This window comes from Sphingomonas oligophenolica, assembly GCF_006438955.1.
GTDB classification, from domain to species: domain Bacteria; phylum Pseudomonadota; class Alphaproteobacteria; order Sphingomonadales; family Sphingomonadaceae; genus Sphingomonas; species Sphingomonas oligophenolica_A.
Window position 1 is genome coordinate 1 of the sequence record NZ_RCZK01000004.1, and the last position, 57,039, is coordinate 57,039.

Here is a 57,039-nt window from a genome sequence, read left to right on the forward strand (position 1 = left end):
AGTCACGTCGATCGCCGGTTCGCTCGCGGCCGGCTCCGATCCGAATACGTCCGCCGCGCCCTCCAGCAGCCGGGATCGCCACTGGTTGATGAGGTTTGGATGCACGTCATACTGCTGCGCCAACTCGGCCAGCGTCTTCTCACCCTTCACGGCAGCCAGAGCTACCTTGGCCTTAAACGCCGGGCTGTGATTCCGGCGGGGTCGCTTGCTCATCTTGCCTCCTGGGGCGGCCAACATGGCCGCGGTCAGATCGGCAATCCACTTATCCCCGCTGTTCAGATTTCCCGAGCCACCTCTGGGTGATGCCGAAGCAAAAGAGGCTCGCGAGGACGCTCTTCGCGTTTTCGAACGCGCCGTCGGCCAGCGGCGGCATGTGTTCGCGCGTGAAAATGTGGGGCGACACTATGTCGTGACGCTGACGAGCGTGGCACTGGAAGCGCGCATGCCGACGCGCCGCGTGAATTGGTCCCTGTCGTTTGTCGATCAGCGCGGGCGCGACGATTTCTTCGCGTGGGTCGCCAAGCGCGTCGATCGTTGGGACGATTGGAGGATGATGGCTCATGAGCTCGGCCAGGATGTGCTGACGCAGCACCTCCTCACGTTGGTCATTCAAGCCGGTGGATTGGCACCCCGAACTTAGAGGCCCTAGCGGCCAGCAATGATGGGCTTGGGATCGGTGTAGCTGACGCCCAGCGGGAGCTTGAGGCGGATGCCGCGGCGCAGAGGTTTGGACCAAAGGTCCATCTTCCAAGGAAACGGAAACGGACACGGGCGCTGGCTGCTTCGTTCGTCAGGACGCGCCCACGCGAGCGACTGGAGAGAATTGATCGCGCGTCTTGCTGCCGACGGCTACACTATGCCGTGTGGCGACGTGCGCGACGCCGATTGGAGGGCGTCGGATATGATAGAAGTTTTGTAGTCGTGGTGGAATCACGCCCGCACGATCACTTATCTTCCGAACAGTCGCAGGAAGGCAGGCCGTCTAAACTTTTTTCAACACCTGTGGCTTCCGAGTTACTCTGGGTCATTAACCTTGTAATGGGCCGAAGTTAAATTGTGCGAGGGTCAGTGCGCCGCGACCAGTGCGATCCAGTCTGCTTCGGTGATCACCTCGACCCCCAGGTCGCTCGCCTTTTTCAGCTTCGATCCCGCGCCTGGCCCCGCGACGACCAGGTCGGTGTTGCCCGATACCGACCCCGAGACGTGCGCGCCGAGCGCCTCGGCCTGCGCGTTGGCCTCGTCGCGGCTCAGCGTTTCGAGCGAACCGGTGAAGACGATCGTCTTGCCGGTGACCGGCGAGTCGGTGGTTTCGAACACGACATTCTCGGGGCGCACCTCGCGCAGCAAATCGAACACCACGGTGCGGTTGTGGCGTTCCGCCGCGAAGCCGATCAGCGCGGTCGCGACTTCGGGGCCGACGCCCGCGGTCGCGACGACGCCGACGAGCAATTTGTCGCGGCGCAGGACGAACTTGCGCTCGGGTTCGCCGATCGCGGGCCGGGTGACGTGGTGGAGCAACACCGCGCGGCGCAGCATCGCGCCGAGCGCCTTGGCCGAGCCGTAGCGCCGCGCGAGATCGCGCGCGGTGATCTCACCGACGTGGCGGATGCCGAGCGAGAACAGCAGCCGGTCGAGTGGGATCGTCCGCTTGCGGTCGATCGCCTCGATCACCTTGGCCGCCCACACCCGACCCTCCTTCTTGCGCCCGGCAAGCTGGTCCTCGGTCAGGCGAAAGATGTCCGCGGGGGATGCGATCAGTCCGTCGGTGAAGAACGCCTCGATCAGCGTGCTGCCCAGCCCTTCGATGTCGAAGGCGTGGCGCGAGACGAAATGGCTGAGCCGTTCGACGCGCTGCGCGGGGCAGATCAGCCCGCCGGTGCAGCGATAGACGACCTCGCCCTCCGCGCGCGCCGCCGCCGATCCGCACTCGGGGCAGATGTGCGGGAACACCCACGGTGCGCGCTCGGCATCGGGGGTCAGGTTCTCGACGATCTGCGGGATGACGTCACCCGCGCGCTGGATCAGGACGCGGTCGCCGGGGCGCACCCCGAGCCGTTCGATCTCGTCGGCATTGTGGAGCGTCGCGTTGGTGACGACGACCCCGCCGACGGTGACCGGCTCGAGCCGCGCGACCGGGGTCAGCGCGCCGGTGCGCCCGACCTGGATGTCGATCGCGTTCAATGTCGTCTGCGCGCGTTCGGCGGGAAATTTGTGCGCGATCGCCCAGCGCGGTGCCTTGGCGACCTGCCCCAGCCGCGCCTGCCAGTCGAGCCGGTCGACCTTGTAGACCACGCCGTCGATGTCGAACGGCAGGTCCGCGCGCGCTGCCTCGATGCTGCGATAGACGCTGAGCGCCCCGGCGACATCGTCGACCCGCGCAAATGCATCGGCGACGGGGAGGCCCCAGCGACGGATCGCGGCGACGACCTCGGTCTGCGTCTCGCCGGGCAGGTCCGACGTCTCGCCCCAGCCGTGCGCCAGGAACTTGAGGGGTCGCTCCCGCGTGACGCTCGCGTCCTTCTGGCGGAGCGATCCCGCCGCGGCGTTGCGCGGGTTGGCGAACTGGCGCGCCTCCTTGCCGGTCGCGGCGGCGTCGGCGAGCAGCCGGTCGTTGAGCGCGGCGAAGTCGGTCTTGGCCATATAGACCTCGCCGCGGATTTCGAACACCGCAGGGGCCTCGCCGCGCAGCCGGGCAGGGATGTCGCGGATCGTGCGGACGTTCTCGGTCACGTCCTCGCCGGTCGTGCCATCGCCGCGGGTCAGTGCCTGGACCAGTGCGCCGTGTTCATAGCGCAGCGAGCACGACAGCCCGTCGATCTTGGGCTCGGCGGTCAGCGCGATCGGTTCGTCGTCGGCGAGGCGCAGGAAGCGGCGGACGCGCGCGACGAATTCCTCGACCTCGTCGTCGGCAAACGCGTTGTCGAGGCTCATCATCGGGCGCGCATGCGCGACCTTGGCAAGGTGACCCGAAGGTGCGGATCCCACCTGGCGGCTCGGCGAATCGGCGCGGATCAGCGCGGGGAACGCCGCCTCGATCCGTGCATTGCGGCGGACCAGCGCGTCGTACTCTGCGTCCGAAATCTCGGGTGCGTCGTCGCCGTGATAGCGCGCGTTGTGATGCGCGATCGTGCGCGCCAGTGCCGCCAGTTCCGCGGCGGCGGCAGCCGCGTCATCGGGCAGCGGCGTTTGATCGGGCGATGGCATCGCGCTGGACTAGGGGAGAGGGGCGGCGCTCCGCAAGCCTACATCCACCAGCCCGGATAGGCGACTACGATCGCGACTGAGAGCAGCGAGACCGGAATCATCGGGCGCCAGTCGAGCGCGCTCATTCCCTCGATCGATTTCATCAGGTTCGCGCCTGCGACGATCAGCGCCCACGCACACCAGACCAGCAACAGCGACGCGGCGGCGGGGCGTTGGACCAGCGTCGCGAACATCAGCACCACGATCGTGATGAACGCGATCACCGACACGAACGTCATGACCGCGCCGATCGGGAGCATCGCGAGCGCGATGCGCGCCTCGACCCGGCTCCAGTTGGTGGGCGGTGCGGCGGTGAGGGGAGGGGCAACCATCGAGGCTTAACGCAGATCAAGTTCGAAAGTCGCGCGCGCAAATAAACATATTCCGCGGTCCCCCCCTCTACGGATGCGGGTTTACTGGCGGATGCCGGTGAACTCGCTGGTGGTGTTGGCCTTCAGGTCGGTGCTGACGAACTTCATCGTTTTGCCGCCGGGCATCGGGGTCATCGTGAAACGACTGACCGGCTTGCCGCCGCGATAGTCGGTTTCGACCAGCGTCTGCGGGCCGGCGCGGGTGAGCTTGACCATCGTGTGCGCGGGATCGCCCTTGATCGGAGCCATCGCGCCGCCGACCGTCGCGGTATAGGTTTCGCCGGTCGGCTGGGTCATCGTCAGCGCGTTGCCCGCCATCGCCAGTTTTACGGTCAGGACCTGGTCCGATAGCTGGACGTCGTTGGTCTGGCGCCACCCGCCCGATATCGGATGCGTGCCCGCGGGTGCCGGCGATACCCGTGCCATCACGCCCTTGCCCTTCACGGTCTCGCCCTTGGCGTTGTCCGACGTGGTCCAGCTCGTCATCAGCTTCTGCCCGCCGGGGGCGAGTGTATTGGTTGAATCGTTCACGGTCTTGCCGCCGCGCGCGTACAGGTAGTGGACCGTCGTCGGGTTGACGACCGTCACCGCCATGGTGTCGAAATAATCATGGCCGGGCACGCCATGCGGCTTGCCGTCGGCGGCGACGCGGATCGCGGGGGTACAGGTCGAGCAGGTGTAGACGCCGTCCTTGATCGCCCAGACTTCGGGCTTGGTCGACAGCTTGGCGGAGGCGACATTCACCTTCCAGGTTCCGTCGAAGGGGCCGGCGGCGAGCGCGGGGGCGGCGATCGCCAGACTGGCGACGGCGCAAAGGATCGATGTTTTCATGAGTGGAGCGTTCCTGTTCCTTGAGGACAACGCACGCGCACACGCGACTCGGGGCAGTGCCCCCGCACCGAAATCATAGCATGAATTGCGCCGCTGTCAGCGGCACGGCCCCGGCGAGCTAGAGCGCGATGACTTCGCATAAACCCGTTCGTGCTGAGCTTGTCGAAGCACGGTGAGTCTCACCGCCCTTCGACCCGGCCCCATGAAAGTAGTACTTTCATGGGAACCTCGCAGGCTCAGGGCGAACGGTTCAGATCTGATCGAGGTAACGTCATCGCGCTCTAGCGCGTGCGCTTCAACGACGCCGATTCGAGGTGCCAGCGGCGATCCGATGCGCTCGATCCGGGGACGTCGTTGATCCGGCGCAGCACATATTGTCCTGCGAACCGCTGCTGTTTGCCCGTGTCGTCGGTCGCGGAGACGGTGACGGGCACGGTGACGTAGCTCGATCCCGCCGCGCCTTCGGGTGGCGCGGGATCGCCGGTCGCGACGATCGTGCTGCGGGTATGTGCAAAGCCGCGCGCGAACTGGTCGAGCGCCTGGCCGCTCGCGTCGCCGTTGCCGCGCCACAAGCGATAGGCGCGCTGATAATCATGCGCGTCGATCGCGCGATAATAGGCGTCGATGGTGGCGACTGCCGCGGCGACGTCCTGGCCGTGGGTCGCGGGCGTCGTCGACACCGTGATCGATGTCGGGGTGGCGCCTGGCGTGGGGGTGGAAGTCGCGACCGATTGCATCGCGGCGGGGGCGGGCGGTGCGTCGGGGACGGTGGCATTGATCACGCTCTGGTTGCCGTTCGCCGCGGGGTCGCTGCCGCAGGCCGCGAGCAGGCCGCACGCCGCGATCGTCAGCCGGTTTCGCATTACATCGTCTCCTGGTGGTTCGCGGCATCAACGACCGCGGGGTTCACGCGGTTTCGAGCAATCGTCCCGCCTGCGCGCGTGCTTCGTCGGTGACGATCGCACCCGACAGCATCCGCGCGATCTCCTCGCGGCGCTCCTGTTCGTCGAGGCGGCGCACCCCCGTCCGGGTCACGGTGCCGTCGTGGCTCTTGGCGATCAGCAGATGCTGCGCGGCGCGCGCCGCGACCTGGGGCGAATGGGTGACGACGAGCAGCTGAGTCACCTCCGCCAGCCGCGCCAGCCGCTCGCCGATCGCGCTGGCGACCGCGCCGCCGACGCCGCGGTCGATCTCGTCGAAGATCATCGTCGCCGCGCCGCCCTCTTCGGCCAGCGCGACCTTGAGCGCCAGGATGAAGCGTGACAATTCGCCGCCGCTCGCAATCTTGGTGAGCGGCGCGAACGGCGCGCCGGGGTTGGTCGCGATCTCGAATTCGACGCGGTCCTGACCGCTGGCGTTCCACCCCGCCGGGTCGATCGGCGCGACGCTGGTGCGGAACCGTGCGGTATCGAGCTTCAGCGGTGCGAGTTCACCCGCGACCGCCGCATCGAGCCGCGCCGCCGCGCCGCGCCGCGCCGCGCTCAGCGCGGTGGCGGCGGCGACATAATCCTCGCGCGCTGCCGCCACGCTCTTTGCCAGCGCCGCGACCCCGCCTTCGCCCGCCTCGAGTCGGTCGAGCCGGGTGCGGAGATCGTCGGCCAGCGCGGGCAACTCGTCGGGCTGGACGCGATGCTTGCGTGCCATCGCGCGCAGTTCGAACAGCCGCGCTTCGTCGTCTTCTAACGCGCGCGGATCATAGGTCAGCGCGGCGCGCGCGTCGCGCAGCCGATCCTCCGCACTCGCCCCTTCGTTCACCGCACGGTCGATCGCGGCGAGCGCCTCGGCGAGCGAATCGTGATCGGGCGCAATGCGTTCGAGTACCCGCGCCGCCTGGCGCAGCTTGGCCAGCCCGCCGTCGGAGCCGTCGAGGAAATCGTCGATCTGCGCCAGGTCGTCCGCGATCTTTTCGGCGCGCTGCATCGTCCGGCGCTGATCGGCGAGCGTTTCTTCCTCGCCGGGCTGCGCGGCGAGCGTCGTCAATTCGTCGACCGCATGGGCGAGCCATTCGCGATCGCGCGCCGCGGTCTCGATGTCCGCGCGCGCCGCCGCGAGCGCGGCCTCGGCGTCGCGCAGCGCGACCCAGCAGCGCGCGGTCGCGCGGGCGTCGATCCGCCCGAAAGTGTCGAGCAGGTCGCGATGCCCGGCGGGGGCGAGCAGCCCGCGATCGTCGTGCTGGCCGTGGATCTCGACCAGCATCGGCGCCATCTCGCGCAGCAGCGCGGCGCCTGCGGGCTGGTCGTTGACGAAGCCGCGGCTGCCGCCGTCGGCCTTGACGATGCGACGGATCAGCAGCGGTTCGCCGGGTTCGACCGCGACGCCGTTGTCGTCGAGCAGCACGGCGAGCGCGCCGGTCGGTGCGTCGAAGGTCGCGGTAACGATCGCCTGGGTCGCGCCGTGGCGGACCAGCGCGGTGTCGCCGCGCGCGCCGAGCGCGAGCCCCAGCGCGTCGAGCAGGATCGACTTGCCCGCCCCGGTCTCGCCGGTCAGCGCGTCGAGCCCCGCGCCGAATTCCAGGTCGAGCGCCTCGATAAGGACGACGTCACGGATGGCGAGCGCGGTGAGCATATACAGCGGCTATAGCGCAGCCACGGACGAAGTTTACCCTCTTCGAATGCGCGCTCCACTTTTAGCGCCCGAGAAGCCCGTTGGCGTAGTCCTGCGACGATGATAGGGTGCAGCGGGTACAAAGGAGCGCCGGTCATGCGGACGATATCGTGGTATCTGGGGGCGGCGATGATCATGGGGGTCGCCCCGGCTCATGCCGATCCCGACTGGTCGCGCGCCAAGGTGCTCGAGGTCGACCTGTCGAGTTTCGCCTACACGCCGGCGACGATCACGCTCCAGCATGGAACCCCCTACCGGCTGCACCTCGTCAACACATCGGGTGGGGGCCACGATTTTGTCGCCAAAGAATTCTTCGCCCAAGCCACCCTCGATCCGGCCAACCGCTCGATCGTCGACAAGGGGAAGGTTGCGGTGGACGGCGGGGAAAGCGTCGAGGTGGACTTGGTCGCGACCCGCGCGGGCACCTACGACGTGCATTGCTCGCATTTCATGCACTCCACCTTCGGCATGAAGGGCAGGATCATCGTTTTGTAACGTGATCCTGGTGCGGGGCTGAACGAGGGGCAGCGTTGCGGATACCGGCGCCATAAACGGATCAGTTCGGGGCCGGCTCCGCGCCGCTCGGTGTCGCGGTGGTCGAGCCGGCGGGGGCCAGCGCCTCGGGCTTGGAATTGCCCGCGGTGCCGGGCAGCGACCCGGGGGTCGATCCGGGGGTGCCAAGCGGGATCGGCATCGTCCCCGCGGGCACGACCGGCAGCGCCTGGGCCGGATGCGCCTGCATCAGCTTGTACGCCTGGCCATACCAGTCGGACCCGGGATAATTGGCACCGAGTACCGCGGTCGATTTTTGGGCTTCCATCGGCAAGCCGAGCTCCAGATAGGTTTCGGTCAGCCGCATCAGCGCCTCGGGCGCGTGGGTCGTGGTCTGGAAATCCTCGATCACCTTGCGGAAGCGCATACTGGCGGCAAGCCACTGGCCGCGGCGTTCGTAGAACCGCCCGACCTCCATTTCCTTGCCCGCGAGGTGATCGTTGACGAGATCGATCTTGAGCCGCGCGTCGGAGGCATAGCGCGTGTCGGGGTAGCGCCGGACCAGCTCGCCGAGCGAATCGAGCGCCTGGCGGGTGATCTTCTGGTCGCGGGTCACGTCCTTGATCTGCTCGTAATAGCTGAGCGCGACCAGATAATAGGCATAGGGCGCGTCGCGGTTGCCGGGGTGGACCGACAGGAAGCGCTGCGCCGACTGGATCGATTCGGTGTAGTCGCGATCCAGATAATAGCTGAACGCGCTCATCACCTGCGCGCGCCGCGCCCAGACCGAATAGGGATGCTGGCGCTCGACCTCGTCGAACAGCTGCGCCGCCTCCTTGTACCGTCCCTCATCGAGCCGCCGCTTCGCCGCAGTATACAGCGTGCCCACGTCGCGCGCGACATAGGGCAGGTCGCCCTTGGTCTTGGTGCGGGCGCACCCCCCGATCGGCAACGCCATCGCGGCGATGAGGGCGAGGGCGATCGCGCGGGCAGGCATGGCCTTGGCGAAACGGGCAGACTGGGGGATACGCATCGGTGCGGTCCATAGCGTAAGCGGTGCGTCGCGAACAATCCCCCCTTTGGTGCGTTCGAAGCCAGTCACCACTATGCCGCCACTCCAGTTCCAAGGACGATCATGCCCGCCACGCTGCTCCACACTCATCGCGTCGAAAAGCCCTGGGGGCGCCACGATCTGGGCTTCGGGTTCGATGATGCGCCCCAGGATGGCGAACCCGTCGGCGAGGTGTGGTTCCAGGAGCCGGGCGATCACCAGCCCGATCTGCTGATCAAATATCTGTTCACCGGCAAGAAGCTGTCGGTTCAGGTCCATCCCGACGACGAGCAGGCACACCAGCGCGACCTGCCGCGCGGCAAGGACGAATGCTGGACGATCCTGGCGGCCAAACCCGGCGCGACGATCGCGCTCGGCCCCAAGGCGCCGATGACACGCGACCAGCTCCGCGCCGCCGCGCTCGACGGGGATATCGAGAAGGAACTCGATTGGGTGCCGATCCACGCGGGCGAATTCCTCTACGCGCCGTCGGGGACGATCCACGCGATCGGCGGGGGGCTGACGCTGATCGAGGTCCAGCAGAACAGCGAGACCACCTATCGGCTGTACGATTACGGCAGCGACCGCGAACTCCACCTCGACGACGGAGTCGCGGTCGCCGACCTCGAACCGTATCGCGCGGTGCCGTCGCCGGGGCAGGTCGACCTCCACCGCACGATCCTGGTCGAGGGGCCGAAGTTCGTGCTCGAACGCTGGTCGAGCGGGACGCACGGGGTGGCGCTGCCCGACGGCACGACCGGGTGGATCGTCCCAATCACCGGATCGGGATCGGTCGCGGGGGTCGAGTTCAAGGCGGGCGAGTGCGCTACCGTGACCGGCACCGAGACGGTAACGACCAGCGCCGATGCCGACCTGTTGTTCGCCTATCCGGGGACGCGGCGGATTTGATTTAGCCGATTCAGGTGCGCGCCAGGGTAGGGCGGCGGAACGACCAGCGGATCGTTTCCGCGACCGCCATCGTCCCGCTGCGCACCAGCGGCCGCCCGATCAAGGGCGAGGACAGGCCGTGGAGGTCGCGCGCCCAGCCGGGCAGTAGGTCGATCGCGGCGGCGCGGATCAGTTTGCTGACCGCGCGGACGCGGGGATCGTCGGATCGATCGGCGAGGATCAGCGCCAGCACCTCCCGCGTTCGTGCGTCGCTGCGTGCCATGCCGCGCATCGATTCGAGCAGCGTCTCGGCCGCGCGCAGCGTGTGCGGGACCGGGTCCGCGCCCAGCGCCGCACCGATCCGCGCGGTCTCGGCGACATAGCGATCGGCATCGGCGCGCGACAGCGCGGGCTCACCATAGCGTCGCCACGCGGCGAGGAAGCTCGTCACCTCGGTGACATGGACCCAGGCGAGCGCGCGCGGATCGTTGGCGCGATAGGGGGTGCGGTCGGGCAGCCGCCCGTCGACCGTGTTATGGATCCGCCGGACGCGATCGATCGCTGCCTCCGCCGCTTGCCGGGGGCCGTAGGTCGTCGTCGCGATGAAGCGCGCGGTGCGGCGCAACCGGCCGTGCATGTCGGCGCGGAAATTGGAATGATCCCACACCCCCGCGAGCACCGTCGGCATCAGCATCTGCATCATCAGGCTGGCGATGCCGCCGACCATCATCGACGTGACGTCGCCATGGACCCGCCACGCCACCGACTGCGCGCCGAACAGGCTGTCGTCGCTCCGCCCGACCGGCGCTTCGCCACGGGTGGGGTCGTTGAAGATCGCGATGACCTGATCCGCGATCGCCTGGCGCAGCGCCATCTCGGTCAGTCGACCCCGGCCAGCGCCGCGCGGCAATCGGCAGCGCATTCGCGGCACATCGTCGCGCACAGCGCGCAATGATCGCTATCGTGCTGGTCGCACTCGGTCGCGCAGGCATCGCAGGCCTGGATGCAGAGGTCGAGCTGGGCGCGGAGCAGCGCGACATTTTGCCCGGTCCGCCGCACCGCGAGATGCGCGGTCGCATCGCACACAACGGCACAGTCGAGGCACGACCGGATGCACTGCCGCATGTCGCCGTCTTCGGCGAGGCACGCGTCGGCGCACGAGGTGCAGAACAGCGAACACAGCATCGCGTGGCGCGCCGCCTTGGCGAGCGGCTCGTTGAAATCATCGCCGACATTGGGATGGAGGCTGATCATTTTTTCGATCGACATGCTGGGCGTTCCTTCGCGATGGTGAGTGATCCCAACGATCGGGCACCCGGATCGATCGGTGTGCGGCGCGGTTTATTTTCGCTGCCGGTCGCACCGCATGGCCACGATCGCCGCGCCGGGGCGTTGAGCCCCGACAGGGAGAACCAGCGATGATCCACGACATCAAGACACTCGATACGGTGCGGCGCGACTGCCGCAAATTGGTCACCAAACGATCGCTGATGGCGGCGGGCGCGGCGGTCATCCCGATTCCCGGTGCCGACGTGGTCGCGGATATCGGGCTGCTCGCCACGCTTCTGCCGCTGATCAGCACGAAGTTCGAACTCGATCACGACCAGGTCGACAAGCTCGATCCGACCACGGTCCAGCAGGTGTTCGTCGTCGCCGCGAGCCTGGGCAACAACGTGATCGGGCGGATGGTGACGCGGCAGATGGTGGTGCGACTGCTCAAGCGCTTCGGCGTCCGCCTCGCGACCGCATCGGCGGCGAAATATGTCCCGGTGCTCGGCTCAGCGGTGGCGGCGACGATCGGTTTCGGCGCGATGAAGCTCGCCGGAAACGCGCATATCGACGATTGCTACAAGACCGCGCGGGCGGTGATCGATGCGCGATCGGCCGCCGCTGTGGCTGCCGCGTGATTCGGTTGCGCGCCAAATCCGCCTCGAGGCTGTAGGAGGACAACATGATCCAACATCGATTCGCGTTGACGACGACTTCGGTCCTTGTCGCCCTGCTCGCCACCGTCGCGTCGGTCGTCCCGGCGGCGGCGCAGGCCGCCGATCAGGATCACGACGCGCCGTACCGCACGAGGGTGGGGCTGGGACCTCAGATCGTGCCGAGCTTTCCCGGCGCGGATACGGTTCGCGTGCAACCGTTCTTTGATTTCGTGCGCGCGCGCGGTGACGAGCCGTTCGCGTTCGAAGCCCCCGACGAAAGTATCGGATTCGCGGTTCTGACGCTCGACCGGCTGTCGGTTGGCCCGGTGCTGGGGTTCGAAGGCCGCCGCCGGAGCAGCGACGTCGGGGGGCGGCTGCCCGCGGTGGGCTCCACCGTCGAAATCGGCGGTTTCGTGCAGTATCAACTCGCGCCCGCCGCCCGGCTCCGCACCGAAGTGCGACAGGGCATTGGCGGGCACCGCGGGCTGATCGCCGATATCAGTGCGGATTATGTCGCGCGGCGCGGCGACGCGTGGCTGTTTTCGTTGGGACCGCGAGTGACGATCACCAACGAACGCTATGAGCGCGCCTATTTCGGCGTCTCGCCGAGCGCGGCCGCCGCCTCGGGGCTGCGTGCGTTCGCGGCCGGCGGCGGGATCGAATCGATCGGCGCCACCGCGGGCTTCGTTCGCCAGTTCACCCCGCGCTGGGGAATCTACAGCTATGCCAAATACGAGCGGCTGGTCGGCGACCCAGCACGCTCCCCGATCGTCGCGCGCTATGGGTCCAAGAACCAGGCATCGGCGGGACTGGCGCTGACCTATACGTTCGGGCGCGGCGTCGGGCGCTAACGTCCGCGCTGGCCAAGCGGCGGCGGGTATCGCACAGGACCCGGATGCGGTTTCGCGATTTTCTCCTGCTCGTTGCGGTCTGCCTCACCTGGGGCCTCAGCAACGTCGTCAGCAAGATCGTCGTCGGCCAGTGGCATGTCCCGCCGCTGTTCTTCGCGGCAGTGCGGTTCGCGGTGGTCGTCGCGGCGACGCTGCCGTGGCTTTTGCCGATGCCGCGCCCGGTGTGGCGGCTGCTGAGCGTCGGCATCCTGATGGGCGCGGGCAATTTCGCGTTGCTGTTCATCGGGCTGCAGACCGCCTCGCCGTCGATGGCGGCGGTGGTGATCCAGGCGGGGGTGCCGATCACGACCTTGCTGTCGATCGTGATGCTCGGCGAGAGGATTCGCTGGCGCCGTGGGCTCGGGATCGGGTTGACGCTAGCAGGGGTGCTGCTGGTGGTGTGGCGGCCGGGGTTCACGGTGTCGCACGGCTTGCTGTTCGTGCTCGGCGCGGCGGCGGCGGGGTCGCTCGGCGCGATTTTGATGAAGCAGATGCCCGCGATCGCGCCGCTCCGGTTTCAGGCGTGGGTCGGCATGGCGGGGGTGATCCCGCTGGCGCTGGCGTCGGCGCTGGTCGAACATGGCCAGTGGCAGATGTCGGTCGCGGCGGGATGGCCGTTCGTCGCTGCGGTGTTGTTCTCGGCGCTGATCGTCTCGCTGTGCGCGCACACCGCCTATTACTGGCTGATCGCGCGCTATGAGGCGAATTTGCTCGCGCCGCTGACGCTGATGACCCCGCTGTCGACGATCGCGCTGGGGGTGATGATCACCGGCGACGAACTCGACGGACGGATGATCGCGGGCGCCGCGCTGGCGCTGCTCGGTGTGCTGGTGATCGCGCTACGGCGGAGTAGCGCGCCGATCGCGGAGACGCAGGAGCATCGGGCGTAGGGGCAATGATTAGCGCGCGGTGACTTCAACTAGATCCGTTCGTGCTGAGCTTGTCGAAGCACGGTGAGACTCAGGCCCTTCGACAAGCTCAGGCCGAACGGTTGACTGTTCAATCCCCCCGCCGTTGACGCCGTCCGGGGCTCTGCTAGGGGCGGAAGCGTGAAGGGTCCCCGGCGACGGGGTGAATAGGGAAGCCGGTGCGAACCCGGCGCTGTCCCCGCAACTGTGACCGGCGAGCGGTCTCCTCATCATGCCACTGGGTTTCGACCTGGGAAGGCGAGGAGAGAGCGATGACCCGGGAGTCAGGAGACCTGCCCCTCGCGGTCGATCCATCGCGCGGGCGGGAGCTCCCGGGCGGACGAGCGGCGCCTGGCGACGGGTCCGCCTCGAGCGAGCGACATCCGCCGCTCGCGAATCGTCGCGCGCGGCACATGCAAGGATGTGCCCACGTGTTGAAACCTCTCCTCCTTCTTTCCACGATTCTCGCTGCGTCCCCCGCGGTCGCGCAGACGGGGCCGGTGTCCGATGCCGATATCGTCGTTACCGCCAGCGGCGTCGCGCAGCCCGCCGACCAGGTCGGGCAGGCGATCACCGTCATCACCCGCGACGCAATCGAACGCCGCCAGATCGTGTCGGTCGCGGACCTGCTCGCGACCACGCCCGGCGTCACTGTCACCCGCAACGGCGGCATCGGTAGCTTCACCGGCGTGCGGTTGCGCGGCGCGGAAGCCGAACAGACACTGACGATCATCGACGGGGTGCGCGTCAACGATCCGTCGTCGCCCGGCGGCGGGTTCGATTTCGGCAACTTGCTCGCCGGATCGATCGACCGAATCGAGATTTTGCGCGGGCCGAATTCGGTGCCGTGGGGCAGCCAGGCGATCGGCGGGGTCGTCAACATCGTCACCCTGCGCCCGACCGAGGGGCTGCAGGCGCGGGGCAACGTCGAATATGGCCGCTACGACAGCCTCTACGCCAATGCCGGGATTTCGGGCGCGAAGGGCGGGCTGTCGGGCGCGCTGACCGGCGGGTATCTCAAGAGCGACGGCATTTCGACCGCTGCCGCCGGAACCGAGCGCGACGGTTATCGCCAATATGGCGCGACCGGGCGGTTGGGGTATGACATCGCGCCGGGTATCGGCATCGATCTGCGCGGCTATTACGCCGACAGTCGCACCGACCTCGACGGCTTTCCCGCACCCGCCTATACCTTCGCCGATACTCCCGAATATTCGACCGCGCAGGAATTGTACGGCTATGCGGGTGTCCATGCGACCATCGGCGGTGTGCAGAACGTCGTCGCGTTCACGATCGCGGATATCAATCGCGATAATTACGATCCGACCTTCGGCACCGCGCCGTCGTTCATCGGACGCGGACGATCGGAACGCTACAGCTATCAGGGCGACTGGCAGGCGGTGCGCCAACTCCGGCTGGTCGCTGGCGCCGAGCGTGAGAATACGCGCTTCAACGACGGCACGACCTTTGCCGATACCGGGATCACGAGCTTCTATGGCGAGGCGATCGTGACCCCGATTGAGGCGCTGACGATCACCGGCGGTATCCGCAACGACGATCACGATGCGTTTGGCAACCACACCAGCGTGGGCGCGAACGCCGCCTTGGCGCTGGGGACGGGCACGACATTGCGGGCGAGCTATGGCGAGGGGTTCAAGGCGCCGACGCTGTATCAACTCTACGGCCCCTACGGCACCCGGACGCTCGATCCCGAGACCGCGCGCAATTACGATGCGGGCGTCGAACAATCGCTGCTCGGCGGGCGTGCACGCGCATCGGCGACCTATTTCCATCGCGATACCCGCAACCAGATCGACTTCGACCTCGGCACCTTCACCTATGCCAATATCGCGCGCACCCGCGCCGAGGGCGTCGAACTGGCGATTGCGCTGAAGCCCGTCGATGCGCTGACGTTCTCGGCGAACTACAGCTATATCGACAGCCGGAACCGCGTCGCGGGAGCGAATTTCGACAACGATCTCGCGCGGCGTCCGCATCAGACCGTGAGCGCCACTGTCAATTACGTATTTCCGTTCGGCCTGTCGGTCGGCAGCACGATCACGCATGTCGGGGACAGCTTCGACAACGCGGCCAACACCGTCCGGCTCGACGGTTATGTGCTGGCGAGCATCCGCGCGGAAATGCCGATCGGTGAACGCCTGTCGGTCTATGGCCGGGTCGAGAATTTGTTTGACGAAACATATCAGGTCGTCCGCGGCTACGGTACCTATGGCAGCACGGCCTATGGCGGCGTGCGGGTGAAGCTGGACTGATGCGACCCGCGCTTCCCCTCCTGTTGCTGGTCGCGAGCTGTGCCGCGCCGCCGCGGCAGGGGGGAATCGTCTCGACCAACCCGTGCGCCGACGCGATCCTCGCGCAACTCGCGCCCGACAGATTGGCGGCGGTGAGTCATTATTCGCACGACGCGGCGGCGACCTCGATGCCGCTGGCGCTCGCGCGGCGCTTTCCCGCGACCGCAGGCACCGCGGAGGAGGTCATCGCGCGTGCGCCCGATCTGGTCGTGACCGACAGTTTCGCGCCCGCCGCGACCCGCGCCGCCTATGCCAGGGCGGGCTTGCGGGTGCTGACGCTGGGATCGGTCGCGACGATCGCGGCGAGCGAGGCACAGGTGATGGAGATCGCCGACGCGGTGGGGAGACCCGAGCGGGGTCGGGCGATGGTGGCGGAGATTGAAGCGGCGGTCGACGCTTCCGTTCCCCGGCGCAGGCCGGGGTCCAGTCTCGGCGCCTTGCGCCGATCGCGCTCCCGCGCGAGTACAGGTTCAGCGCTGGACCCCGGCCTGCGCCGGGGAACAGTGAAGACCAACCCCTCCGCGCTCCTCTACATCGCGGGCGATCTCGCCAATGGCTCGGGGACGCTGCTCGACGACCTGCTCGCGCACGCCGGTTTCCGCAACGCCGCCGCCGATTACGGGCTCGCCTATACCGGGACGCTGCCGATCGAGACGATCGCGGCGCATCCGCCCGCGGTGATCCTTTCCCCCGGCGATGGCCGTACCGCCGAGCTGCGCCGCCGCGTCCTCGCGCGTTCACATGCCGCCACGCGCGAAGCGTATTTCCCACGCCAGCTGATGAACTGCGGCGGCTCCAGCATCGCGCCTGCGCTCGCGCGGCTCGCCGCGGTTCGGCGCGGGCTGTGACGCGCGCCGCCAAGCTCGCGATCCTCGCCGCGCTGGTCGTTGCGGCGTTTGCGTTATCGCTCGTGGCAGGCAAGCAATGGCTGCCGCTCGACGGCGACGCCGCAAGCGCGATCATGATCGAACTGCGGCTGCCGCGGGCGCTGCTTGGGCTCGCGCTCGGCGCGGTCCTTGGGCTGTCGGGCGCGGTGCTCCAGGGCTATCTGCGCAACCCGCTCGCCGATCCGGCGGTGGTGGGGGTCAGTTCGTCGGCGGCGTTGGGGGCGGTGGCGGCGATCCTCTACGCGGGCGGATCGAGCCTCGCGGTGTTCGCCGCGGCGATGCTGGGGGCAGGGGGCGCGATGGCGCTGCTTGCGGCGCTGACGTGGCGCAGCCCCAGCCCGGTCGCGTTCATCCTCGCGGGCACGGTGCTGTCGAGTCTCGCGGGCGCGCTCACCGCCTTCCTGATCTCGACCGCGGCGAACCCCTATGCGATCGCGAGCGTGCTCGACTGGTTGATGGGCGCGCTGACCGATCGGAGCCTCGACGATGCTGCGCGCGCGATCCCGCCGATGGCGGTCGGCGCGGGGGTGTTGCTGCTCACCGCGCGCGCGCTCGACGCGCTGACCTTGGGGGAGGATGCGGCGCGGTCGCTGGGCGTCAGGCTCGGGCGATTGCAGGCGCTGGTCGTGATCGGCACCGGGCTGACGATCGGCGCGGGGGTCGCGGTGACCGGGGTGGTCGGGTTCGTCGGGCTGGTCGTGCCGCACCTGCTCCGCCCGGTGTTCGGGCATCGCCCGAGCGACTTGCTGCTGCCGAGCGCGCTCGGTGGCGCGGCGCTGGTGCTCGTCGCGGACAGCCTGTGCCGGCTGGCGCCCGGCGCGGGAGAAGTGCGGCTCGGCGTCGCGATGGCACTGATCGGTGCGCCGTTCTTCCTCGGGTTGCTGATGACCTATCGGAACCGCGCATGGATCTGACGTTCGACCATGTCGGCGTCAGTCGCGGCAAGCGTCGGGTGCTCCACGGCATCGACGCGACGCTGCGTGCGGGGCGGGTCACCGCGATCCTCGGCCCCAATGGCGCGGGCAAATCGACGCTGCTCAAGGCCGCGCTCGCGCTGCTGCCGACGACGGGCGTCGTCCGCCTCGGGGTTGATCCGGTCGCGACGATGGACCCGCGCGCCCGTGCGCGCGCGATCGGGTATCTGCCGCAGGATGCCGCGGTCCACTGGAACATCCGCGCGCGCGATGCGGTGGCGCTCGGCCGCTTGCCGCATCGCAGCGCCTATGCCGCGCCGTCCGCCGTCGACGAGGCCGCGATCGACGCCGCGCTCGCCGCGACCGAGACGGCGCATCTCGCGTACCGCCCGATCGGCGAATTGTCGGGGGGCGAGCGTGCGCGTGTCCTGCTCGCGCGGGTGCTGGCGGGGGAGCCGCGCTGGCTGCTTGCCGACGAACCGCTCGCCAGCCTCGACCCCGCGCATCAGCTCGACGTCATTGCGCGGCTGCGCGCGGTCGCGGCGGGGGGGCGCGGCGTTGCGATCGTGCTCCACGATATCGTCCAGGCGGGGCGGCTCGCCGACGATGTGATGGTGCTCAAGGATGGCCGGATCGTCGCGTTCGGCGCGGTCGCGGATGTGCTGACCCCGGCGACGCTCGAACCCGTCTTCGAGGTCGCGTTCGGAACCCTTGCCGGTCCTCATCCGATCTGCATAGCGATCGAGCGGCTTGGCCGCTGACAGCTCGCGCCCTATGTGGCACGGTAATTAAATTACAACGCGGAGTCGGCACCGGCCCGCTTGAGGAGAGCGTGATGCGCATCATCGACCATCATATCGCGGGCTATTCGGGTGGCGCGGGCGGGCGGACGCCAGTTGCGGGCCAAGCCCGGTTTGGCGACATTTTCGATCCCAACACGGGCGAGGTCCAGGCGCAGGTGCCGCTCGGTACCAAGGCCGATCTCGACGTCGCGGTCGCCGCGGCGCTGAAGGCGCAACCGGGCTGGGCTGCGACCAACCCGCAGCGCCGGGCGCGCGTGATGTTCGAGTTCAAGCGGCTCGTCGAAGCCAATATGGACGAGCTGGCGCACATGCTCAGTTCCGAACATGGCAAGGTGATCGCGGATTCGAAAGGCGACGTGCAGCGCGGGCTCGAGGTCATCGAATTCTGTTGCGGCATTCCGCACATCCTGAAGGGCGAATTCACACAAGGCGCGGGGCCGGGGATCGACGTCTATTCGATGCGCCAGCCGCTCGGAATCGGCGCGGGCATCACCCCGTTCAACTTCCCCGCGATGATCCCGATGTGGATGTTCGGCGTCGCGATCGCGACCGGCAACGCGTTCATCCTAAAGCCGTCGGAGCGTGATCCGTCGGTGCCGCGGCGTCTGTCCGAACTGATGACCGAAGCGGGTGCGCCCGAGGGCATCCTGCAGTGCGTCCAGGGTGACAAGGAGATGGTCGACGCGATCCTCGATCATCCCGCGATCGCCGCGATCAGCTTCGTGGGTTCGTCCGACATCGCGCATTACGTCTACAAGCGCGGGGTCGAGAACGGCAAGCGCGTCCAGGCGATGGGCGGCGCGAAGAACCACGGCATCGTCATGCCCGACGCCGATCTCGACCAGGTCGTCGCCGACCTGTCGGGCGCGGCGTTCGGCAGCGCGGGCGAACGCTGCATGGCGCTGCCCGTCGTGGTGCCGGTGGGCGACAAGACCGCCAATGCGCTGCGCGAAAAGCTGATCCCGGCGATCGATGCGCTCCGCGTCGGCGTGTCGACCGACAATGACGCGCATTACGGCCCGGTCGTCAGCGCGCAGCATCGCGAGCGGATCGAGAAGTGGATCCAGACCGGGGTCGACGAGGGGGCCGAGCTCGTCGTCGACGGGCGCGGTTTCGAGCTGCAGGGCCACGAGAAGGGGTTCTTCATCGGGCCGTCGCTGTTCGACCACGTCACCCCCGATATGAGCGCGTACAAGGAGGAGATTTTCGGTCCCGTCCTCCAGATCGTCCGCGCACATGATTTCGAGGAAGCGGTGCGGCTGCCGAGCGACCACCAATATGGCAACGGCGTCGCGATCTTCACGCGGAACGGCCACGCCGCGCGCGAGTTCGCGGCGCGGGTCAATGTCGGCATGGTCGGGATCAACGTGCCGATCCCGGTGCCGGTCGCGTATCACACCTTCGGCGGATGGAAGCGCAGCGCGTTCGGCGACACCAACCAGCACGGCATGGAGGGGGTGAAGTTCTGGACCAAGGTCAAGACCGTCACCCAGCGCTGGCCCGATGGCAGCGCGGGCGTGGACGACGCTGCCAACGCCTTCGTCATCCCGACGATGGGGTGATCGCGATGCGGGGAATCATCCTGACGATGGCGCTTGCGTCGCTCGCGGCGTGCGGATCGAACGACGGCGGGGGCAATAGCAGCGCCGACAGCGACGTGCCGAGCGGCGCGGGACAGGCGCAGGTGCCGCCCGACCTCACCGTCGACAACAGCCAGCGGCAGGTGCCGGTGATGCTGCCGTCGCCCGCGCCGCTGTCATCGATCCCCGCGGCGTTCCAGGGCCGGTGGGGGATGGTGCCCGCAGATTGCGACCCCAAGCGCGACGACAACAAGGGGCTGATGACGATCACCGCCGACCGGCTGAGCTTCTACGAATCGCGCGCCACGATCGGGTCGCTACAACAGGTCACGCCGACCAAGATCCAGGGGCTATTGTCCTATTCGGGCGAAGGCCAGACGTGGAAGAAGGCGACCTCGCTGACGCTCCAGGACGCAGGCAAGACGCTGGTCCGCGAGGAAACCGATCCCGTGTCCGCCGACACCTATTCCAAATGTCCCGCCTGAACGGAAATCCATGACCGACCAGTTTTCCCTTACCGCCGAGCAGCGCGAGATCCAGGATCTGGCGCGGCGTTTCACCGCCGATCGGATCACGCCGAACGCCGCCGAATGGGACGAAAAGCATATTTTCCCGCGCGCCGTGATCAAGGAGGCGGCCGAACTCGGCTTCGCGTCGATCTACGTCAGCGAGGACAGCGGGGGGATCAACCTCGGGCGGCTCGAGGCGGCGCTGATCATGGAAGCGATGGCCTATGGCTGTCCCTCGACCAGCGCGTTCATCAGTATCCATAACATGGCGAGCTGGATGATTGACCGGTTCGGGGCGGCGGCGGTGAAGGCGAAATATCTCCCCAGCCTGGTCACGATGGATCGGATCGCGAGCTATTGCCTGACCGAGCCCGGATCGGGCTCCGACGCCGCCGCGCTCAAGACCAAGGCGGTCAAGGACGGCGATGACTGGCTCGTCACCGGCACCAAGCAGTTCATCAGCGGTGCGGGCGAGAACGAGGTATATGTCACGATGGTCCGCACCGGCGAGGATGGCCCCAAGGGCATATCCTGCCTGGTGATCGAGAAGGACATGCCCGGCGTCAGCTTCGGCGCGAACGAAAAGAAACTGGGCTGGCATTCGCAACCGACCCGGCAGGTGATGTTCGACAATGTCCGCGTGCCCGGCGAGAATCTCGTCGGCGGGCTCGGCGAGGGCTTCCGGATCGCGATGATGGGATTGGACGGCGGGCGGCTCAACATCGGCGCGTGCTCGCTCGGCGGTGCGCAGCGGTGCCTCGACGAGGCAATCACCTATACCAAGGACCGCAAGCAGTTCGGGACCGCGATCGCGGAGTTCCAGAACACCCAGTTCATGCTCGCCGACATGGCAACCGAATTGGAGGCGGCGCGCGCGCTGCTCTATATCGCGGCGGCGAAGGTCACCGCCAATGCGCCCGACAAGACGCGGTTCGCGGCGATGGCGAAACGGCTCGCGACCGATACCGGTTCGAGCGTCGTCGACCGCGCGCTGCAATTGCATGGCGGTTACGGCTATCTGCAGGATTACCCGATCGAGCGCTTCTGGCGCGACCTGCGGGTGCATTCGATCCTGGAGGGCACCAACCAGGTCATGCGGATGATCGTCGGGCGCGAGCTGACGCGGCAATGACCGACCATGTTCTGACCCCGGTCGACGGGGCGGTCGGGCGGATTCGGCTTAATCGCCCCAAGGCGCTCCACGCGCTGACCACCGCGATGTGCGCAAGCATGAGCGAGGCGCTCGACCGGTGGCGGACCGATCCGGCGGTCGAGGCGGTGATGATCGATCACGCTCCCGCGCCGGACGGCGACCCAAAGCTATCGCGCGGTTTTTGCGCGGGCGGCGACATTCGCATGCTCGCGGAAAGCGGCGCGAAGGACGGGGTCGAGGCGCGCGCGTTCTTCCACACCGAATATCGGCTCAACCACCGCCTCTTCACCTACGCCAAGCCGACCGTCGCGTTCATGGACGGGGTGACGATGGGCGGCGGGGTCGGGATCGCGCTGCCGTGCGACTATCGCGTTGCGACCGAGCACACGAAATTCGCGATGCCCGAGACGGGGATCGGCCTGTTCCCCGATGTCGGCGGCGGCTGGTATCTGTCGCGGCTGCCGGGGCGGATGGGGCAATATCTTGCGCTGACCGGGCACCGGCTCGACGGCGCCGAATGTTGCGCGCTGGGGCTGGCGACGCATTATCTCGCCAGCGACCGTCTCGATGACGCGAAGCACCGGATTGCAGAGACGCCGCAGGATATCGCCGCGATCCTCGACGATCTCGCGGTTCCCGCTCCCGACGCGCGCATCCTGGCGCACCGCGACGTGATCGCGCGGCTGTTCGCAAGCGACCGGCTCGAGGAGGGATATGCTGCGCTCGAGGCCGATCGGTCGGATTTCGCGCGTGACACGCTTGCGACGCTCAAGACCAAATCGCCGCAGACGATGAAGGTGAGTCTGAAATTGCTGCTCGACGGTGCCGCTGCAAAGACGTTCGAGGACGAGATGGCGCGCGAATATGCGGTTGGCAGCCGCGTCGTCCAGCGCCACGATTTCCTCGAGGGCGTCCGCGCGGTGATCGTCGACAAGGACAACGCGCCGCGCTGGAACCCCGCCACGCCCGAGGGCGTCACCGGCCACGTCATCGACCAGATTTTCGCGCCGCTCCCCGCCGATCAGGCGTGGACGCCCGGCTGACAGGAGAGAGACATGGACTACGAGACGATTCAGGTCGAACAGCGCGGCGCGGTGACGCTGATCACGCTCGATCGGCCCAAGGCGCTCAACGCGTTGAACGCGCAGGTGCTGACCGACCTGCTCGCGGCGTTGGCGGCGTTAGATGCCGACCATAGCCAGGGCTGCGCGGTGCTGACCGGCAGCGACAAGGCGTTCGCCGCGGGGGCGGACATCAAGGAAATGTCCGGGATGGACTTCGCGGCGATGTACGGCAGCGATCACTTTTCAGGCTACGACCGGCTCGTCCAGACCCGCAAGCCCGTGATCGCGGCGGTCGCGGGCTATGCGCTGGGCGGCGGGTGCGAACTGGCGATGATGTGCGACTTCATCCTCGCCGCCGACACCGCCAAGTTCGGCCAGCCCGAGATCAAGCTCGCGGTCAGTCCCGGCATGGGCGGATCGCAACGCCTCACCCGCGCCGTGGGGAAGGCCAAGGCGATGGAGATGTGCCTGACCGGACGGATGATGGACGCCGGGGAAGCCGAACGCGCCGGGCTGGTCAGCCGCGTGATCCCCGCCGCCGAGCTGATCGACGAAGCGGTCAAGACCGCCGCGGTCATCGCGGGGATGGCGCCGATCGCGGTCAAGGCGAACAAGGAAATGGTCAACGCCGCGTTCGAGACCGGGCTGACCGCGGGCGTGCAGTTCGAACGACGGCTGTTCCACGGGTTGTTCGGGACCGCGGATCAGAAGGAAGGCATGGCCGCGTTCGTCGAGAAGCGGCCCGGCAACTGGACGGGGAAATAACAGTCCCCCTCCCGTTTACGGGAGGGGTTAGGGGAGGGCCTGTTCCCTCCGATCACATGGTTTCCGGTTGCGGACAGGCCCTCCCCCGGCCCCTCCCGCAAGCGGGAGGGGAGTAAAAACAATGGCACGCGTCGCATTCATCGGACTGGGCAACATGGGCGGCGGGATGGCCGCGAACCTCGCGAAGAACGGGCATGACGTGCGCGCTTTCGACCTCAGCGAAGAGGCACTCGCCAAGGCGAAGGCCGCGGGCTGCCTGCCCAAGGCGAGCGCCGCCGAGGCGATCGAGGGGGCCGAGGCGGTCGTCACGATGCTGCCCGCGGGCAAGCATGTCGAGAGCGTCTATACCGACGCGGTGTTCGGCAACGCCGCGACCTCCGCGATCCTGATCGACTGTTCGACGATCGACGTCGCCACCGCCAAGCGCGTCGCCGATGCCGCCGCCGCCAAGGGGCTGACCGCGGTCGATGCGCCGGTGTCAGGCGGGATCGGGGCGGCGAATGCGGGGACGCTGACGTTCATGGTCGGCGGATCGCAAGACGCGTTCGCGCGCGCCGAACCGTTCCTGGCGGACATGGGCAAGGCGTTGATCCACGCCGGGCAGAACGGCGCGGGGCAGGCGGCGAAGATCTGCAACAACATGATTCTCGGCGCGACGATGGCCGCGACCTGCGAGGCGTTCCTGCTCGCGGAGAAACTGGGGCTGAAGGCGCAGGCGTTCTACGACATCGCGAGCGTGTCGTCGGGACAGAGCTGGTCGATGACGAGCTATTGCCCCGTCCCCGGTGTCGGACCGGACACGCCCGCGGATCATGATTATCAGGGCGGGTTCGCGGCGGCGCTGATGCTGAAGGATCTGCGGCTGGCCATGGCGGCGTCCGAGGACGTCGGCGCACAGACCCCGATGGGGGCGCAGGCGCGCGAGCTGTACGAAGCCTTTGCCGATCAGGGGCAGGGCGGGGTCGATTTTTCGGGGATCATCCGGATGCTGCGGGGGGAGGCGCAAGAGTAGCGCCACATGCCAACGTCATCCCGGACTTGTTCCGGGATCCATGGATCCGCAAGCGCTGCGCTCGGGGGACGGTGGACCCCGGAACAAGTCCGGGGTGACGAATGAGGATGAGGGTCTCGGGTGCCTCGCCGCCTGTAGACGGACGGTGGGTCAGGTGGCTGGCCCGCCATCCACGTCGCACGCCCCCTTCATCGCCGTAATGTAGCGGCTGATCAGGTCCACCCCCTCCTTGTGTTCGAGCGAGCGGCCGAGTTCGGGCATCATCTCGCCCGGATCGGTGCTCGCCATCCGATAGGGGATGATCGACGCGTCGGGGTGCCCAGGTACCACGTCGAACGAGCGGTTGCCGGTGCCGCGTCCCGCCGCGACCGGGGGCTTGCACATCCCCAGGATGCGCGGATCGAGCGTGGCGGCATCGAGCCATAGCCCTGACGTCCGCGCCGCGCCGGTGGCGTTGTGGCAATGGCTGCAGTTGATGTCGAGATACGCACGTGCCTCCGCGCCGACGCCCGCGGCGTCGTGTTGCCAATCGGCGTTGCGCGGCACGCCAACGTTCGGGACGCCCGTCAGATAGCCGATTCCGACGAGCCGCCGCAGCTGGTTGATCTCGCCACCCGCACCCGGAAAATCGCGGTTGAGATGGCGCGCCTTGAGCCCGATCGGGTCGATCGCCCGCGTGTGATAATCCTGTGCGTGGCACCCCGCACACTGGTTCTGGTTGGGGACGGAATAGGTGAATTGGGTCTTCGCACCGCCTGCATCGAAGGTGAGCGGGATGTCCGCGCCCGTCCGTTCGAGCGTCGCATCGGTGCCGTCCGCGTTCCAGACATAGGGCAGCGCGACCCAACCCTTGGTGCGCTTCACCAGCAGCCGCGTTTCGATCAGCCGGACATGCGCCAGGTCGAGCCCGTCGACCCCCGTCTGGTACAGTGCGGGCGTCGCCTTGAGCACCGTGTCGCTGGTTTGCGGATCGGCTGCTGCGGCGGGGGTGGTGTAATAGAAGGTCTTGGTGACGATCGTGCCGACCGGAAAGTCGAGCCAGCGGTCGGGGTTGTAGGTCGCATGAACCCCCTTGGGCATCCAGATCGTCCGCCATTTCTGCGCATAATCGCTGAACAGCGGGGTCGCGAGGTCGTAGGTGACCATGCCGGCGTGCGGCGCGATCCGGCCGTTGGCGAGCGTGAACAGCCCCCATTCGCTCAACGTCGCCGGGTTGTCGTCGGCATGGAAGGTGACATCGTGGGGAGTCCGCGCGCAGGCGTGGGTCAGCAGCGCCGCGGCCAGCAACAGCGCGAGGCGACGGATCATGGCGTGCCGCGATCCTTCGTCATCGATGCGGGCAGCGTCACCCCGGGCAGCCGCGTCGCGGGCGCGCAGTTCACGTCGGGATCGATCCGCGCGTGCGCGAACTTGTTCGGCCCGTCGGCATTCAACAGCTTGGCGTCGCCGTTCTGGACGCAGATGCCGGGGCTCGCCACCTTGGGATTGCGGAACCCGTCCCACAGCACCGCGGGCAACTGCCCCCCGGCAAGAGCCTTCAGCGGCGCGTATTTCGTCCCCGGATCGGTGCCCCCGCCCGAAAAGTCGTTACCGGTGACGTAGATGTTTTCAGGGTATGGATCATAGGCCGCCGCGATCCCCTTCTTGGTATCGAAGCCGGTCGAATAATAGCTCGAGATGATGACGTTGGCGGTCTTGTTGTCGGCGATATCGTTGGCGAATATCTCGACGTCGTCGTTCGAATTGACGATGATTCCCGATCCCGGCGGCACGCTGCTCACCGCGCTGCCCGCGGCGCCGAAATTGGCGTGGTTGTTTGCTTTCACGATGTTCTTGAAGACCCGGGTCTTGCTGCCGGGGACGGGGAGGTTGGGCATGTTGAAGACGAGGATGCCGCCGGTATTCCCGGTGGTGGTGTTGTCATAGACATCGGCGTGGCTCGAATTTTCGATCTCGATCCCTGCGACATTGCCCTCGGCGCGGTTGCCCCGGACGACGATGTTGGTCGATTGGCCGACATAGATCCCGGCGTCCGACGCGCCCTTGACGACGCTGCCTTCGATCAGGACGTTGGTGACCTGGACCGGATAGAGGCCATAGGCGCCGTTCGAGGTCTTGGCGCCCCCGGTCCATTCGGCGCGGACCCGGCGCATCACCGCGTTGGTGGTGCCGTTGATCTTGAGCGCGTCGCCCTTGCTATCCTCGAGCGCGAGATCCTGGAGCGTGAAGTCGTCACCGGTAACCAGCATCCCCTCCGCCCCCGAGGTCTGGTGCGCGAACGACAGGATCGTCTTGTCCATCCCCGCGCCCCTGACCGTGACGCCATTCGAGGTGAGGCTGAGGCTGCGCGACAGCGCGTATTTGCCCGCCGGGATCGTGATGACCGTGCCCGGCCCCGCATCGAGCAACTGCTGCTGGAGCTTCTTTTCGAAATCGGCGTCGATGACGAAGCCATTGGCATCGGTCTTGGGGCCGGTGTTGCACGCCGCCAGCGCGGTGGTCGCGGCGATGGTCAGGAAAAGGGGGGTGCGCATGGGGGGTATCCTCTCCCGGCTTTTTGGTTCTCGGACCAGCAACGTAGCGCAGTTGCCGCGGATGCCAAATAGGCCCGGCCGCCCCGCGGTTCGGCTCAAGCTTGAACGATCGACGGAGATTTACAGACGCGCGGCTTGCTCTAAGTCGTGTCGCAAGGGGAGACACCATGACCACCGCAGCGACCAGCGAACCGAGTGCCAAGGACATCAGGCTGGTCATCACCGCCTCGTCGCTCGGCACGGTGTTCGAATGGTATGATTTCTTCATTTACGGCACGCTTGCGGCGTCGGGGATCATCGGGCGGACCTTCTTTCCCGCGGGCAACGAGGTCGTCCAGACGCTGCTCGCCTGGGCGGGATTCGCGGTCGGGTTCGGGTTCAGGCCGCTCGGCGCGGTGCTGTTCGGCTATCTGGGCGATCGGCTCGGGCGCAAATATACGTTTCTGGTCACGATCACGCTGATGGGCATCGCGACCGCGGGGGTAGGGCTGGTGCCGTCGGCGGCGACGATCGGCTATCTTGCGCCCGCGCTCGTGCTGATGCTGCGGATCATGCAGGGGCTGGCGCTCGGCGGCGAATATGGCGGTGCGGCGGTGTATGTCGCCGAACATTCCCCCCCCGGCAAATCGGGCTTTTACACCAGCTTCATCCAGGCGGGGGTCGTCGGCGGCTTCATCCTCAGCCTCGCGGTCGTGCTGTCGACGAAGTTCCTGGTGCCCGCCGCGTGGTGGGATGCGGGATGGTGGCGGTTCCCGTTCCTGTTCTCGATCCTGTTGCTTGGCGTGTCGCTGTGGATGCGGCTGAAGCTCTCCGAAAGCCCGGTCTTCGCGGCGATGCGCGCGGCGGGGGAGCGCGCCAAGAACCCGATCGTCGAAAGCTTCACCTATCCCGGCAACATCCGCCGCATGACGGTGGCGCTGTTCGGGATCGCGGCGGGGCTGACCGTGATCTGGTATACCGCGATGTTCACGGTGCTGTCGTTCCTGCAATCGACGATGCGGGTCGAATCGACGACCGCGCAGCTGATCGTCGGCGCGGGCGCGCTGATGGGGCTCGGCTGGTTCATCCTGTTCGGCAAGCTGTCCGACCGGGTCGGGCGCAAGAAGCCGATCGTGATCGGCTATATCCTGACGCTGATACTGTTGTTCCCGGTCTTCTGGACGATCGCGGCGGCGGCGAATCCGGGACTCGCGCACGCCGCGCGGCAGGCGCCGGTGATCGTCGCGGGGCCGCATTGCGCCTACAGCCCGTTCGCGACGCAGCAGGCCGACGAATGCGGGCGGCTGCTCGACTATTTCTCGAAGAAGGGCATCCCCTATACCAAGGCGCACACCCCCGCGACGGTGGTGTCGATCGGCGGCGAGCCCCAGGCGGATCGCAGCCCTGCGGCGCTCGACGCGGCGCTGACTGCGGCGGGCTATGATCTAGACCCGGTCGTGCCGTCGGGCAGCAACATCGTCGTGATCCTGCTCGCGATCCTGGTCATGGGGGCACTGTCGGGGGCGACCTATGGCCCGGTCGCCGCGCTGCTGTCGGAGATGTTTCCACCTGCGATCCGCTATTCCTCGCTGTCGATCCCCTATCATCTGGGCACGGGTTATTTCGGCGGGTTCCTGCCGTTCATCAGCCAGTATATCGTCGCCAAGACCGGCAATCCGTTCGCGGGGCTATGGTATACGATGGCGGTGGTGGCGATGGCGCTGGTGGTGACGATGGTGGGCTTGCGCGAGGATCGGCGGGGCCGCGTCCTCACCTGATCGTTGCGGCAGGCGCGGGGGCTCCCTAGAGCCCTTGCGCATGACAGCCGCGCCCGCCCGCCTCCGGATCGATCGTGCCGCCCTGACCGCCAACTGGCGCGCGTTGCGCGATCGCGCGGCGGTGGCGTGCGGCGCGGCGGTGAAGGCCGACGGCTATGGCCTCGGTGCGGTCGAGGTGGTGCGCACGCTCGCCGCGGCGGGATGCCGTGATTTCTTCGTCGCGACCTGGCACGAGGCGGAGGCGCTCGCAGGGCTCGGCGTTCCCGTATCGGTGCTCCACGGCGTCCGCGACGAAGACATGCCCGCCGCGATGAGCGGCATCGCGCGCCCGGTGCTCAACACCCCGATCCAGGTCGCGCGGTGGAAGGCGGCGGGCGGGGGCGCGTGCGACGTGATGGTCGACACTGGGATGAACCGGCTTGGCGTGTCCCCCGACGAGGTCCGGACAGGGCTGCTCGAAGGCCTGTCGATCGACACGCTGATGAGCCATCTCGCCTGTGCCGATCAAGACAGCCCGATGAACGCGGCGCAGCGCTCGCGATTCGCGGCGTTGCAAGGCGTCACCACCGCGCGCCGGATGAGCCTTGCCAATTCGGCGGCGATCGCGCGCGGGCGTGACTATGCGTTCGATCTCGTCCGGCCAGGATTGGCGCTGTATGGCGGGGTGCCGTGCGACGCGCTGGCGGGCGCGATCGCGCAAGTGGTGACGCCCGAAGCGCAGATCCTCCAGCGGCGCACGGTGCGCGCGGGCGAGACCGTCGGTTACAACGCGACCTGGACCGCGACGACCGATACCGAGGTCGCGATTATCAACCTGGGCTATGCCGACGGCTATTTCCGCGGGTTTTCGGATCGGGGCAGTGCGGCAGGCGGGACACTGCCAGTGATCGGGCGGGTCTCGATGGACCTGGTCGCGCTCGATGTCTCCGCCGCGGCGGCGCTAGCGGAGGGCGACTGGGTGGCGATCGATTTCGACCTAAGGGCCGCCGCGGGGATCAGCGGGATGTCGCAATATGAATTGCTGACTGGGCTCGGTAGCAGGGTGGAGCGCTGTTGGCAATGAACCGGGCGTCACGTACGGCGGCATGTGTTATATTCGCAACAATCGTTCACGAAACTGTCATTATGATGCGATCGTAGCTAGATTGCACCACACGAGTGACCTAGCCAACCCCGGAACAACGATAACCTGGGGAACCCCGTCATGATCTCTCGCTCAGCTGCGCTTCTGTGTGGTTCTACCGCTGCGATCGTCGCCGCGATGATGCCAACTGCGGTAATGGCTCAGACGCAGGCCGAAACGCAGAGCACCACTGGTGCCGGGGATGTCGGCACGCAAAACAGCGCGACGACAATCAATGGTCAGAAGCAGCCAAATGCGCCGCGGTCGCCCGAAGCGGTAAACGCGGACGGGACCACCTCGTCGGCCAATGATATCGTTGTGACCGGCTCTCTGATCCGGCGCAGGATCGATACCGTTCCCGCCGTTATCGTTCAGGACCGTGCCTTCTTGGAAGAACGCGGCTTTACCAACGTCGCCGATGCGGTGAACACGCTGCCGGGTATTCGCGGATCGGTTACGCCAGCAGGGGCGCAGGGTTCGTTCGGACAAGGCGTTAACTTCGTCAACATCGGCAATCTGGGATCGAACCGGACGCTGACGTTGGTGAACGGCCGTCGATTTGTGTCATCAAATCCCAACACCCTCTTCGGGCAGGGGTCCGCGGGTACGCAGGTCGACGTCAACACAATCCAGTCGATCCTGCTCGATCACACCGAAATTACGTCGATCAAGGGTGCGACAACCTATGGGTCGGACGCGATCGGCGGGACCGTTAACTACATTCTGCGCGATCGGTTCAACGGCCTCGAGCTGAACGGCCTCTCCGGGATCACAGAGGAAGGCGACGGCTTCCGATATAACGCGGCATTCCTCGCCGGTCATGACTATCTTGATGGCCGCGCCAATATCACGGTCGCCTACACGCGTGACGAACAGCGGGGTATTCTGGCGAATGACCGGGGTTATTTGCGCCAGAACGTCGGCAGCGCGGGCAATCCATGCACCTTCCCCGGTGGCGGAACGGCAGCCAATCCGTGCCCGGCAGGCAACTTTATCGGGAGGATCGGGCGCCCGGGCAACGGGATCACGCCAACGAATGATGGTCGGATCAACCCCGCTTATGGTTATAACGACTCGGCTACCGACGGTAACCCCGGCACGATCGCATACCGGGATCTGTCGATCTATTATCTCAATCGCAATGGGGTGTTGACCGACGCGTTTGGCCTTGCTTCGGGCGCGGGCTCGTCACGGGTGGGTTCGGCCATTCAAAGTTATCAGTTCGACACCCAGGGAAATCTGATTCCGTTCAATACCGGCATTGTCCTGCCGAGCATTTACGCGTCGGGCGGCGATGGTTTTCGATTTAACGACTATTCCCAGCTGACGAGCGACGTGAAGCGCGATACCGCCAATGTGTTTTTGCATTATGACGTGTCGGATGCGCTCCAACTGTTCGCGGAAGGGACGTATTTCCACTCTTTCGGCAACGAACTCGTTCAACAGCCCAGCTTCAACTCGAACCTATTCGGCGGATCGAGTGGCCCGCTGAACTTCCTGACCAGCAATCCGTTTCTGACCGCGCAGGCGAAAGCGCAGTTTGCAGCATTGGGAATTACCCGCTTTCAGGTGTCGCGCGCCAATGACGACCTTGCCGACCTGACGGGCTATTCGTCGACCGATATCGGTCGTGGGGTAATCGGGGCGCGGGGCGACTTCAAAATTCACGGCCGCAACTTCTCATACGAGGCGTATGCGAACTACGGTCGGACGCACATTGACGACATCGGTCAGGACATCAACCGGCAGAATTTCATCAACGCGGTCAACGTCACCACTAACGCATCAGGGCAGATCGTCTGTACGGCGACGCCCGCATTGCAGGCGGCACCCGGCGGCGTGGCAATCGCCGATCCCAACTGCGTACCGCTCAACCTGTTCGGTGCAGGTCAGTCGAGCGCCGCTGCGCGCGCTTATATCATCCAGCAGACCGAAACCGTCAGCGTGTTGCAGCAAAAAGACTTTGTGGCGAAAATGCAGGGCTCGCCCTTCAGCATATTCGGCAATGATTACAGTTTTGCGCTTGGATACGAGCATCGTGAAGAAGATGGCAAGTTCACACCGAGCTTTTTTCAGCAGCAAGGCTTAGGAAGATCGTCTGCTATTGCGCCGACTCAAGGTAAGTATAATGTTGATGAAGTTTTTGGCGAAGTTTTGCTGCCAATCATTTCGCCAACAAATCATGTACCATTTATTTATAGCTTGTCGTTCGATGGCAGTGCGCGGTATGTAGATAATACCGTTAACGGTGGTTTCCTGGCTTGGTCTGCGGGTGGAGAATGGTCGCCTGGGCATGATCTACAAATCCGGGGGACGTACACCAAGTCGTTCCGCGGACCTGCGATTACAGAGTTGTTCTTGCCGCAATCGCCACAGTTCGCCTTCGTCAACGATTTGTGCTCTACGGCCAATCGTAACGCCGGTCCTGCTCCGGCAACTCGCGCCGCGAACTGCACGGCGTTCTTGGCCGCGTTCCCGAACGCGACCCCGCTTGACGCATCCCAGGCGTCGTTGCCGGCGATATCGGGCGGAAATACGAATCTCGATAACGAGGTTTCGCGCAGCTTCACGGTGGGCTTTACTTACTCGCCGAGTTATATTCGGGGTTTGACGATTAGCGCGGATTATATCGACGTACGGATTGCCAATCCGATCGCCAATCTGACGGTCGCACAGATCGTTTCAGGCTGTTTCGACAATCCAAGTTTCAACGCCGCTGACCCCGCCAATGGAAATAGCTTCTGTTCGCAGATCAAGCGCTACACCGCCGCAGATGGGGGAACCGCGGTAAACGGCGGATCGCGCGCAGGTCAGGTCGTAAACGATCCAGTCAATCCCGGCGTCCGGAGCGGCTATGTCAACGGCAAGAGAATTTTCTATGCCGGTGCGCAAGGCACTATTAGCTATAATACCAAGCTTGCGGGAATCGGGCTTCCGGGAAGCTTCTCGACATCGACGACGCTTTATTATGTCAACCGCCGCTTGATCGATATCACGGGGGTCGGGGCGGTGCGCACCGACGGTATCGTTGGCGATCCCAAGTTCCAGTTCCAGAGCACGAACCGTTACCTCGGTGATGGTTGGGGAATCAGCGGTACGGCGAACTATGTCGGCAAGGAGATTGCGACGCGGACCGCGCTGTCGCCCGATCTTCGTGAATTCAATCGGTTTAATCCATATGTCACCGTGGACGGATCGATTTGGATCAACGCTGGGGATAGGTTTCGTTTAACCCTCGCGGTGCTTAATATCGGTAACAAACAGTACCAGAATTATCTTGGGTATTATAATACCGGGTTGGGTTCGATCGACTCGCTTGGTCGGCGTTTTTCGGCGTCGGTTCGCCTGAAATACTGATCTAAGCCTACCAATAAAGGGCGCGCTGACGATGGCCAGCGCGCCCTTTTCTATCGGTGCTGCGCGTTGTCGCAGGCAGTTTGCGCTCGAGTTACCGCTCGACGCACATCGCGATCCCCATCCCCCCGCCGATACACAATGTCGCCAACCCCCTTTTCACATCGCGCTTCTGCATCTCGTAGAGCAGCGTCGTCAGGACGCGCGCGCCGCTGGCGCCGATCGGGTGGCCGATCGCGATCGCGCCGCCGTTGACGTTCACCTTGTCAGCGTCCCAGCCGAGTTCCTTGCCGACCGAGAGCGCCTGCGCGGCGAAGGCCTCGTTGGCCTCGATCAGGTCGAGATCGCCGATCGTCCAGCCCGCCTTGTCGAGCGCGCGGCGGGTCGCGGGGACGGGGCCGATGCCCATGATCGACGGGTCGACGCCGGCGCTCGCCCAGGACTTGATCGTCGCGAGGATCGGCGCGCCGCGCTTTTCGGCTTCCTCGCGGGTCATGATGACGAGCGCGGCGGCGCCGTCGTTGAGGCCGCTGGCGTTGGCGGCGGTGACGGTGCCGTCCTTCTTGAACGCGGGGCGCACGCCGGAGACGCTGTCGATCGTCACCCCGGCACGGATATATTCGTCGTCGGCGACGACGGTGTCACCCTTGCGCCCCTTGATCGTGACCGCGGCGATCTCGTCCTTGAAACGGCCCGATCCGCGCGCCGCTTCCGCCTTGTTCTGCGAGGCGACCGAGAATGCGTCCTGATCGGCGCGGGAGACCTGATATTGTTCGGCGAGATTTTCGGCGGTGATCCCCATGTGATAGCCGTTGAAGACGTCGGTCAGCCCGTCTTTGACCATCGTGTCGACCAGCGTGAGGTCGCCCATCTTGGTGCCGCCGCGCAGGTGTTGCGCATGGGCGGACATCGACATCGATTCCTGCCCGCCTGCGACGACGATGGTCGCGTCGCCGGTCGCGACTGCCTGACACGCGAGCGCGACCGCGCGCAGGCCGGAGCCGCAGACCTGGTTGACGCCCCACGCGGGGACTTCCTTGGGGATGCCTGCCGCCATCGACGCCTGGCGCGCGGGGTTCTGGCCCTGCGCGGCGGTGAGCACCTGGCCGAGGATCACTTCGGACACCTCGTCGCCGCGGACCCCGGCCTGTTCGAGCGCGGCTTCGATCGCGATGCGGCCGAGTTCGTGCGCGGGGGTGGTCGCGAACGCGCCGAGGAAGCTGCCGACCGGGGTGCGCTTGGCGGCGGTGATGACGATATCGGTCATGGGAATTCTCCTTCGCGGGCTATCTAGAGGGTGGCAGCAACGCGATCCAGTCCGCCAGCCCAGTCGGCCAACGGCTCCCATAGCGCGGCGCGCGCGCGCGACCCGACGACCATCCCGACATGCCCGATCATCAGATCGCGGCGCTCGGCCAGCCCCGCGGCGGTCGCGGCGGGAACGATCCGGTCGGTGGCGGAGACGAATTCGATCGTCGGGCAGGGCAGGCGATGCGGATCGATCGCGGTGTCGCGTACCCGCCAATCGCCGGTGCCGGGCAGGTCGTCGCGGACGAAGCGGTCGAACAGGTCGCGGCCGACCGCATAGGGCAGCGGCGCGCCAGCATTGGCCCAATCTTCCAGCATCACGAACGCGCGGGCGGCGTCGCTGTCCGGCGCCATCCGCCCGAATGCGGCATATTTGGCAACGGTGCGGCGGGGGTCGAGTCGCCAGAATCCGGATTGCAGCACTTCCATCGGGACGAGCCCCAGCGCGTCGCATGCGGGCTCCGCGGCACGCCACATCGCCTGCATCGTCTCACGCGCGTCGCCATAGCCCGCAAAGCGCCACGGCGCCGCGATCGTCGCGAGCCCCGCGACCGGGGTCAGCGCCGCCGCCGCGGTCGCGATCGTCCCGCCGAGACAATAGCCGACGAGGACGGGGGGCTCGTCGAGCACTTCGATCAGCGGGACCAGCATGTCGGCGACATGATCGGCGAGGTCGCGATTCCGATCCGCGGCGGTCGGCGCGCCCCAGTCGACCAGCAGCGTACGAAAGCCTCGCCCCGCCATCCAGCACAGCAGCGAGGCCTCGCCAAGGTCGAGGATCGCGGGCGGATTGATCAGCGAGGGCACGAACACGACCGGTCGCCCGCCGCCGCCATGATCGCGCAGGCACACGCGCCCGGCATGCTGCACCGCGGGTGCCGGTGGTCTGGCGGGGGGGCGCTCGGCCTGCTGGTAGGCGCGCAATCCCGCCATCGCGGCGCCAAATTCGTCGGGGCGTGCTGCGGTCTCGCTGCGCAGCATGGCGAGGAACAGCGGCAGCGGCCTTGGCCCGTGTTGCAGTGCGGTATCGTTGGGTCTAGGGATGCGATCAGTCACGGATGGGGAACCGTATGAAAAAGCAGGGCGCGGGCGACGGTGTCGTCATCATCAAGAAATACGCGAATCGGCGCCTCTACAATACCGAGACATCGTCCTACATCACGCTCGACCATCTCGCCGCGATGACGCGCGCGGGCCGCGAGTTCAAGGTCGTCGATGCGAAGACCGATGCCGACATCACGCACAATGTGCTCACCCAGATCATCATGGAGGAGGAAAGCCGCGGCGAGACGATGCTGCCGGTCAATTTCCTGCGCCAGCTGATCTCGATGTACGGCGATTCGATGCAGACGATGGTGCCGGGGTATCTCGAGGCGTCGATGGACAGCTTCCGCCGCAACCATCAACAATTCAAGAGTGCGGTCGAGGGGGCGTTCGCCAATTCGCCGTTCGCGGATATTGCCAAGCGCAACCTGGCGATGTTCGAAGCCGCGTCGCAGGCGTTCAAGCCGGGCGGCACCCCCGGCGGGGGCGATGCGGCTACCGCGGCAGCGCCGAGCAAGGACGACGAGATCGCGGCGCTGAAGGCCGAGCTCAAGCGGCTCAACGAAAAGATCGAGAAGCTGGGCGACTGAGCCGATGCGCGGGATCGATCCTGCCGCGCTGCGCTGGTGGATCGCCGCGGCCGCGGCGCTCGCCGTCGCGGTGCTGGCGGGAGTTGCGGACTGGCGGCGCAAGCGGCGCGTCGATCTCGACCGGATCGGCGTGGTCGACTGGCCGACGGTGCAGATGCTCGGGCTGATCGTCGCAGCGATGCTCGGCACCATCGCGCTCAACGCCTGAACGCCAAGTCGCGGCGCAGGAAGACCCAGCTGTGCCACCCGCTGCGGGGGACGCGCAGCACCGGTCGATAATCGGTGGCGAGCGCGCGCTGTTCGGCGGTCACGCTGGCGCGGTTCCAGATCGACAGCCGCCGGTCGGACGTCACGATCAGCGGCGGGCGCGTCGCCAGGATCCGGCGGACCTCCGCGGCCTCGTCGATTCCGGTGGCGCCCTGTTCGGTCGAATAGGCGAGCAGATTGGGGAATGCATAGGCGGACGGCACGCAGGCATCCGCCAGCCGATAGGTGATGGTGTCGCCGATGAAGACATAGGGGCACGCGCCCCGGTGGTTGGCTGCGACGACGTGCGCCACCGCGCGTGCGCCCGCCGCATCGTCGGGCCGGACCACCAGCTCTATACCCCATAGCCCGAGCCCGAGTACCAGCGTCGCGACCAGCAGCCAGGTCGATCGCCCGAGCGCGACCGCAGCGAGGATCGCGAGCGGCGCGACCAGCGGCAGCGCGTAATGAGCGAAGAAGGTGCCGATCGCGCCGAACCCGACGACCGCCGCGGCGAGCCACGCGAGCGCGATCCGGTGGCGGGCTGGCGCGACGCGCCACCGCCACGCCAGCGCCGCGCCCACGATCAACGGGAGGATTTGCGCGAGAATCCCAAGCAGCCGCATCGCGAGCTGCCCCGCCGGATAGCCCGCGCGCAACCCGATCGACGCGAAATTGGCGAACCAGAAGGCGGCGAGGTCACCGTGCGCCGCGTACCAGCCGACCACGCAAAGCGTCGGGGCCAACCCGACGAGGCCCCAGCCGATCGCCGCCCCGACGATCGGGCCCCATCTGGCGCGCGCGCGATGCAGGAACCACAGATGCGCGATGCCGACGAACGCGCCCTCGACCGCAGCGGTATATTTGATCTGGATCGCGAGCCCGGCGAACAGGCAGGCGAGCAGGCCGTTGGCGACGATCGCGCGTCCATCGCGGCGTTCCGCCAGGTTGGGCAGCCGCAGCGTCAGCAAGGCGGCGGCGGTGACGGGCAGGTTGTAGAACACCGGTGCCTGTCCGCCGCGTCCGCCGAGGAGTTCGAGCAGGATGAGATACGCGATTCCCGCCACCGTCGCGCCACGCGCGGTCGCGCCGAGCATCCGCCCGCCCCTGACGACCAACAGCGCGGTGAGCGCCGCGGCGGCCATCGCGACCAGCTGATACGCGACGATGCCGTCACCGGGCAGCAACCGGATCGCGGCATAGATCAGGAACAAGCCGATCGGCTTGCGATCCCAGATGTCGACATAGGGGATCGCGCCGTGAAGCAGCCGGTCGCCGACGAGCAGATAATATTGCTCGTCGACATGGATCACCGGATTGCCGACGTCCCAGACCCGCAGCAGGATCGCGGCGAGCAGGATCATTCCCACCCCCTGCCAGCGGGCGCGGGTCATCGTCAGTAGAAGCGGCGCAGCGTCAGCGCGCGGGTCGCGCCGCCGCACAGCCCGAGTTCGACGACGCGGCCCGGCACCCCGACCGACCAGCGCGCGAGCGGGCTCGACGCATAATCGGTCGCGATCGACTGGCCATCGACCGAGCAGATTTCGTCGCCGTCGCGCCAGCCCATCCCCTGCGCGGGGCCACCGCGCATGACGTGGAGCACCTTGAGCCGCGCGGGAGTCGCGCTGGCTTCGATCCCGACGAGCAGCCCGCTGGTCGATCGCAGCGGCGGGTCGTCGGCGTCCTTGCCGGGGCTGAGCACCATGTGGCCGGCGACCGGATCGAGCAGCACGCGATAGCGCTGGAGGAACCCCGACCCGATCCGCCCCGCGACCCCGATGGTGTCGGAAAACCCCCCCTGCGGCTCGACCCGGACTTCGGCGTCGCGCCCCGCGTTGCCGCCGACGCGGACGTCGGGAACGATCGCCATCGTCGTCACGGTGGGACCGGCCAGCCCGAACGACACCGCGCTGGTGGTGTCGATCCCGCGCGGCGCGGCGGCGCGCCACGCGCTGTCGGCAATCGTGATCGTCGACCCGTCGCCGGTATCGATGACGATCGGCGCGAGGCGCCGTCCGCCGAGCGTGATCGCGCTTTCGTAGAGGTGGCGTCCCGGCGAGATTGCGAGCGGAGCGACCGCGCCGCGGAACGGCATCCGCCCCGCCGCCAGCAGGCGGAACCGGCGGTTGGGGAAATCGATATCGAGCGCCTGCCCGCCGGTGATGTCGCGCCCGACGAGCAGGTCGACCGCGGTCGCGCTGCCGGTCGCCAGCGCGGGCAGTTCGGCGACGCTGAGCCCCCCGCCGGTCCGCGCGAGCCCGCCGATCGCGATCGTCCGCGTCGCGAGCCAGCCGATCGGCACCGCCCCGCCGATCGCGGTCGCGGTCCCGTTCGCCTTGATCCGCGTGGCGTCGACCACCGCGGATCGCTTCGCCAGCACCGAATAACTGACCCCGGTATCGAGGATCGCGGTGACCGGCTTGCCGTCGACGCTCATCTGAAAGCGGATCTGGTTGCCGGGGGTGAGGTCGAACGGCACCCAACGCGTCTCGGTATCGGGGGCGAGCGTGATCGCACCATCGACCGGCGGGTTTTGCGTGGCAGCGACCGGTACGGCGGACGACAGTAGGAGGGCAATCGGGAACAGGTGAGTCATCGCTGTCGTCATTAGCGGCTGAATCACCGTTGCGATAGAAATGCCGTCGGCGCGGTCGGCATCGGCCACAGCCGATCCGATTGTTCCCTTTGCGCGATTATCGAGCGTGGATGGGAGCAACCACGGTTACACCATCCAACTGACGTGTGTTCGCGGCCGCGGCGGCAGGAACCGCGGCTCCAGCAAGCACGATATACAACCGGCCCGGAACGAGCTCGCCCCGATCGAATGCGGCGCGTTCCCGGCGCAACCGCTGCGCCGTGACCCGGCTGACCCGCGCGGCATAGACGTTGGTGAGGGGGCGTCCGGCATTGATTGCGCGCCAGGCAACTTCTTGAAACAGGCCAAGATCGCGCGTCACGTCACCGGGCATGAAGGCGACCGACGACGACCGATCGATCAGTTGCTCCCAGCGCGGATCGCGGGTGCGATGGTAGAGGCGACGCTGGTCAGCGGTTTTACTCTGGTCGCGGATCGTATTTGCCATCCCCGCCAGATCGGCGGCTTGAAGCGCGACCATCGCGATCAACGCGAGGCCGGCGCGCTGCGGCGACAGGCGAAACACCGCCAGGATCGCGATCAAGACGAGCACATAACCGACCGGCCAGAACAGCCGACCCGATGCGCGAATGGGATCGAGTACTGCCAAGATGCCGGTCGACAGCGGCATCTGGACGATGGCGAGAATGGTGAGGACGATCAGCGCGGGTGCCAGACCGCGGAGGCGCTGCGCAACGTCGCGCTCGCCGACCTGGGCGGGCAGGCGCCGAGCGATCACGAGCGCCGCGGCAACGAGCAGCAGCCCGCCCGCGCCGAGATACTGAAAGCCCTCGAACCAGTCGCCGCCTCTGCTGTCGTGGCTGGGCAACAATGTCGAGAACGCGTCGAGACCGGGATTCCACAAGGCGTCTAGCGGCATCGAAAAGTGACCGAAGGACCCGGTCGTCATTTGGCCCCCGACGCCGAGCCACCGCGCCAGCGTGGCCACCAAGGCGAGTACGACGACGCCTTGCCCCAGCGTCGCAAGCCTGGTCGCGCGCGACCCGTCGACGAAGCGCGCCATCATCGCCGATGCCCAGATCGCGCCGACCATGATCAGCAGATAACTGTGGATCAGCGCAGTGATGCCGATCAGCGCGGCCCACTATCGTAGCCGCTGGCCGCGTTCGGGGTGAAGATACAGACATAACGCCGCCAATATCGTCCAGTGCGCCATCAGATTGGCATGAATGAACCGGTTGGCGAGTGTCGGAGGAAAGGCGAGCAGGATGACGCCTGCCCACAACGCCACGGCCCCCGGGGCGTGGTGGCGGAGCAGCAGCCACGCGAATACGGCTTGAAGGACGAGGCTCAACAGGATGAAGAGACCGACGAATTGTGCGTCGACCGGCAGCATCGCCGCAACTGGTTTGGCCGCAAGGGTCATCAGGGGATTGCTGTCGGTGAACAGCACCGGCACCCCATCGGGGGCGTTCAGCAGCGTGGTCCTCAACGATGCGCCCGCCGCCCGGTCGTGCCAATACGCGTGGGCCCCAGCGCGTTTTCGCCATTGTCGCTGTTGTAGTCGCCCGCCAGCAGCCAGCCCGCATTACCGATCTGCAGCGTCGCCGGATGGAAGAAGGCGACGAAAAAGAAGATCGGCAACAAGAGGAGAAGGACGGGCGCAACCAGGTGCGCCAGCGAGCGGCGTTGGCCTGACGCCGCGAACGTGCGGCGGAAGGGGCCGATCGGACTCCGCCCCAGCGCACCGGTGTCGATGGTTGCGGGATGCATCCTGCTTACAGACAGGCTTCGAGATACGCCTGGTCGAACCCGAACTGCTTGGCCTTGTCGAGCGTGTAGGGGCGCAGGCCCATCGAGCGGTATTCGCCGATGATCTTGCCGTCGGCGCTCTCGTCGAGATATTCGAACTTGAAGAGCTGCTGCGTCACGATCACCGGGCCTTCCATCCCGATCACCTCGGTCACGTCGGTGACGCGGCGCGACCCGTCGCGCAGGCGCTTGACCTGGATGATGAGCTCGACCGAATCGGCGATCTGGCGGCTGATGGCTTCCTTGGGCACCTTGATGTCCGACATCATTACCATATTCTCCATGCGGGCCAGCGCCTCGCGCGGGGAGTTGGCGTGGAGCGTGCACATCGAGCCGTCGTGGCCGGTGTTCATCGCCGCGAGCATGTCGAAACATTCCGCGCCACGAATTTCGCCGAGGATGATGCGATCGGGGCGCATCCGCAGCGCGTTCTTGACGAGGTCGCGGATGCTGATCTCGCCCTGACCTTCGAGGTTGGCGGGGCGGGTTTCGAGCGGCAGCCAGTGCGGCTGCTGAAGCCGCAATTCGGCGGCGTCCTCGATCGTCAGCACGCGCTCGCCCGGGTCGATCATCTTCGACAACGCGTTGAGCATCGTGGTCTTGCCCGAGCCCGTACCGCCCGAGATGATGACGTTGAACCGGCTCGCGCCCGCGATTTTCAGCGCGGTCGCCATCTTGGGACTCATCGAACCGCCGCCCGCCATCATGTCGAGCGTGATCGGTTTCGCGGAGAATTTACGAATCGAGATCGCGGTGCCGCGCAACGACAGCGGCGGCACGATCACGTTGACGCGGCTGCCGTCCTTGAGCCGCGCGTCGGCAAGCGGGGTGGTCTGGTCGACGCGGCGGCCGACCGAATTGCAGATCCGCTGCGCGATCTGGAACAGATGCTCTTCGTCGCGGAACTGGATCGGCGCGAGTTCGAGCTTGCCCTTGCGCTCGACATAGGTTTGCTCGGGGCCGTTGACCATGATGTCGGTGATCGCGGGATCGGCGAGCAGTTCCTCGAGTGGCCCCAGGCCGAGCAGTTCGTCAACCAGCACTTTTTCGAGCGCGAATTGTTCGCGGCGGTTGAGCGTCAGCTTCAGTTCGGCGAGCACTTCGCCGATGATCGGGCGGAATTCCTCGGCGAGTTCGTCCTTGCCCAGTGTCGCCGCGGCTTCGGGATCGACGCGTTCGAGCAGGCGCGGCAGCACCTGTTCCTTGATCTTGTGGATCGATTGCTCGAAGCCCTCGACGCGACTGTTGCCTGCCTCGCCACTGGCGTTCTGGCGATCGGACAACCGCTGCATCGCATCGGAGTGGCCGACCATCTCGCTGGTGTAAGCGCCGTCGGCTTCGCCCGGCAGCGGGAGCGAATCGATCGGGGGGAATTGAGATCCGGGCGCGGCATCGGCGTCGGGCCGCTGGCCACCGCTGCCCTGCATCGGTCGCGCGACCCCGAACGCCGGCCGTGCCGGCTGTCCGCCTCCCATTCCGTTCCGACGTCCGAACGCGCTCATGCCAATTCCCTCAAGGTCGCGGTGAAGGGGTAGGCAGGAAGGTTTGACATTTTACTAACCAACTTGGCCGGGGCTGCCGCCTTGACATGCCGGGTCGCCTCGCGTTCGAGAACGGCGATGCGCTGGCTGTTCCCGATCCTCGCCATCCTGGGCTGTGCCAGTCCCGCGGCGGCGGACGATATCGGCGCCGCGGGACGCGGGGTGGTACGCGTCGTCACCATCGCGGTGGTCGACGGGCAGGTCGTCGGGTTCGGCCATGGCAGCGGGGTCGCGGTCGCGCCCAACCGCATCGTCACCAACGCGCACGTCATGGAACTCGCGGATCGCTATCCCGACAATGTCGTGATCGGGGTGGTGCCGTCGGAGGGCGACAAATCCTATCAGGGCAAGGTCGTCGGCTATGATTCCGAGCGCGATCTGGCGCTGATCGAGTTCAAGGGGGTGGCGTTGCCGCGCGCGACCTTCTTTACCGGCAAGGTCGACGACGGCGAGGCGGTGGTCGCGCTGGGCTATCCCGGCAACGTCGACGTCGCGACCGCGCGCTCGGCGGCGGACTATATCCGGCCGCAGACCCCGGTGCGATCGGAGGGCGTATTCTCGGGCCGCCGCACGCTTAGCGGGATCGATGTGTTGCTCCACACCGCGAACATCGCGCGCGGCAATTCGGGCGGCCCGCTGCTCGATCGGTGCGGGCGCGTCATCGGAATCAATTCCGCGATCACCCGCGCCGAGGATGGCGATTCGACCTTCGGCTTCGCGATCGCGGACAGCGAGGTCGAGGATTTCCTGCGCGAGGCGAAACAGCCGTTCGCGAGCGTGGCGGTGCCCTGTACCTCAATCGAGGATCGGTTGCGCCAGGACAGCGAAGCCGACGCGCGCGCCGCCGCCGATGCCGCGACCGCGACCCGCGACGCCGCGGCGCGCGCGGCGTTGGCGCATGAGGCCATGCTGGCCACCGCGCGCACCGACGCCGAGCGCGCGCGCGAAAATGTGATGGGGATCGCCGGGCTGCTGCTCGTCCTCGGCGCGCTCGGCGTCGGCGCGGCGGGGCTGCTCGAAACGCAGGGCGACCGCCGCCGCGCGCGATGGGCGGTTGGGGGTGGGGCGGGGCTGATGATCGTCGCGGTGCTGACCTTCGTCCTGCGACCGTCGGACGCGGTCGACCGGCCACTGGCGTCGTCTAGCATCGTCGCGGCGGCGGCCTTGCCTCCGACCGCGCCGCTGGTCTGTTCGTTGATTCCCGAGCGCAGCCGCGTCACCGTGTCGTCCGCCGCCGACGTGCGGTTGCAATGGCACGCCGATGGCTGCGTCAACGGTCGCACCCAATATCTCGATCATGGCGCGCGGTGGGAGCGGACGCTGGTGCCCGACGACGAACCGACGGTGTCGACGCTGGCGTTCGATCCGGCACGACAGATCTACAGCGACACGCGCTACCTGCTGTCGTCGGCGCAGATGGACGCGATGCGCAAGTTGCGCGGGCAGGGGGGTGCCAAGACCTGCACCGCCACCCCGACCGCCGCCGACCGGCTGGCGCAACAGGAGGACGCGATCCGCGCCGCGTTGCCGCCACTCCCCAACGAAAAGCTGGTCTATTCCTGCGCGCCGGCGTCCGCGCCAGCCCACTGATCTTCGCGCGCCAGCAACGCGCGCTTGCGGTCCAATCCATAGGCATAGCCGCCGAGCGATCCGTCGGTGCGCTGCGCGCGGTGGCACGGCACGACCACCGCGAGGGGGTTGGCGCCGCACGCGGTCCCCGCCGCACGCACCGCGGCGGGGCGCCCCGCGATCGCGGCAAGTTCGCTGTACGTCCGGGTTTCGCCCGCCGGAATCGTCCTGAGCGCCTGCCACACCGCCTCCTGGAACGCGGTGCCGCGGACGTCGATCGGCAGATCATGGTCGCGTTCGGGTGATTCGACCGCGGCGACGACGCGCGCGGCGAGGTCGGCCAGCGCGTTCCGGCCGGGTACGATCTCCGCGTGGGGGAAGCGCGCGGCGAGCGCGGCGGCATCCTCGTCGAACGATACCCGGCACAGCCCCTTGTCGGTTGCCGCGATGAACAGCGGCCCCAGGCTGGTCGCGGTGATCGTCCAGCGAATCGTCACCCCCGCGCCGCCGCGTGCCCAGGCGCTCGGCGTCATCCCGAGCCGTTTCGCGCCGCCGTCATAGAATCGGCTGGGGGCGGAATAGCCCGCTTCGTAGATCGCCTCGGTCACGCTGGCCTCCGTGTGCAGCGCCGTCGCGGCGCGGGTCGATCGCAGCCCGCGCGCATAGGCGGCGGGGGTCACCCCGGTCGCGCGCTTGAACAGGCGGTGGAAATGGTGCGGGGCATAGCCGACTTGCGCGGCGAGCGCGTCGAGCCCGACCGGTGGCGCCGCCGATTCGATTAGCGCCACCGCGGCGGCCACCGCGACCCGGTCGCGTCCGATCTCGTCGGGCTTGCAGCGCAGGCACGCGCGAAACCCGGCGGCGCGCGCCGCGGCGGGGGTGGGATAGAAAGCGACATTCGCGCGCAACGGGTGCCGCGCGGGGCAGCTCGGCTTGCAATAGATGCCGGTGGTCTTCACCGCGCCGACGAACTGCCCGTCATACGACCGGTCGCGGCGTTCGAATGCGGACCACGCGACGGCGGAATCGATGCCGGTGGCGGCGATAGGGTCGATGTCGTCCATGAAGGAGGATATAGCCGTCCGGCTTGGCGCGCACATCCCGCGGCTTGCGACCAAAGTGCGCGCGCTTGGTCGGGTTGCATCACGCGGCACCCGATGCTAACCGCCCGCCAACCCGTCGGACGCGCAGGTCGCTGCGCACCCGTTCGCATGGGGAAAGGGGAACCCGGGGGCGTAGCTTTCAGGGGACCCGGGATAACCCGTTGATGACGAGGAATTCGGTTCCGTGGAGATATCCGGCGGTCTAGCTGGCGGCGCGATACAGGCGAGCTTGAGCGGGCGTTATGCGCTCGCGCTGTTCGAACTGGCGCACGACGCCAAGGGTATCGATACCGTCGAGAAGAGTCTGACGACGGTCCGCGATGCGCTGGCCGAATCGGACGATTTCAGGACGTTGACGACCAGCCCGCTGGTATCGCGCAGTGACGCCGCCAAGGCGATGGCGGCGACCGCGTCCGCGCTTGGGGTCGACGATACCACACGCAATTTTCTCGGCGTGCTCGCCGAAAACCGCCGTCTCGGGCAGCTGCCGCAGATCATGCGCGCGTTCCGCCAGCTCGTCGCACGACATCGCGGCGAAGTCGCGGCGGAGGTCACGTCGGCGCACCCGCTCGACGATGGCCAGGTCGATCAGCTCAAGCAGCAGCTGCGCGCCCGCGTCGGCAGCGACGTGTCGGTCGATCTCAGCGTCGACCCTGCTATCCTTGGCGGACTCGTCGTCCGCATCGGTTCACACATGATCGATTCGTCGATCCGTACCCGTTTGAATGCGCTGGCCAGCGCGATGAAAGGCTAAATCATGGATATCCGCGCCGCAGAAATTTCGAAGGTCATCAAGGACCAGATTGCCAATTTCGGTTCCGAGGCCGAAGTCTCCGAAACCGGCCAGGTGCTATCGGTCGGCGACGGCATCGCCCGCATCTATGGCCTCGACAATGTCCAGGCCGGCGAGATGGTCGAATTCTCGAACGGCGTGCAGGGCATGGCGCTGAACCTTGAGGCCGATAACGTCGGCGTTGTGATCTTCGGGTCGGATTCGGAGATCAAGGAAGGCGACGTCGTCAAGCGGACCGGCAAGATCGTCGACGTGCCGATCGGCAAGGAACTGCTCGGGCGCGTTGTCGACGGCCTTGGCAACCCGATCGACGGCAAGGGGCCGATTCTGACGACCGAACGCAGCCGCGTCGAGGTCAAGGCACCCGGCATCATCCCGCGCCAGTCGGTCAGCGAGCCGATGCAGTCGGGCCTGAAGGCGATCGACGCGCTCGTGCCGGTTGGACGTGGCCAGCGCGAACTGATCATCGGCGATCGCCAGACCGGCAAGTCGGCGGTGGCGATCGATACGTTCATCAACCAGAAGAACGCCAATGCGGGCGACGACGAGAGCAAGAAGCTCTATTGCATCTATGTCGCGATCGGCCAGAAGCGCAGCACCGTGGCGCAGATCGTCAAGACGCTCGAAGAGAACGGCGCGATGGAATATTCCATCGTCGTCGCGGCAACCGCGTCGGAGCCCGCGCCGCTCCAGTATCTCGCGCCTTATACCGGCGTCGCGATGGGCGAATATTTCCGGGATCGCGGGATGCACGCCCTGATCGTCTATGACGATCTGTCCAAGCAGGCGGTCGCGTATCGCCAGATGTCGCTGTTGCTGCGCCGTCCGCCGGGCCGCGAGGCGTATCCCGGCGACGTGTTCTATCTCCACAGCCGCCTGCTCGAACGCGCGGCGAAGATGTCGGACGCCAACGGGGGCGGATCGCTTACCGCGCTGCCGATCATCGAGACCCAGGCGGGCGACGTCTCGGCGTACATCCCGACCAACGTGATCTCGATCACCGACGGCCAGATCTTCCTCGAGACCGACCTGTTCTTCGCGGGCATCCGGCCTGCGATCAACGTCGGTCTGTCGGTGAGCCGCGTCGGTTCCGCCGCGCAGACCAAGGCGATGAAGAAGGTGTCGGGCAGCATCAAGCTCGAGCTGGCGCAGTATCGCGAGATGGCGGCGTTCGCGCAGTTCGGGTCGGACCTCGATGCCTCGACGCAGAAGCTGCTCAACCGCGGCGCGCGGCTGACCGAACTGCTCAAGCAGTCGCAGTTCAGCCCCATGCCGTTCGAGGAGCAGACCGTGTCGATCTTCGCGGGCACCAACGGCTATCTCGACACCGTCGATGTCGGCGACGTGACCCGCTACGAAGCCGCGATGCTGGCGGACATGCGCGCCAACCACGCCGACGTGCTGACGATGATCCGCGACACCCGCGACCTGGGCGATGAGGCCAAGGGCAAGCTCAAGGACGCGCTCGCCGCGTTCGCGAAGACGTTTGCTTAAAAGCTAGCATGTGCTCCCGCGAAGGCGGGAGCCCAGACTGGGTCTCCGCCTTCGCGGGGACACAAGAAAGAAGACGATGGCATCACTCAAGGCCCTCAAGATCCGCATCGGCTCGGTGAAGTCGACGCAGAAGATCACCAAGGCGATGAAGATGGTCGCCGCCGCGAAACTGCGCCGCGCGCAGGAGGCGGCGGTCGCCGGGCGTCCTTACGCCGAGCGGCTGGAAGCGGTGATGGCCAGGCTTGCCAGCAAGGTGACGGTGAGCGAATCCTCGCCGAAGCTGCTCGCGGGCACCGGCAAGGACGACGTCCACATGATCGTCGTCGCGACCTCGGAACGCGGGCTCGCGGGCGCGTTCAACACCAACATCGTCCGCGCCGCCCGCAAAAAGGCCGAGGAGCTCGAACGCAACGGCAAGACCGTGAAATTCTACCTCGCGGGCAAGAAGGGGCGCGTGCTCAAGCGTTTCTACCCGACCCAGGTCGCTGCCGATTATGAACTCGGCGGAATCAAGAAGGTGGCGTTCAGCGACGCGCAGGGCCTTGCCGAGGACCTGATCGCGCGGTTCGAGGCGGGCGAATTCGACATCGCGCATCTGTTCTACGCGAAATTTCAGTCGGCGCTGGTCCAGATCCCGACCGGGATGCAGATTATCCCCGTCGCGTTGCCGGAGGGTGCCGCGACCGCGAGCACCGGCATGGCCGCGGTCGAGTATGAGCCCGACGAGGAAGCGATCCTCGCCGACCTGCTGCCGCGCAATATCGCGATTCAGATCTTCCGCGCAATGCTGGAGAATGCGGCGTCCGAACAGGGCAGCCGGATGAACGCGATGGACAATGCGACGCGCAACGCGGGCGACATGATCAACCGCCTCTCGATCCAGTACAACCGCACCCGCCAGGCCGCGATCACGACCGAGCTGGTGGAAATCATCTCGGGCGCCGAAGCGCTCTAAGAATTCGAAGCAAGGAAGCGAACATGGCCACCGCCGCAGATACCCTCGCCCCGAAGGCGACCAGCAACAACGTCGGCACGATCTCGCAGGTCATCGGTGCGGTCGTCGACGTGCATTTTCCCGACAATTTGCCCGCGATCCTGTCGGCGCTCGAGACCGACAACAACGGCAACCGCCTCGTCCTCGAGGTCGCGCAGCACCTCGGCGAGAACACCGTGCGCACGATTGCGATGGACGCGACCGAGGGGCTGACCCGCGGCCAGAACGTCACCGATACGGGCAGCCAGATCCGGGTGCCGGTCGGCCCCAAGACGCTGGGGCGCATCCTCAACGTCATCGGCGAGCCGATCGACGAACGCGGCCCGGTCAATGCCGAGCTGACGCTGCCAATCCACGCCGACGCGCCGCTGTTCGTCGACCAGTCGACCGAGAGCAGCATCCTCGTGACGGGCATCAAGGTGATCGATCTGCTCGCCCCCTATGCCAAGGGCGGCAAGATCGGCCTGTTCGGCGGCGCGGGCGTCGGCAAGACCGTGCTGATCCAGGAGCTGATCAACAACATCGCCAAGGGCCACGGCGGCACCAGCGTGTTCGCGGGCGTCGGCGAGCGGACCCGTGAGGGCAACGATCTGTACCACGAGTTCCTCGATGCGGGCGTCATCGCCAAGGATGCCGACGGCAACCCCCAGTCGGAAGGATCGAAGGTCGCCCTCGTGTTCGGCCAGATGAACGAGCCCCCCGGCGCGCGCGCGCGCGTTGCGCTGTCGGGCCTGACGATCGCGGAATATTTTCGCGACGTCGAAGGGCAGGACGTGCTGTTCTTCGTCGACAACATCTTCCGTTTCACCCAGGCTGGCGCGGAAGTGTCGGCACTGCTCGGCCGGATCCCGTCGGCGGTGGGCTATCAGCCGACGCTGTCGACCGACATGGGTGCGCTGCAGGAACGCATCACCTCGACCCACAAGGGCTCGATCACCTCGGTCCAGGCGGTGTATGTGCCCGCGGACGATCTTACCGATCCGGCACCGGCCACCTCGTTCGCCCACTTGGACGCGACGACCGTGCTCAACCGCGCCATTTCGGAACTCGGCATCTATCCCGCGGTCGATCCGCTCGATTCGACGAGCCGCGTGCTCGAGCCGCGCGTCGTCGGCCAGGAACATTACGATACCGCGCGCGCGGTCCAGTCGCTGCTCCAGCGCTATAAGAGCCTGCAGGACATCATCGCGATCCTGGGCATGGACGAGCTGTCCGAAGAGGATAAGCTGACCGTGACGCGGGCGCGGAAAATCCAGAAGTTCCTGAGCCAGCCGTTCCACGTCGCCGAGGTCTTTACGGGCATCAGCGGCAAGTTCGTGAGCATCGAAGACACCGTGAAATCGTTCAAGGCGGTGGTCGACGGCGAATACGACCATCTGCCCGAAAGCGCCTTCTACATGGTCGGCGGGATCGACGAGGCCATCGCCAAGGCCGAGAAGATGGCGCAGGAAGCGTAACTTAGTAACTGCCCCTCGCTGTTAAGGGAGGGGGGAGATTTCTCATGCTGCATTTCGAACTCGTCACGCCCGAAAAGCTGGTCCGCTCGGAGGACGTGTACATGGTTACGGTGCCGGGCACCGAGGGCGATTTCGGCGTGCTGGAGCATCACGCGCCGGTGATGTCGACGATCCGCGACGGCGCGCTGTCGATCTATCGCACCGAAAAGGGCGAACCCGAACTGCTCGCGATCCGCGGCGGCTTTGCCGAGGTCAACGACAAGGGGCTCACCATCCTGGCCGAACACGTGGGGTAGGAGGCCGCGGCCCGTTACGCGTTTGGCGAAGCGGGAATGTGCCGCCTTGCGGCGGAGCGTGGCCATAGGGGGCGAGGGCCCTTGCGAATGCTTGCAAGTAGAGGCTTCTCGATCACCATATGGACAGCCAACCCGATGCCGCTCGATATGACGATGATCGACAGAACATAGCCGACTGCGCCGATTGCGGGTAATGCCGCAGCGATGGCCGCCAGCATGATGAGCAGGCTAGGATGGATGAGATACGTCGCATAGGATGCGTCACCCAGTTTGGCGATCACCCGGGCGATCCGGCTTTCTGATCGGGTGTCGATGATTCCCGCGACGACCATCGCCCAGGGCAATCCCCAACTCCACGTGCGCGCAAGACCTGCTGTACCATCGACGGCGGCCGTGAAAAAAGCGTTCACGGACAGCCCGAGGCTCATTGCAATACCGATCGCCAGCAGCGCGATTCCCATGACGAGAAACGGGGCGGCCAGCTTTCGAGTCCAGCCGCTGCGCCACATCATCCAGACCAGGACGCCCAGTGCGAATTCGAGCTGGAGCGGGTTGATCAGGATTTTAAGCGGCACCCAATCGGGGTGAAATTGAGTGCCCGCTACCCCTGCCGTCAGGGTCAATAGCAGTATCGTGCCCGCACTCCGACCGAATCGGATCGTGATCGCTACAAGCGCGTAAAAAGAGAATTCGAACGCCAGCGTCCAGCCGACGATCAGCGCAGGCGCGTGATAATGGGTACCGTCGAACACGGGCACGATCGTCAGCGCCGTTAACAGGCTCCGGGTGGTGAAGGGCTCGTCTGCCACGACCAAGAAAATCATCGTCATCAACACGAAAAATGGCCCGATCCGCCGCCAGCGTGACGCTAGGAACTGCCACGATCCACCATCACCTCCCGACACCGTGTGCGCCATCACGAATCCGCTGATCACGAAGAACAGGTCAACGCCACTTGCACCGAACGTGACGAGATTGGGCACGGAAGGGACGAAGTCAGCCCTGATCGGAAGCGGCGTCCGCGCGATCCACTCCCCGCCGTGCATCATCAGCACTAGCGTTGCTGCGATCGCGCGCAGCCACTGGATCGGCGCTATCCTGGCGGGTCCCATTTCCGCGCAATAGACGCTCGCGGTTAAGGCGCGGTAAGTTAGGCGGAAGCTATAAAGATCGACGTCGACCGTCACCCTGCCTTGGCGGGCGATTCGACCGCGCCGCACCAGTCGCGGACTACATCCTGGACATCGAGTGCGCGGCGGGCGTGGACCAGCAGGCGGTGGCGATGGCGACCGCGGAGCATCGATACGACGCAGGGGCGCCATGCCGTCGATGCGCGGGGCCGACCGACCGACCGTGACCGCGATCTCGTGCGCGCCGTACTGGGCCTTATTGCTCCTCGTCCTTCGGGGCCGGGGTCGCATCGAAAACGCTGATCGCGGCGTCGGCGCCCTGGTCGTTCAGTGCGGTCAGGACCTTCTTGGCATAGGTCGCCTTCGCGCGCTCCTCGATGTTGTACGCAACCGGCGTGATCGCGGTCCGCGCCTCGGCAAGCTTGCCCTGCGCCAGATACACACGCGTCGCCTTCAGCCGCACATCGCCGTCATAGGGCGCCAGCGCGTAAGCGTAGAGCAACGCGGCCTGCGCGTTGGCGGTCGGCTTTTCGTTGGCCTGCCCAAAGCTGTCGTAATAGGCGATCAACGGTTGCGGCATTTCGGTCGCGACCTTGTTGGCGCGCAAATACCATTGGCGTGCCGCAGCCCAGCGGGTGGGGTCGGTGATCTTGTCCTTCACCAGCGCCGCAGTATCCGCCATCCCGCGATAATCGAGCGCGTGGACCGAACGCGGATCGGCGGCCAACGCCCGGTCGGCGGCCGCTGCGGCCCGGGAATAGCATGCAGCCTTTGCGGCGGCGTCGATTTCGCACGCGTCGAACTCGGCTTCGGCAAGCTCGTTCTGCGCGAAGGCGTCGTCAGGATAGGGCGCGGCGAGCCGCCGGGCGAGCGCGGCGACATCGCCCGCATTCTTCTTGCTCACGCCGGCGTTCGACGCGATCATCGCGGGCATCGTCGTGCTTTCGGCGGGTGTCAGCTTCGTTACCTCGATCGACCCGATCGACAATGTGTCGAGGTCGATTGCAGACGACGGCAGCCGCGGTCGCCGAACATATTGGTCGATCTTGAGGTCCATGTTGGCGCCGTTGCCGATTAACGCGGCCGGATCTTCCGCCTTGCCGCCGTTTAGCGCGCCGATATAGCCGGCGAGCCGCTTCCGGCCGTCGGGATCGAACGTCAGGTAATGCGTCAAGGCCCAGCCGTGGCGGTAGAGCGCATCGCGTTCGACGTCGCTAAGCTTCCCCGGATCGAACCGCAGCAAGCGACTCATCGGCAGCGCGTTCATCTGCCCGATGGTATATTTGCGATACGCCGGGACGGCGCCGAAGATGATCTGGTTACCGCGGAACAAGGCTGTCGCGTGCAATTCGGCGAAGCCCTCGACGAACCAGGGTGGCAGCGCCGCATCGGTCCAGTTCGTCAGCATCCAGTGATGCGTGTATTCGTGGAACAGGATCGCGCGTGCGCCGAGGTCTCCACTGCCGTTGCGGGGCGTGAAGGCGACGGATTGACCCGCGACCGGGCGGTAGAATCCTGCGACGCCGTCATGTCCCGCCAGCTTGGCAACATCGTTGGTCGTGTCGACGACGAAGACCGTCACGCGCGCGGACGCGCCGCGTTTGTCCTGCGGCGCAACATGCCAGGCACGGATCGCCTGGTCGAACTGTTCGAGCCGCATGGTATAGTCTCGGACGTCCTCCAGGCTGTCGTCCGAATAGACGATGAAATGGTTGGACGTTGCCCGGTACCAGTCGGCCTGCGCCGCGGTCGAACCAATGAGTGCACTGACCAGCGCAGCAATGAACTTTAAACGCACGATCCCCAATCCCCCTAAGCTTTAGCGTAGGTTAGACGGCAGCAACAACCGGTTCAAGATAGCTCACAGAAAGTTGTAGGGATCGACGTCCACGGTGACGCGCACCTTGCTTGGCCATTCCACGGCGCGCAGCCAGTCGCGGATCACGTCCTGGACGTCGAGCGCGCGCCGGGCGTGGACGAGCAGGCGGTAGCGGTGGCGGCCGCGGAGCATCGCTAGCGGCGCGGGGGCGGGGCCGTACACCGCCATGCCGTCGATCCGCGGGGCCGAGCGGCCGATCGCGATCGCGATCTCGTGCGCGGCGGGCTGGTCCTCCGACGATACCACGATCGCGGCGTAGCGCCCGAACGGCGGCGCGCCTGCGTCGCGGCGCGCGTCGGTCTCCGCTGTATAAAAGGCATCGGCGTCGCCAGTGATCAGCGCCTGCATCACCTGCGCCTTGGGGCTATGGGTCTGGATGAAGACATGGCCGGGTTTCTCGCCACGGCCCGCGCGCCCCGAAACCTGGCGAATCTGCTGGAAGGTGCGTTCGGCGGCGCGCAAATCGCCGCCTTCGAGGCCGAGGTCCGCATCGACCACTCCCACCAGCGTGAGATTGGGAAAATGATAGCCCTTCGTCACGAGCTGGGTGCCGACGACGATGTCGATGTCGCGCGCCTCCATCCGCGCGACGAACTCGGCGGCCTTGGCGGGGGACCAGATCGTGTCGGACGTGACGATCGCGGTCTTCGCATTGGGGAACAGCGCGGTGACCTCGTCGGCGATGCGCTCGACGCCCGGGCCACAGGCGACGAGCGTGTCCTCGCCCTGGCATTCGGGGCAGACCCGCGGGGTCGGCTCGATATGCCCGCAATGATGGCAGGCGAGGCGGCGCGTCAGGCGATGCTCGACCATCCACGCGGTGCAATTGGGGCATTGGAAGCGGTGGCCGCAAGTGCGGCACAGCGTCAACGGGGCATAGCCGCGGCGGTTGAGGAACAGCAGCGATTGTTCGCCCTTCGCCAGCGTCGTCTCGATCGCGGCGACGAGTTTGGGCGCGAGCCAGCGGCCGCGTTCGGGGGGATGTTCGATCAGGTCGATCGCCTCGATCGTCGGCATCTGCGCACCGCCGAACCGCGCGGGAAGCTGGAGCTCGGCGTAATTGCCGAGCGCGACCTGTTGTCGGGTCTCGATCGCGGGGGTCGCGCTGGCGAGAATTACCGGGCAGCCCTCGAACTTGCCGCGCATCACCGCGACGTCGCGCGCGTGATAATGGACGCCCTCTTCCTGTTTGAAGCTGGTCTCGTGCGCCTCGTCGACGACGATCAGGCCGAGGTTGCGATAGGGCAGGAACAGCGCCGAGCGCGCGCCGACGGTCACCAGCGCCGCGCCACTCGCGAGCGCGCGCCACGCGCGGCGGCGTTGTGACGAGCGGAGGCCGGAATGCCACGGCACCGGATCGCAGCCGAAGCGGTCGTGGAAGCGGCGCAGGAACGGTTCGGTGAGCGCGATTTCGGGGAGGAGCACGAGCGTCTGGCGGCGCGTTCGGATCGCCTCGGCGATCGCCTCGAAATACACCTCGGTCTTGCCCGATCCCGTCACGCCGTCGAGCAGCGTCGGCGCGAAGGCGCGCGCGGCTACTCCGGCAATGAGGGTGGCGGCGGCCGCCTGCTGTTCGGGCGAGAGCGTCGGCGCGCCGAATGCTGGGTCGGGAACCGGATAGGGGCTGTCGATGTCGACCGCGACCGGTTCCAGCGCGCCGATTTTGACGAGGCCGCGGATCACCGCGTCGCTGACCTCGGCGACGCTGGCGAGTTCGCGGATCAGGCCCTGGCGGTCGCCGATCCGTTCGAGTGCCTGCTCGCGCTGCGGGGTGAGGCGCGTCGGCACCTCGCCGGTCGCGCGATATTCGGTGATCGTCCGCGCGCCTTCGAGCGCGGAGGTCGAGGCGAGTGCCATCCGGACCACGGCGGCAGGGGGGGCGAGATAATAGGAGGCGGTCCATTCGACGAGGCGGCGCAGCGCCGCGCCAAGTGGCGGGGCGTCGGCGACGGCGAGCAGATTGCGGAGCCGGTTGTCGCCGACCTCCGCGTCGGACGGCATCCGGTCGGGCTCCCACGCGACGCCGAGCAACTGGCGCGGGCCAAGCGGGGCGATGACGATCGAGCCCGGCTCGACGTGCATGCCCGGTGGCACACGATAATCGAGCGGGCCGAGCGCGGCATTGAGGATGAGGATGCGGGCGCGGGACATGCCGCCTTCATATGGGGGGCGGAGGCGCGCGCGTGAAGCCAGGCGCCGCTGCGCCGCTGCGCCGCTGCGCCGGTCGCCGCGGCGCCATTTGCCGATTGTTACAACCGGGCGGCTGACTGGGTCGGCGAATGCGCCTAGCGTCGCGGCGATGATCCACCCGCTCGCCCGTGACTATGCCGAGTATCTGGCGCGCGACCGACGCCGGTCGGCGCACACCGTGCGCGCCTATCGCGGGACCGCGGCGCGGCTGACGGCGTTTCTGGCCGAGCATTGGGGCGAAGCGATCGATCGCGCCGTGCTGACCCGGATCACTGCGGCGGATTTGCGCGCCTATCTCGCCAAGCGGCGCGGCGAGGGGTTGGGCAATGCCTCGGCGGCGCGCGAATTGTCGGCGGTGCGGGGGTTCCTCGCCTGGGCCAATCCCGAAGAGCCAGGCCCCCGGCTGAAGGGGCCGCGGGTCAAGAAGGGGGTGCCGCGCCCGATCTCCCCCGACGAGGCGGTGGCGCTGGCCGAGGAGGTGGCGGAGGATGCCGCCGAACCGTGGATCGGCGCGCGTGACTGGGCGGTGCTGCTGCTGCTGTACGGCGCGGGATTGCGGATCGGCGAGGCGCTGGCGCTGACCGGCGCGATCCTGCCGCTGGGGGAGACGCTCAGAGTAACCGGCAAGCGCGACAAGACCCGGATCGTCCCGCTGCTGCCGCAGGTGCGCGCGGCGATCGAGCTATATGCGGCGCAGAACCCGTGGCCGATCGCGCGGGACGACGCGTTGTTTCGCGGTGCGAAGGGCGGGACCTTATCGCCGGGCGTGGTGCGAAAGTCGGTGCGGACGGCGCGTGCGCATTTGGGTCTCGGCACGCGGACCACCCCGCATGCTTTGCGCCACAGCTTTGCGACCCATCTGCTGGGCCGGGGCGCCGACCTGCGCGCACTACAGGAGCTGCTCGGGCACGCGAGCCTGAGTTCGACGCAAATCTACACCGCAGTCGATGCGGCGCACCTGATGGACGTGTACCGGAATGCACACCCGCGGGCTTAGGCGCGCGCCGCGACCCGCGTTTCGATCGCGTCCCAGATCATGCCCGCGACGTCGGTGCCATCAAAATTTTCGATCGCGACGATCCCGGTCGGGGAAGTGACGTTGATCTCGGTCAGCCATTCGCCGCCGATCACGTCGATGCCGACGAAGATCAGCCCGCGCCTCTTGAGTTCCGGCCCCATCGCGGCGCAGATTTCACGTTCGCGGGGCGTCAGCTCGGTCTTTTCCGCCGACCCGCCGACCGCGAGGTTGCTGCGGATTTCGCCCGCGCCGGGGAGACGGTTGATCGCGCCCGCGATCTCGCCGTCGACGAGGACGATGCGCTTGTCGCCGTTGGCGACCGAGGGGAGGAAGGCCTGGACCATGTGGGGTTCGCGCCAGGTCATGTTGAAGACCTCGATCAGCGCCGACAGATTGGCGCCGTCGCGCTCCACCTTGAAGATCGCCTTGCCACCGTTGCCGTGGAGCGGCTTGATCACGATCGCGCCATGTTCGGCGAGGAAGGCGCGCGCTTCGTCGAGGCTGCGGGTGATCAGCGTCGGCGGCATGAACAGCGCGTAATCGAGGACGAAAACCTTTTCGGGGGCGTTGCGGACGCTGGCGGGGTCGTTGACGACCAGCGTCTGGTCCGCGATCCGCTCGAGCAGGTGGGTCGCGGTGATGTAGCCGAGGTCGAACGGGGGATCCTGGCGCATCAACACGACGTCGGCGTCGGTGCCGAGATCGAGATTCACTGCTTCGCCAATGGTGAAATGATCGCCCGCAACGTGCTGGACGGTGACCGGATGCGCGCGCGCCCAGACCCGGCCGTCACGGTAGTTGAGGTCTTCGGCGGCGTAATGGAACAGCCGGTGTCCGCGCGCCTGCGCCGAGAGCATCAGCGCGAAGCTCGAATCGCCGACAATGTTGATGTCTGCGAGCGGGTCCATCTGGACGGCGACGGTGAGGCTCATCGATCGTTCCCATTTCCGTTCGGGCTGGGCTTGTCGAAGCCCGCCGTGTGGGTCGCGCCCTTCGACAAGCTCAGGGC

General features: G+C 66.8%; 50 protein-coding genes, 1 pseudogene and 1 riboswitch. Of the genes and pseudogenes, 28 read left to right on the forward strand and 23 right to left on the reverse strand.

The window, feature by feature from the left end:
• Window positions 1-213: transposase (locus tag EAH84_RS06055; RefSeq protein ID WP_140869304.1), on the reverse strand; the 213-nt coding region annotated here is incomplete at its 3' end.
• A gap of 22 nt (window positions 214-235) precedes the next feature.
• Between EAH84_RS06055 and EAH84_RS06060 the strand changes: the two genes are divergently transcribed.
• A complete protein-coding gene (locus EAH84_RS06060) occupies window positions 236-640 on the forward strand; it encodes a hypothetical protein (protein ID WP_140869307.1) in 405 nt (134 codons plus the stop codon).
• Between the two features lie 425 nt (window positions 641-1,065).
• Here the strand turns inward: EAH84_RS06060 and ligA are convergent, their stop codons facing one another.
• The 5 genes from ligA to recN all read right to left on the reverse strand — a co-directional run bounded on the left by ligA (window position 1,066) and on the right by recN (window position 7,010).
• Window positions 1,066-3,204 (reverse strand): NAD-dependent DNA ligase LigA, encoded by a 2,139-nt coding sequence (ligA, locus tag EAH84_RS06065; RefSeq protein WP_140869310.1) that lies wholly within the window; start codon window positions 3,202-3,204, stop codon window positions 1,066-1,068.
• Window positions 3,205-3,242: 38 nt separating this feature from the next.
• Entirely contained in the window at window positions 3,243-3,575 is a 333-nt protein-coding gene (locus tag EAH84_RS06070) for a hypothetical protein (RefSeq protein ID WP_140869312.1), read from the reverse strand.
• Between the two features lie 81 nt (window positions 3,576-3,656).
• On the reverse strand, window positions 3,657-4,445 hold the full coding sequence (locus EAH84_RS06075; RefSeq protein ID WP_140869315.1) for a hypothetical protein: 789 nt from the start codon (window positions 4,443-4,445) through the stop codon (window positions 3,657-3,659).
• 281 nt (window positions 4,446-4,726) lie between these two features.
• Window positions 4,727-5,308 carry a hypothetical protein gene (locus tag EAH84_RS06080; protein ID WP_140869318.1) on the reverse strand — a complete coding sequence of 194 codons (582 nt, stop codon included), beginning with the start codon at window positions 5,306-5,308 and terminating at the stop codon, window positions 4,727-4,729.
• Between the two features lie 43 nt (window positions 5,309-5,351).
• On the reverse strand, window positions 5,352-7,010 hold the full coding sequence (gene recN / locus EAH84_RS06085) for a DNA repair protein RecN (RefSeq protein WP_140869321.1): 1,659 nt from the start codon (window positions 7,008-7,010) through the stop codon (window positions 5,352-5,354).
• Window positions 7,011-7,145: 135 nt separating this feature from the next.
• On the opposite strand from recN, the gene EAH84_RS06090 reads away from it, so the two are divergent.
• Complete coding sequence (locus tag EAH84_RS06090) at window positions 7,146-7,544, forward strand: cupredoxin domain-containing protein (RefSeq protein WP_206663948.1); 399 nt, start codon at window positions 7,146-7,148, stop codon at window positions 7,542-7,544.
• Window positions 7,545-7,605: 61 nt separating this feature from the next.
• Here the strand turns inward: EAH84_RS06090 and EAH84_RS06095 are convergent, their stop codons facing one another.
• Window positions 7,606-8,574, reverse strand: coding sequence for an outer membrane protein assembly factor BamD (locus EAH84_RS06095; RefSeq protein WP_140869324.1), 969 nt, complete (start codon window positions 8,572-8,574; stop codon window positions 7,606-7,608).
• Between the two features lie 102 nt (window positions 8,575-8,676).
• Here EAH84_RS06095 and EAH84_RS06100 point away from each other — a divergent pair, with 102 nt between their 5' ends.
• A complete protein-coding gene (locus EAH84_RS06100; protein ID WP_140869326.1) occupies window positions 8,677-9,501 on the forward strand; it encodes a class I mannose-6-phosphate isomerase in 825 nt (274 codons plus the stop codon).
• 10 nt (window positions 9,502-9,511) lie between these two features.
• Here EAH84_RS06100 and EAH84_RS06105 read toward each other — a convergent pair whose 3' ends face one another.
• Together EAH84_RS06105 and EAH84_RS06110 are read right to left on the reverse strand one after the other, a co-directional pair.
• The gene (locus EAH84_RS06105; RefSeq protein ID WP_140869329.1) at window positions 9,512-10,354 is read right to left on the reverse strand and encodes an oxygenase MpaB family protein; all 843 of its coding nucleotides are present in this window, start codon (window positions 10,352-10,354) and stop codon (window positions 9,512-9,514) included.
• A gap of 5 nt (window positions 10,355-10,359) precedes the next feature.
• Window positions 10,360-10,749, reverse strand: a complete 390-nt coding sequence (locus EAH84_RS06110; RefSeq protein ID WP_140869332.1) for a four-helix bundle copper-binding protein — start codon at window positions 10,747-10,749, stop codon at window positions 10,360-10,362.
• A gap of 149 nt (window positions 10,750-10,898) precedes the next feature.
• On the opposite strand from EAH84_RS06110, the gene EAH84_RS06115 reads away from it, so the two are divergent.
• The 13 genes from EAH84_RS06115 (at window position 10,899) to mmsB (ending at window position 24,202) form a co-directional block, all read left to right on the forward strand.
• Window positions 10,899-11,387, forward strand: a complete 489-nt coding sequence (locus EAH84_RS06115) for a hypothetical protein (protein WP_140869335.1) — start codon at window positions 10,899-10,901, stop codon at window positions 11,385-11,387.
• A gap of 44 nt (window positions 11,388-11,431) precedes the next feature.
• A complete protein-coding gene (locus EAH84_RS06120; RefSeq protein WP_140869337.1) occupies window positions 11,432-12,256 on the forward strand; it encodes a MipA/OmpV family protein in 825 nt (274 codons plus the stop codon).
• A 44-nt stretch (window positions 12,257-12,300) separates the two neighbouring features.
• Window positions 12,301-13,185 (forward strand): DMT family transporter, encoded by an 885-nt coding sequence (locus EAH84_RS06125; RefSeq protein ID WP_140869340.1) that lies wholly within the window; start codon window positions 12,301-12,303, stop codon window positions 13,183-13,185.
• Between the two features lie 147 nt (window positions 13,186-13,332).
• Window positions 13,333-13,518, forward strand: a riboswitch (cobalamin riboswitch).
• A gap of 116 nt (window positions 13,519-13,634) precedes the next feature.
• Window positions 13,635-15,476 (forward strand): TonB-dependent receptor plug domain-containing protein, encoded by a 1,842-nt coding sequence (locus EAH84_RS06130; protein ID WP_241656486.1) that lies wholly within the window; start codon window positions 13,635-13,637, stop codon window positions 15,474-15,476.
• Window positions 15,476-16,363 carry an ABC transporter substrate-binding protein gene (locus EAH84_RS06135; protein ID WP_140869346.1) on the forward strand — a complete coding sequence of 296 codons (888 nt, stop codon included), beginning with the start codon at window positions 15,476-15,478 and terminating at the stop codon, window positions 16,361-16,363. Before EAH84_RS06130 ends, EAH84_RS06135 begins: the two co-directional genes overlap by 1 nt.
• Complete coding sequence (locus EAH84_RS06140; RefSeq protein WP_140869349.1) at window positions 16,360-17,316, forward strand: FecCD family ABC transporter permease; 957 nt, start codon at window positions 16,360-16,362, stop codon at window positions 17,314-17,316. Before EAH84_RS06135 ends, EAH84_RS06140 begins: the two co-directional genes overlap by 4 nt.
• Window positions 17,307-18,077 (forward strand): ABC transporter ATP-binding protein, encoded by a 771-nt coding sequence (locus tag EAH84_RS06145; protein WP_140869352.1) that lies wholly within the window; start codon window positions 17,307-17,309, stop codon window positions 18,075-18,077. The genes EAH84_RS06140 and EAH84_RS06145 overlap by 10 nt, the downstream gene beginning before the upstream one ends.
• Before the next feature lie 74 nt (window positions 18,078-18,151).
• The gene (locus EAH84_RS06150; protein ID WP_140869355.1) at window positions 18,152-19,681 is read left to right on the forward strand and encodes a CoA-acylating methylmalonate-semialdehyde dehydrogenase; all 1,530 of its coding nucleotides are present in this window, start codon (window positions 18,152-18,154) and stop codon (window positions 19,679-19,681) included.
• Between the two features lie 5 nt (window positions 19,682-19,686).
• Window positions 19,687-20,184: a hypothetical protein gene (locus EAH84_RS06155; protein WP_140869359.1), complete on the forward strand. Its 498-nt coding sequence runs from the start codon at window positions 19,687-19,689 to the stop codon at window positions 20,182-20,184.
• Between the two features lie 10 nt (window positions 20,185-20,194).
• On the forward strand, window positions 20,195-21,340 hold the full coding sequence (locus EAH84_RS06160) for an acyl-CoA dehydrogenase family protein (RefSeq protein ID WP_140869362.1): 1,146 nt from the start codon (window positions 20,195-20,197) through the stop codon (window positions 21,338-21,340).
• Entirely contained in the window at window positions 21,337-22,404 is a 1,068-nt protein-coding gene (locus tag EAH84_RS06165; protein WP_140869365.1) for an enoyl-CoA hydratase/isomerase family protein, read from the forward strand. The genes EAH84_RS06160 and EAH84_RS06165 overlap by 4 nt, the downstream gene beginning before the upstream one ends.
• Before the next feature lie 12 nt (window positions 22,405-22,416).
• The gene (locus EAH84_RS06170; RefSeq protein WP_140869368.1) at window positions 22,417-23,190 is read left to right on the forward strand and encodes an enoyl-CoA hydratase; all 774 of its coding nucleotides are present in this window, start codon (window positions 22,417-22,419) and stop codon (window positions 23,188-23,190) included.
• 121 nt (window positions 23,191-23,311) lie between these two features.
• A complete protein-coding gene (gene mmsB, locus EAH84_RS06175; RefSeq protein ID WP_140869371.1) occupies window positions 23,312-24,202 on the forward strand; it encodes a 3-hydroxyisobutyrate dehydrogenase in 891 nt (296 codons plus the stop codon).
• Between the two features lie 150 nt (window positions 24,203-24,352).
• Here mmsB and EAH84_RS06180 read toward each other — a convergent pair whose 3' ends face one another.
• Both EAH84_RS06180 and EAH84_RS06185 read right to left on the reverse strand, forming a co-directional pair.
• Window positions 24,353-25,510, reverse strand: a complete 1,158-nt coding sequence (locus tag EAH84_RS06180) for an SO2930 family diheme c-type cytochrome (RefSeq protein WP_140869374.1) — start codon at window positions 25,508-25,510, stop codon at window positions 24,353-24,355.
• Window positions 25,507-26,736 carry a parallel beta-helix domain-containing protein gene (locus EAH84_RS06185; protein ID WP_140869377.1) on the reverse strand — a complete coding sequence of 410 codons (1,230 nt, stop codon included), beginning with the start codon at window positions 26,734-26,736 and terminating at the stop codon, window positions 25,507-25,509. Before EAH84_RS06185 ends, EAH84_RS06180 begins: the two co-directional genes overlap by 4 nt.
• Window positions 26,737-26,903: 167 nt before the next feature.
• Here EAH84_RS06185 and EAH84_RS06190 point away from each other — a divergent pair, with 167 nt between their 5' ends.
• From EAH84_RS06190 to EAH84_RS06200, 3 genes are all read left to right on the forward strand, one after another.
• Entirely contained in the window at window positions 26,904-28,493 is a 1,590-nt protein-coding gene (locus EAH84_RS06190) for an MFS transporter (RefSeq protein ID WP_140869380.1), read from the forward strand.
• A 40-nt stretch (window positions 28,494-28,533) separates the two neighbouring features.
• Window positions 28,534-29,556, forward strand: coding sequence for an alanine racemase (gene alr / locus EAH84_RS06195; RefSeq protein ID WP_140869382.1), 1,023 nt, complete (start codon window positions 28,534-28,536; stop codon window positions 29,554-29,556).
• Between the two features lie 141 nt (window positions 29,557-29,697).
• Window positions 29,698-32,973, forward strand: coding sequence for a TonB-dependent receptor domain-containing protein (locus tag EAH84_RS06200; protein WP_140869385.1), 3,276 nt, complete (start codon window positions 29,698-29,700; stop codon window positions 32,971-32,973).
• A 91-nt stretch (window positions 32,974-33,064) separates the two neighbouring features.
• On the opposite strand, the gene EAH84_RS06205 is transcribed toward EAH84_RS06200, so the two are convergent.
• Both EAH84_RS06205 and EAH84_RS06210 read right to left on the reverse strand, forming a co-directional pair.
• Window positions 33,065-34,237 (reverse strand): acetyl-CoA C-acetyltransferase, encoded by a 1,173-nt coding sequence (locus tag EAH84_RS06205; protein WP_140869388.1) that lies wholly within the window; start codon window positions 34,235-34,237, stop codon window positions 33,065-33,067.
• 23 nt (window positions 34,238-34,260) lie between these two features.
• Window positions 34,261-35,259, reverse strand: a complete 999-nt coding sequence (locus EAH84_RS06210) for an alpha/beta fold hydrolase (RefSeq protein ID WP_140870005.1) — start codon at window positions 35,257-35,259, stop codon at window positions 34,261-34,263.
• An 89-nt stretch (window positions 35,260-35,348) separates the two neighbouring features.
• Between EAH84_RS06210 and phaR the strand changes: the two genes are divergently transcribed.
• The gene (gene phaR, locus EAH84_RS06215; RefSeq protein ID WP_140869391.1) at window positions 35,349-35,912 is read left to right on the forward strand and encodes a polyhydroxyalkanoate synthesis repressor PhaR; all 564 of its coding nucleotides are present in this window, start codon (window positions 35,349-35,351) and stop codon (window positions 35,910-35,912) included.
• 4 nt (window positions 35,913-35,916) lie between these two features.
• Window positions 35,917-36,120, forward strand: coding sequence for a hypothetical protein (locus tag EAH84_RS06220; protein WP_140869394.1), 204 nt, complete (start codon window positions 35,917-35,919; stop codon window positions 36,118-36,120).
• On the opposite strand, the gene EAH84_RS06225 is transcribed toward EAH84_RS06220, so the two are convergent.
• From EAH84_RS06225 to EAH84_RS06250, 5 genes and pseudogenes are all read right to left on the reverse strand, one after another.
• Complete coding sequence (locus EAH84_RS06225; protein WP_194150366.1) at window positions 36,110-37,552, reverse strand: hypothetical protein; 1,443 nt, start codon at window positions 37,550-37,552, stop codon at window positions 36,110-36,112. The two genes, EAH84_RS06220 and EAH84_RS06225, sit on opposite strands and share 11 nt — an antisense overlap.
• A 2-nt stretch (window positions 37,553-37,554) precedes the next feature.
• Window positions 37,555-38,754 (reverse strand): hypothetical protein, encoded by a 1,200-nt coding sequence (locus EAH84_RS06230; RefSeq protein WP_140869397.1) that lies wholly within the window; start codon window positions 38,752-38,754, stop codon window positions 37,555-37,557.
• A gap of 97 nt (window positions 38,755-38,851) precedes the next feature.
• Window positions 38,852-40,213: pseudogene (locus tag EAH84_RS06235) on the reverse strand (DUF6311 domain-containing protein).
• Between the two features lie 29 nt (window positions 40,214-40,242).
• A complete protein-coding gene (locus tag EAH84_RS06245; protein ID WP_140869406.1) occupies window positions 40,243-40,527 on the reverse strand; it encodes a hypothetical protein in 285 nt (94 codons plus the stop codon).
• Window positions 40,528-40,532: 5 nt separating this feature from the next.
• Window positions 40,533-42,068 (reverse strand): CpaF family protein, encoded by a 1,536-nt coding sequence (locus EAH84_RS06250; protein ID WP_140869409.1) that lies wholly within the window; start codon window positions 42,066-42,068, stop codon window positions 40,533-40,535.
• Window positions 42,069-42,185: 117 nt separating this feature from the next.
• Between EAH84_RS06250 and EAH84_RS06255 the strand changes: the two genes are divergently transcribed.
• Window positions 42,186-43,697, forward strand: coding sequence for a S1C family serine protease (locus EAH84_RS06255; protein WP_140869411.1), 1,512 nt, complete (start codon window positions 42,186-42,188; stop codon window positions 43,695-43,697).
• Here the strand turns inward: EAH84_RS06255 and ada are convergent.
• Window positions 43,661-44,740 (reverse strand): bifunctional DNA-binding transcriptional regulator/O6-methylguanine-DNA methyltransferase Ada, encoded by a 1,080-nt coding sequence (gene ada / locus EAH84_RS06260; RefSeq protein ID WP_140869414.1) that lies wholly within the window; start codon window positions 44,738-44,740, stop codon window positions 43,661-43,663. The two genes, EAH84_RS06255 and ada, sit on opposite strands and share 37 nt — an antisense overlap.
• Window positions 44,741-44,963: 223 nt before the next feature.
• Between ada and EAH84_RS06265 the strand changes: the two genes are divergently transcribed.
• The 5 genes from EAH84_RS06265 (at window position 44,964) to EAH84_RS06285 (ending at window position 49,813) form a co-directional block, all read left to right on the forward strand.
• Window positions 44,964-45,533 carry a F0F1 ATP synthase subunit delta gene (locus tag EAH84_RS06265; protein ID WP_425326443.1) on the forward strand — a complete coding sequence of 190 codons (570 nt, stop codon included), beginning with the start codon at window positions 44,964-44,966 and terminating at the stop codon, window positions 45,531-45,533.
• Window positions 45,534-45,536: 3 nt separating this feature from the next.
• Complete coding sequence (gene atpA / locus EAH84_RS06270; protein ID WP_140869417.1) at window positions 45,537-47,066, forward strand: F0F1 ATP synthase subunit alpha; 1,530 nt, start codon at window positions 45,537-45,539, stop codon at window positions 47,064-47,066.
• A gap of 76 nt (window positions 47,067-47,142) precedes the next feature.
• Window positions 47,143-48,021, forward strand: a complete 879-nt coding sequence (locus EAH84_RS06275) for a F0F1 ATP synthase subunit gamma (protein ID WP_140869420.1) — start codon at window positions 47,143-47,145, stop codon at window positions 48,019-48,021.
• Between the two features lie 23 nt (window positions 48,022-48,044).
• The gene (gene atpD / locus EAH84_RS06280; RefSeq protein WP_140869423.1) at window positions 48,045-49,517 is read left to right on the forward strand and encodes a F0F1 ATP synthase subunit beta; all 1,473 of its coding nucleotides are present in this window, start codon (window positions 48,045-48,047) and stop codon (window positions 49,515-49,517) included.
• Between the two features lie 44 nt (window positions 49,518-49,561).
• A complete protein-coding gene (locus tag EAH84_RS06285) occupies window positions 49,562-49,813 on the forward strand; it encodes an ATP synthase F1 subunit epsilon (RefSeq protein WP_140869426.1) in 252 nt (83 codons plus the stop codon).
• 14 nt (window positions 49,814-49,827) lie between these two features.
• Here EAH84_RS06285 and EAH84_RS16070 read toward each other — a convergent pair whose 3' ends face one another.
• From EAH84_RS16070 to EAH84_RS06300, 3 genes are all read right to left on the reverse strand, one after another.
• Window positions 49,828-51,000, reverse strand: coding sequence for an acyltransferase family protein (locus EAH84_RS16070; RefSeq protein ID WP_140869430.1), 1,173 nt, complete (start codon window positions 50,998-51,000; stop codon window positions 49,828-49,830).
• Between the two features lie 199 nt (window positions 51,001-51,199).
• Window positions 51,200-52,741 carry a hypothetical protein gene (locus EAH84_RS06295; RefSeq protein ID WP_140869433.1) on the reverse strand — a complete coding sequence of 514 codons (1,542 nt, stop codon included), beginning with the start codon at window positions 52,739-52,741 and terminating at the stop codon, window positions 51,200-51,202.
• Between the two features lie 63 nt (window positions 52,742-52,804).
• Window positions 52,805-54,973 carry a primosomal protein N' gene (locus tag EAH84_RS06300; protein ID WP_140869436.1) on the reverse strand — a complete coding sequence of 723 codons (2,169 nt, stop codon included), beginning with the start codon at window positions 54,971-54,973 and terminating at the stop codon, window positions 52,805-52,807.
• A gap of 148 nt (window positions 54,974-55,121) precedes the next feature.
• On the opposite strand from EAH84_RS06300, the gene EAH84_RS06305 reads away from it, so the two are divergent.
• Entirely contained in the window at window positions 55,122-56,009 is an 888-nt protein-coding gene (locus EAH84_RS06305; protein ID WP_140869439.1) for a tyrosine recombinase XerC, read from the forward strand.
• On the opposite strand, the gene gshB is transcribed toward EAH84_RS06305, so the two are convergent.
• A complete protein-coding gene (gshB, locus tag EAH84_RS06310) occupies window positions 56,006-56,962 on the reverse strand; it encodes a glutathione synthase (RefSeq protein ID WP_140869442.1) in 957 nt (318 codons plus the stop codon). The genes EAH84_RS06305 and gshB overlap by 4 nt on opposite strands.
• Between the last annotated feature and the right edge of the window lie 77 nt (window positions 56,963-57,039).

Bases quoted from the DNA above. Each gene is read 5' to 3' on its own strand.
- EAH84_RS06060 (WP_140869307.1), top strand. From the start codon at position 236: ATGGCCGCGGTCAGATCGGCAATCCACTTATCCCCGCTGTTCAGATTT.
- ligA (WP_140869310.1), bottom strand. From the start codon at position 3,204: ATGCCATCGCCCGATCAAACGCCGCTGCCCGATGACGCGGCTGCCGCC.
- EAH84_RS06070 (WP_140869312.1), bottom strand. From the start codon at position 3,575: ATGGTTGCCCCTCCCCTCACCGCCGCACCGCCCACCAACTGGAGCCGG.
- EAH84_RS06075 (WP_140869315.1), bottom strand. From the start codon at position 4,445: ATGAAAACATCGATCCTTTGCGCCGTCGCCAGTCTGGCGATCGCCGCC.
- EAH84_RS06080 (WP_140869318.1), bottom strand. From the start codon at position 5,308: ATGCGAAACCGGCTGACGATCGCGGCGTGCGGCCTGCTCGCGGCCTGC.
- recN (WP_140869321.1), bottom strand. From the start codon at position 7,010: ATGCTCACCGCGCTCGCCATCCGTGACGTCGTCCTTATCGAGGCGCTC.
- EAH84_RS06090 (WP_206663948.1), top strand. From the start codon at position 7,146: ATGCGGACGATATCGTGGTATCTGGGGGCGGCGATGATCATGGGGGTC.
- EAH84_RS06095 (WP_140869324.1), bottom strand. From the start codon at position 8,574: ATGCGTATCCCCCAGTCTGCCCGTTTCGCCAAGGCCATGCCTGCCCGC.
- EAH84_RS06100 (WP_140869326.1), top strand. From the start codon at position 8,677: ATGCCCGCCACGCTGCTCCACACTCATCGCGTCGAAAAGCCCTGGGGG.
- EAH84_RS06105 (WP_140869329.1), bottom strand. From the start codon at position 10,354: ATGGCGCTGCGCCAGGCGATCGCGGATCAGGTCATCGCGATCTTCAAC.
- EAH84_RS06110 (WP_140869332.1), bottom strand. From the start codon at position 10,749: ATGTCGATCGAAAAAATGATCAGCCTCCATCCCAATGTCGGCGATGAT.
- EAH84_RS06115 (WP_140869335.1), top strand. From the start codon at position 10,899: ATGATCCACGACATCAAGACACTCGATACGGTGCGGCGCGACTGCCGC.
- EAH84_RS06120 (WP_140869337.1), top strand. From the start codon at position 11,432: ATGATCCAACATCGATTCGCGTTGACGACGACTTCGGTCCTTGTCGCC.
- EAH84_RS06125 (WP_140869340.1), top strand. From the start codon at position 12,301: ATGCGGTTTCGCGATTTTCTCCTGCTCGTTGCGGTCTGCCTCACCTGG.
- EAH84_RS06135 (WP_140869346.1), top strand. From the start codon at position 15,476: ATGCGACCCGCGCTTCCCCTCCTGTTGCTGGTCGCGAGCTGTGCCGCG.
- EAH84_RS06145 (WP_140869352.1), top strand. From the start codon at position 17,307: ATGGATCTGACGTTCGACCATGTCGGCGTCAGTCGCGGCAAGCGTCGG.
- EAH84_RS06150 (WP_140869355.1), top strand. From the start codon at position 18,152: ATGCGCATCATCGACCATCATATCGCGGGCTATTCGGGTGGCGCGGGC.
- EAH84_RS06155 (WP_140869359.1), top strand. From the start codon at position 19,687: ATGCGGGGAATCATCCTGACGATGGCGCTTGCGTCGCTCGCGGCGTGC.
- EAH84_RS06160 (WP_140869362.1), top strand. From the start codon at position 20,195: ATGACCGACCAGTTTTCCCTTACCGCCGAGCAGCGCGAGATCCAGGAT.
- EAH84_RS06165 (WP_140869365.1), top strand. From the start codon at position 21,337: ATGACCGACCATGTTCTGACCCCGGTCGACGGGGCGGTCGGGCGGATT.
- EAH84_RS06170 (WP_140869368.1), top strand. From the start codon at position 22,417: ATGGACTACGAGACGATTCAGGTCGAACAGCGCGGCGCGGTGACGCTG.
- mmsB (WP_140869371.1), top strand. From the start codon at position 23,312: ATGGCACGCGTCGCATTCATCGGACTGGGCAACATGGGCGGCGGGATG.
- EAH84_RS06180 (WP_140869374.1), bottom strand. From the start codon at position 25,510: ATGATCCGTCGCCTCGCGCTGTTGCTGGCCGCGGCGCTGCTGACCCAC.
- EAH84_RS06185 (WP_140869377.1), bottom strand. From the start codon at position 26,736: ATGCGCACCCCCCTTTTCCTGACCATCGCCGCGACCACCGCGCTGGCG.
- EAH84_RS06190 (WP_140869380.1), top strand. From the start codon at position 26,904: ATGACCACCGCAGCGACCAGCGAACCGAGTGCCAAGGACATCAGGCTG.
- alr (WP_140869382.1), top strand. From the start codon at position 28,534: ATGACAGCCGCGCCCGCCCGCCTCCGGATCGATCGTGCCGCCCTGACC.
- EAH84_RS06200 (WP_140869385.1), top strand. From the start codon at position 29,698: ATGATCTCTCGCTCAGCTGCGCTTCTGTGTGGTTCTACCGCTGCGATC.
- EAH84_RS06205 (WP_140869388.1), bottom strand. From the start codon at position 34,237: ATGACCGATATCGTCATCACCGCCGCCAAGCGCACCCCGGTCGGCAGC.
- EAH84_RS06210 (WP_140870005.1), bottom strand. From the start codon at position 35,259: ATGCTGCGCAGCGAGACCGCAGCACGCCCCGACGAATTTGGCGCCGCG.
- phaR (WP_140869391.1), top strand. From the start codon at position 35,349: ATGAAAAAGCAGGGCGCGGGCGACGGTGTCGTCATCATCAAGAAATAC.
- EAH84_RS06220 (WP_140869394.1), top strand. From the start codon at position 35,917: ATGCGCGGGATCGATCCTGCCGCGCTGCGCTGGTGGATCGCCGCGGCC.
- EAH84_RS06225 (WP_194150366.1), bottom strand. From the start codon at position 37,552: ATGACCCGCGCCCGCTGGCAGGGGGTGGGAATGATCCTGCTCGCCGCG.
- EAH84_RS06230 (WP_140869397.1), bottom strand. From the start codon at position 38,754: ATGACTCACCTGTTCCCGATTGCCCTCCTACTGTCGTCCGCCGTACCG.
- EAH84_RS06245 (WP_140869406.1), bottom strand. From the start codon at position 40,527: ATGCATCCCGCAACCATCGACACCGGTGCGCTGGGGCGGAGTCCGATC.
- EAH84_RS06250 (WP_140869409.1), bottom strand. From the start codon at position 42,068: ATGAGCGCGTTCGGACGTCGGAACGGAATGGGAGGCGGACAGCCGGCA.
- EAH84_RS06255 (WP_140869411.1), top strand. From the start codon at position 42,186: ATGCGCTGGCTGTTCCCGATCCTCGCCATCCTGGGCTGTGCCAGTCCC.
- ada (WP_140869414.1), bottom strand. From the start codon at position 44,740: ATGGACGACATCGACCCTATCGCCGCCACCGGCATCGATTCCGCCGTC.
- atpA (WP_140869417.1), top strand. From the start codon at position 45,537: ATGGATATCCGCGCCGCAGAAATTTCGAAGGTCATCAAGGACCAGATT.
- EAH84_RS06275 (WP_140869420.1), top strand. From the start codon at position 47,143: ATGGCATCACTCAAGGCCCTCAAGATCCGCATCGGCTCGGTGAAGTCG.
- atpD (WP_140869423.1), top strand. From the start codon at position 48,045: ATGGCCACCGCCGCAGATACCCTCGCCCCGAAGGCGACCAGCAACAAC.
- EAH84_RS06285 (WP_140869426.1), top strand. From the start codon at position 49,562: ATGCTGCATTTCGAACTCGTCACGCCCGAAAAGCTGGTCCGCTCGGAG.
- EAH84_RS06300 (WP_140869436.1), bottom strand. From the start codon at position 54,973: ATGTCCCGCGCCCGCATCCTCATCCTCAATGCCGCGCTCGGCCCGCTC.
- EAH84_RS06305 (WP_140869439.1), top strand. From the start codon at position 55,122: ATGATCCACCCGCTCGCCCGTGACTATGCCGAGTATCTGGCGCGCGAC.
- gshB (WP_140869442.1), bottom strand. From the start codon at position 56,962: ATGAGCCTCACCGTCGCCGTCCAGATGGACCCGCTCGCAGACATCAAC.